Genomic DNA, 55,023 nt, shown 5'->3' on the forward strand with positions numbered 1-55,023 from the left:
GCCGCCGGCGAGACCGGCGGCGTGCTGGACACGCTGCTGGACAAGCTCGCCACCTACAAGGAAAAGGTGATGGCGATCAAGGCCAAGATCAAGTCGGCGATGATCTATCCGTCGGCCATCGTCGGCACCGCCTTCATCATCACCGCGGTGATCATGATCTACGTGATACCGGCGTTCAAGGACCTGTTCTCCGGCTTCGGCGCCAACCTGCCCGCGCCGACGCTGTTCGTGATCTGGCTGTCTGACCAGTTCGTCCATTTCTGGTGGCTGATCTTCGGCGTCATCTTCGGCGGCCTGTTCGCGTTTTTCTACGCCTTCAAGCGCACGCCGAAGATGCAGGAGCAGATGGACCGCATCCTGCTGAGGCTGCCGGTGATAGGCGACATCATACGCAAGGCCACGATCGCCCGCTGGGCGCGCACGCTGTCGACGCTGTTCGCCGCCGGCGTGCCGCTGGTGGAGGCGCTGGACTCGGTCGGCGGCGCCGCCGGCAACCAGGTCTACGCCGAGGCCACCCGCCGCATCCAGATGGACGTCAGCACCGGTTCCAGCCTCAACTTCTCGATGCAGCGCACCGATCTGTTTCCGAATATGGTGCTGCAGATGACCTCGATAGGCGAGGAGTCGGGCTCCTTGGACCAGATGCTGGATAAAGTGGCCGACTTTTACGAGGAAGAAGTGGATAATGCGGTGGCCGCGTTGTCCAGCCTGCTGGAGCCGGCGATCATGGTGATTCTGGGGGTATTGATCGGCGGTCTGGTGATCGCGATGTATATGCCTATCTTCAAAATGGGTCAGGTGGTGGGGTGATGCTGCAGGACATTTCCTGGTTGCTGGCGACGCATCCGCTTTGTCTGGCGGGCGTGTCGCTATTGTTCGGCCTGATGGTGGGCAGCTTTCTGAATGTGGTGATCCATCGTCTGCCGAAAATGCTGGAGACCGGTTTCCTGGCCGACAGCGTCGGCTATCTGGTCGACAACGGGCGCTTTCCCGAGCTGAGGCTGGCGGCGCAGGGCGCGTCCGCCGCGCTGGACGGCGACGGCGGCTACAATCTGTGGCGGCCGGCTTCGCACTGTCCGGCTTGCCAGGCGCCGGTCCGGCCCTGGCACAATGTGCCGCTGCTGAGTTTCCTGCTGTTGCGCGGCCGCTGCGGCAGCTGCGGCGCCAGGATCAGCCTGCGCTATCCGCTGGTGGAGCTGTTGTGCGGCGCGCTGTTCGGTTTCCTGGCCTGGCGCTTCGGCTGGGGCTGGCCGCTCGCCGGCGCGATGCTGCTGACCGCGGCGCTGCTGGCCTTGAGCTTCATCGATCTGGACACCCAACTGCTGCCTGACAGCGTGACGCTGCCGCTGCTGTGGGCGGGCCTGCTGTTCAATCTCTATACCGGCCTGGTGCCGCTGTCGTCGGCGGTGCTGGGCGCCGCCTGCGGCTATCTGGCGCTATGGCTGGTGTTCCACGCCTTCAAGCTCGCCACCGGCAAGGAGGGGATGGGGCAGGGCGATTTCAAGCTGCTGGCGGCGCTGGGCGCCTGGCTGGGCTGGGCCATGCTGCCGCTGGTCATCCTGTTGTCGTCGCTGGTCGGCGCCGTCGTCGGGCTGTGCCTGATGGCGCGGTCCAGACTGCGCCGCGGGCAGGAAATCCCGTTCGGCCCGTATCTGGCGATGGCCGGATGGATCGCGCTGGTCTGGGGGCCGCAACTGGTGGACGGGTATCTGACATGGCTGTCCCGGTAGTCGGATTGACCGGCGGCATCGGTTCCGGCAAGAGCGCCGCCGCCGACCGCTTCGCCGAGCTGGGCGTGGAGGTGGTCGACACCGATCGCATCGCCCATCAGCTGACCGGGCCGGGCGGCGCGGCGATGAAGGCCATCGTCGACGCCTTCGGCGCCGGCGTGGCGACCGCCGACGGCGCGCTGGACCGGGCCGCGATGCGGCGGCTGGTGTTCGCCGATCCGGGCCTGCGCGCCCGGCTGGAGTCCATCCTGCATCCTGCCATCCATGCCGAAAGCGTGCGCAGGCTGCAGGCGGCGCGCGGCGATTACGCTATTCTGGTGGTGCCGCTGCTGTTCGAGAGCGATCGTTACGCGCCGCTGCTGGCGCGCAGCCTGGTGATCGATTGCAGCGAGGCGGTGCAGCGGGAACGGGTGATGCAGCGCAGCGGTCTGAGCGAGAACGAGGTGCGCGCCATCATGGCCGCGCAGTTGCCGCGGGAAGAGCGGCTGCGTCGTGCCGACGATGTCATCGACAATAGCGGCGGCATGGCAGAATTGAGACTTCAAGTTGATGCCAAACACGGTTATTATCTGGCAAATCTTGTCAATGCATTGTTATAAGGCTTGCTGCAAGCCGTGGAGAAGGGCAGATCTGCTGTGATCAGTTTCGAATTCCCTGTCACCGAGCGCACTCGCATTCTGCTTCGCCTGGAGTATCTGTACGGGCGGCTGGCCTACTTCGTCGGCAAGGACCACGCCTATGACCACCATGCCGCGCTGCTGGTGCTTTTCGAGTTGATGGAGACGGCGTCGCGAGCCGACCTGAAGGCCGATCTGCTGCAGGAGCTGGAGCGGCAGAAGCAGATGCTGGAGGCGCTGCGCGAGAACCCGAACGTCGCCGAGGAGACGCTGGAAGGCGTGCTGGAGGAGATAGAGCGCGCCTCGGGCAAGCTGTTGGCGTTGACCGGCAAGTACGGGCAGAACCTGCGCGAGAACGAGTGGCTGATGGCGATCAAGCAGCGCGCCGGCATTCCCGGCGGCACCTGCCAGTTCGACCTGCCGTCCTACCATCTGTGGCAGCAGCGCTCGGCCGAGGTCAGGCGCCAGGACCTGCTGCGCTGGGCCGCGCCGCTGATGCCGACCGCCGAGGCGTCCAACATCCTGCTGCGTCTGCTGCGCGACAGCGGCAAGACTCACCATTACGTGGCGCGCCGCGGCGCCTTCCAGCAGATGTCCGGCGGCAAGGTGGTGCAGCTGATCCGCGTCGCCTACGACGACAATCTGGAATTGCTGCCCGAACTGTCCGCCAACAAGTACGCGCTCAACATCCGCTTCATCGGCGCGGTGACCGGCGAGGCCCGTCCGCGCCAAGCCGAGCACGATGTCGAGTTCTATCTGACCAACTGTAAATTCTGATCCATGTCCGAGTCCGTCCGCATCGTCGCCTGTCCGACCTGCCGCGCCGAAGTGCGCTGGGAGCCGCAAAGCCGTTACCGTCCGTTCTGCAGCGAGCGCTGCCGCCTGATCGATCTGGGACAGTGGGCCAGCGAGAGCTACCGGGTGCCGGCCGCCGAGGAGTCGCCGCCGGGCGACGAGCCGCCGCAGCACTGATGATGAAAAAAAACCGCCGGACGACCGGCGGTTTTTGCTTGGCGAAGGCGGATCGATCTAGACGCGCGCGGCCAGCGCGGCGCCCGAAGCGAAGTAGCGCTTGACGCCGCTGAAGATGGCGTTGGCCATCTGCTGCTGGAACTCGGCGCTGATCAGCCGCTGCTCCTCGTCCGGATTGGAGATGAAGGCGGTCTCCACCAGGATGGACGGGATGTCCGGCGCCTTCAGCACGGCGAAGCCGGCCTGCTCGACCGCGTTCTTGTGCAGCTTGTTCAGGCCGCCCAGCTGGCCCAGCACGGTCTTGCCGAGCTTCAGGCTGTCGTTGATGGTGGCGGTCTGGGTCAGGTCCAGCAGCGTATGCGCCAGATACTTGTCCTTGCTGCCTATCTTGATGCCGCCGACCAGGTCGGAATTGTTCTCGGTCTGCGCCAGCGCCTTGGCGAAGGCGCTGGTGGCGCCCTTCTCGGACAGCGCGAACACCGAGGAGCCGCGGGCGGCGCGGTTGGGCGCGGCGTCGGCGTGTATCGAGACGAAGAGGTCGGCGTTCAGCTTGCGCGCCTTGGCGACGCGGACGCCCAGCGGAATGAACACGTCTTCCTCGCGGGTCATATAGGCCTGCATATTGCTTTCCGCGTCGATCAGTCGCTTCAATTGCTTGCCGATACTCAGCACCACATCCTTCTCGCGGTTGCCTTGCAGGCCGACGGCGCCGGAGTCTATGCCGCCGTGGCCGGGATCCAGCATCACGATGATGGGGCGGTTGCTGTCTTTTCTCTTGGGCTTGATTTGCGGTGCCGGCTGTTCCAGCTTGCCCTTGTTATAGTCCTGAAGCAGCGCCAGCAAAGGATCATCCTGCTTGCCGCCGGCCGGGTACAGGTCCACCACCAGCCTATGCTGGTATTCGGCCACCGGCACCATGGTGAAGGCTTGAGGCGTGACGTCGGCTTTCAATTCCAGAACCAGGCGCACGGTGTCCGGATCGAACTGGCCGGCGCGGGCGGTCTTGATATAGGGGTCGGCGGCGGAGATCTGGCTGCCGATGTCCTTCAGCACGCCGTTCAGCTGCACGCCTTGAAGGTCGATCACCAGCCGGTTCGGATTGGCCAGCGTGAACTGCTTGTACTGGATGGCGGAGCCAGCCTCCAGCGTGATGCGGGTGTAAAGAGACGACGGCCAGACGCGCAGGGCGACGATCTGGCTGCCGGCGGCAAAGCCGACTCGGCTCACCGACAGCATGAAGGTGGCTGCCGCTACGCCTAGCAGCGTGCGGCGCGTTGGGTCAAAAGTCGAATCAGGCATGACTGTCCGGTTTGGCTCAGGGCTTGAAAGTGATAGGTGCGACCATCTCCGTCGACGGCAAGTTCCAGCACGATGTCGGGGGCGGGAGCGAGTCCGCGGGCCTTTTCCGGCCACTCCACCAAGCATAGGCTGCCTTGGCCGAAATATTCGCTGAAGCCGGCGTCGTTCCATTCTTCCGGGTCAGCGAAACGGTACAGGTCGAAGTGATGGACACTATATTCAGGTAAGGCGTAGCTTTCCACCAGCGTGTAGGTGGGGCTCTTTACCTTGCCGCCGTGGCCGAGCGCGGCCAGCAGACCGCGGGTGAACGTGGTCTTGCCGGCGCCCAGGTCGCCGAGCAGGTGGACGGTCAGGCCGGGCTGCGCGGCGGCGGCGAAGGCGGCGCCCAGCGCCAGGGTCGCGCTCTCGTCGGGCAGGCTGCCGCTGTGAACGCTGGTATCATCCATCGCCATGACTGAGAATCCTCCTCAAAAACCGGATTATCCCGAATTGTCGCGCCAAATCAAAGCCTGGGCGCGCGAAGCCGGTTTCGCCGACGCGCGCGTCGGCCGCGCGGCGCTGCCGCCGGAGGCGGAACAGCGGCTGCAAGCCTGGCTGGAAGCCGGCCACCACGGCGAGATGGACTATATGGCGCGCCACGGCGCGCTGCGCGTCCGCCCGGCCGAACTGGTGCCGGGCACGCTGTCGGTGATCTCGCTGCGGATGAACTACTGGCCGGCGGCCGAATCGGCCGAGCGGGTGCTGGCCGACGGCTCGCGCGCCTACCTGTCGCGTTACGCGCTGGGGCGCGACTATCACAAGGTGCTGCGCAACCGGCTGCAGAAGCTGGCCGAGCGCATCGAATCCGCGATCGGGCCGTTCGGCTACCGGGTGTTTACCGACAGCGCGCCGCTGGCCGAGGTGGCGCTGGCCTCGCAGGCCGGCCTGGGCTGGCGCGGCAAGCATACGCTGCTGTTGACCAAGCGCCAGGGCTCCTTGTTCTTTCTCGGCGAAATCCTGACCGACCTGCCGCTGCCGCCCGACGACGCCGAGGACGGCCACTGCGGCCGCTGTCGTAAATGTCTGGACGTCTGTCCGACCGGCGCCATCATCGAACCGTACACGGTGGACGCGCGCCGCTGCATATCCTATCTGACCATAGAACTAAAAGGCGCCATTCCCCAGCCGCTGCGGCCGCTGATCGGCAACCGGGTCTACGGTTGCGACGACTGCCAGCTGTTCTGTCCGTGGAACCGCTTCGCCGTCGAGACCGTCGAGACCGACTTTGCGGTGCGTCATGGCCTGGACGACGTCAGCCTGGTACAACTGTTCGGCTGGAGCGAGGACGAATTCCGCGAGAGGATGGCCGGCAGCCCGATCTACCGGATCGGCTACCACAAATGGCTGTCCAATCTGGCGGTCGGGCTCGGCAACGCGCCGACGTCGCCCGAGGTGGTGGCGGCGCTGCGCGCCCGGGTGGATTTTCCCGATGAACTGGTCGCCGAGCCGGTGCGCTGGGCGCTGGCGCGGCACGGCGTGTCCTGTTGATTCAGCGAGGGGACGGCGTGTTCGCCGGACTCATCCGCGCGATGGCGCGATCACCAGCGATTCGCCTTCGAGCACCACCTTTTCGCCGACCAGGCATTGGGTGGAGAGGCGCACCCGTTTCTTTTCCGGGATCAGCTCGGTCACGGTGACGCGGGCGGTGACGGTTTCGCCTATGCGCACCGGCGACTTGAAGCGGGTCGATTGCGACAGGTAGACGGTGCCGTGGCCGGGCAGCTGGCAGCCGATGACGCCGGACAGCAGGCTGGCGGTCAGCATGCCGTGGGCGATGCGGGTTTCGAACGGCGTGGCGGCGGCGTAGGCCTGGTTCAGGTGCACCGGGTTGTGGTCGCCGCTGACGGCGGAGAACAGCAGCAGATCGGCCTCGGTGATGGTTTTTCCGGTTTCGGCCGTGGTGCCGATGGCGAGGTCTTCGAAGTACACGGTCATGACAGCCCCAATGGTTATGACAGAGAAATGCTGCGGTGCACCGTCGCATTGTGACAGCTTCGCCCTGAAATGCAAACCGCCGGGAAATGACGTACTATCGTCGCCGAGTTGCATTTTCGCCACGCGCGATGCGCTGGCGCACAAACCAAACGCTCGTTTGAAATTTGCTTGGGGCATAATCGGGCTTTGCTGGCCGTCGTTGCCTTCCACGTTACGATTAACCCACTGGAAGTTTGCTGGAGGAATATGAAAGTTCTAGTCGCAGTGAAACGCGTTGTCGATTACAACGTGAAAGTCCGCGTCAAAGCCGACGGCAGCGACGTTGACATCGCCAACGTCAAGATGTCGATGAACCCCTTCGACGAGATCGCCGTCGAAGAGGCGGTGCGTCTGAAGGAAGCCGGCAAGGCCAGCGAGATCGTCGTGGTGTCGATGGGCGTCAAGCAATGCGAGGAAACGCTGCGCACCGCGCTGGCGATGGGCGCCGACCGCGCCATCCATGTCGAGACCGACGTCGAGCTGCAGCCGCTGGCGGTGGCCAAGCTGCTGAAGGCTGTCGCCGACAAGGAGCAGCCGCAACTGCTGATCCTGGGCAAGCAGGCGATCGACGACGACGCCAACCAGACCGGCCAGATGGCCGCCGCGCTGCTGGGCTGGGCCCAGGGCACGTTCGCGTCCAAGGTGGACCTGGCGGCCGAGACCGTCGACGTGGTCCGCGAGATCGACGGCGGCCTCGAGACCGTCAAGCTGCGCCTGCCGGCGGTGGTGACCTCGGACCTGCGCCTGAACGAGCCGCGCTTCATCAAGCTGCCGAACATCATGGCCGCGAAGAAGAAGCCGCTGGACAAGACCACGCCGGCCGAGCTCGGCGTCGACGCCGCGCCGCGCCTGAAGACGCTGAAAGTGGCCGAGCCGGCCAAGCGCTCCGCCGGCATCAAGGTGGCCAGCGCCGCCGAACTGGTCGCCAAACTGAAAAACGAAGCAAAGGTGCTGTAAGACATGGCTATTCTCGTTATCGCTGAACACGACAACCAGAGCCTGAAGGCAGGCACCCTGAACACCGTCACCGCCGCGGCCAAGCTCGGCGAAGTGCATCTGCTGGTGGCCGGCCACAACGCCGCCGCCGCCGCCGAGGCCGCCAAGGGCGTCGCCGGCGTCGCCAAGGTGCTGCTGGCCGACGCCGCCCACTACGCCCACGGCCTGGCCGAGAGCCTGTCCGCGCTGGTCGTCGGCCTGGCCGGCGGCTACAGCCACGTGCTGGCCCCGGCCTCGTCGTTCGGCAAGAACCTGCTGCCGCGCGTCGCCGCCTTGCTTGATGTCGCGCAAATCTCCGAAATCGTCGCCATCGAGTCGGCCGACACCTTCGTCCGTCCGATCTATGCCGGCAACGTGCTGGCCACCGTGCAGTCGGCCGATCCCGTCAAGGTGATCACCGTGCGCACCACCGCCTTCGACGCGGCCGGCCAGGGCGGTTCCGCCTCGGTGGAAACCGTCGCCGCCGGCGCCGACAGCCAGCTGTCCGCCTTCGTCGGCCAGGAGCTGACCAAGTCCGACCGTCCTGAGCTCGGCTCGGCCAAGGTCATCGTGTCCGGCGGCCGCGCGCTCGGTTCGGAAGAGCAGTTCAAGGCGGTGATCGAACCGCTGGCCGACAAGCTGTCCGCCGCCGTCGGCGCCTCGCGCGCCGCCGTCGACGCCGGCTACGCGCCTAACGACTACCAGGTCGGCCAGACCGGCAAGGTCGTCGCGCCGCAGCTGTACTTCGCCGTCGGCATCTCCGGCGCGATCCAGCACCTGGCCGGCATGAAGGACTCCAAGGTCATCGTCGCGATCAACAAGGACGAAGAGGCGCCGATCTTCCAGGTGGCCGATTACGGCATCGTCGGCGACCTGTTCACCGTGGTGCCCGAGCTGATCGCCGAGCTGTCGAAGTAAGCGGCGAGCGGGAACGGCCGCAAGCGTTCCCGACCGAGCAGGCAAGATAGCCGCCGGAATCAAAACAGCAGCCGGCGCCCAGCATGTGAGCGCCGGCTTTTTCACGGTCCGGTCCGTACCGGCCGACGCGAGGAAAAACAGAGGAGAAGGCGATGATCTATCACGCACCCGTCAAAGACATCCGTTTCGCATTGAACGAGCTGGCCGACCTGCCGGCGATCTGCGGGCTGCCGGGCTACGGCGAATGCTCGGTGGAGCTCACCGACGCGGTATTGGAGGAGGGCGCCAAGTTCGCCGAGGGCGTGCTGGCGCCGATCAACAAGCAGGGCGACCAGGGCGCCAAGTGGCGCGACGGCGAAGTGACCGCCGCGCCGGGCTTCAAGGACGCCTGGCGGCAGTACGTCGAATCGGGCTGGGTGGGCCTGCGCGCGCCCGAGGCCTTCGGCGGCCAGGGCATGCCGGCGCTGGTGGCGGCGGCGGTCGAGGAAATGTGGTGTTCGTCCAATCTGGCCTTTTCCTTGGCGCCGCTGCTGACGCTGGGCGCCGTCGAGGCCATCCACCACCATGCGTCCGACGAGCTGAAGAACATCTATCTGCCGATGATGGCCGGCGGCCAGTGGACCGGCACGATGAATCTGACCGAGCCGCAGGCCGGCTCCGACCTGGCCCAGGTGCGTTCGCGCGCGGTGCCGGCCGCCGACGGCAGCTACCGCATCAGCGGCCAGAAGATCTTCATCACCTGGGGCGAGCACGACATGGCCGACAACATCGTCCATCTGGTGCTGGCCCGCCTGCCGGACGCGCCGGCCGGGGTCAAGGGCATCTCGCTGTTCATCGTGCCGAAATTCCTGGTGAACGCCGATGGTTCGCTCGGCGCGCGCAACGATGTCCGCTGCGTGTCGCTGGAGCACAAGCTGGGCATACACGGCAGCCCGACCGCGGTGATGAGCTTCGGCGACGGCGACGGCGCCGTCGGCTATCTGGTCGGCGAGCCGAACAAGGGCCTGAACTATATGTTCACGATGATGAACCACGCCCGCCTCGGCGTCGGCATCGAGGGCATGGCCGTGTCCGAGCGCGCCTACCAGAAGGCGGTCGAATACGCCCGCGAGCGGGTGCAGAGCCGCGCGGTCGGCTCGCCCGACGCCGCCGGCGTGCCCATCATCCAGCACCCGGACGTGCGCCGCATGCTGATGACGATGCGCGCCCAGATCGAGGCGCAGCGCGCGCTGACCTTCTACGCCGCCGCCGCGCTGGACCGCGCCGCCCGCCATCCGGTGCCGGCCGAGGCCGCGCGCAACCAGGCGCTGCTGAATTTCCTGATCCCCATCGTCAAGGGCTGGAACACCGAACAGGCCAACGAGATCACCAGCCTGGCGATCCAGGTGCACGGCGGCATGGGCTTCATCGAGGAGACCGGTGTCGCCCAGTATTACCGAGACGCCCGCATCACCGCGATCTATGAAGGCACCACCGGCATCCAGGCGCTGGACCTGATAGGCCGCAAGACGGCGATGGAGGGCGGCGCCACCGCGCGCGCGCTGCTGGCCGAAGCGCAATCGACGGCGGGCAAGCTGCAGGCGGCCGGTTTCGATTCCATCGCCGGCAATCTGGCGTCGGCCGTCGCCGACGCCGAGCGCTGCGTCGCCTTCGTCGTCGACAGCTTCGGCGAGCGGCCGCGGCAGGCCGCCGCCGGCTCGGTGCCCTTCCTGAAACTGCTGGGCATCGTGCTGGGCGGCTGGCAGCTGGGCCGGGCCGCGCTGATCGCGAAGGAGAAGCTGCAGGACGCCGACGCCGACCACGCCTTCCTGGAGGCCAAGATCGTCACCGCGCGCTTCTTCGCCGAACATCTGCTGCCGCAGGTCCCCGGCCTGGCCGCCGCCATCGTCGGCGGCGCCGACAGCGTGCTGGCGCTGGACGAGGCCCAATTCTGAACGCGCCCGTCAAATCGGCCTTTCATGACGCCACGGTCTTGCCGTGGCGTTTTTTATGCGAAAATGCCAAAAAAATCGTTTTTGTCGACGCCGGCGTCGCGAAAACGCGCCGGCGGAGCAAGCGGCAGGCCGATCAGCCGTAAATATTAACGATGACTAAATTTCTGACTGTCATCAAAACTGGCGGTAAGCTATTGCAAAATCGCCCTTTTGCTGCTTAATCTAGCGTGCCTGCAAGGTAATTTGTTCAGCATAATTTTGATAACGAGATGCCGATGGGTTCTGGGGATAAGACAAGATTTGGCCGCCGGCCGGATTTCCGCGGCTGGCAGCGGGCGTCCGGCGGGCAATGGCACAAGGCCCTGCCGTTGCTGGCGCTCGGCCTGGTCGCCTTCTGGGGCGGCCGGCAATTGACGGCGCTGCTGTCGCCGTCCGCCCAGGTCTATCGCACGCTGGCGCCGGCCCAACCGCAGGCCGCGGCCGCCGCGGCCGCCCAGGGCCACTGGTTCGGCGAAGCGCCGCTGCAGCAGGTGGCGGCGCCGCCGCCGATCCGGCTGCTCGGCGTGTACGCGCCGAACATGCCCGGCGTGCAAGGCTTCGCCATCGTCGACAGCAACGGCCATCCGCAGCCGCTGCTGCAGGGCAAGCAGACCGCCGACGGCTGGGAGCTGGTCAGGATCGCCCCCAACGGCGTCACCGTCCGCTCCGGCGGCAACGAGCAATTCGTTCCGCTGCAGCCGCGCGGCCCCGGCGGCGCGGCCGGCGATGCCGCCGACGCGCAGCAGGGCGGCCAGCCGCCGGTCCAGCCCCAGCCTCCTCAAATGACGCCCGGAGCGGTTCCGGTGCCCGTCCCGGGCCAGAACGCCGTACCCGATGCCCAGCCTCAACCCGCGGTGGATCCCGCCGCGATGATTCGCCAATGAGAGAATGCAATGCGAATTTCCAGACTCGTCGCCGTCCTGGCCCTGGTGTATAGCTGTCAACTGCAGGCTGCGCCGCAGAACGACACGGTGATGCTCAACTTCGTCAACGCGGACATCGAGACCGTGGTCAAGGCGATAGGCGAAATCAGCGGCAAGAATTTCATCATCGATCCGCGCGTCAAGGGCACGGTCAACATCGTTTCCAGCCGGCCGGTGCCGCGCGCGCTGTCCTACCAGGTATTGCTGTCGTCGCTGCGCCTGCAGGGCTTCGCCGCCGTCGAGGGCAACGGCGTGATCAAGATCGTGCCGGAAGCCGACGCCAAGCTGCACGCCAAGGCCAGCAAGCGCATACCGCGCGGCGACGGCGACAGGCTGATCACCAAGGTGTTCACGCTGCGTAACAGCAACGCCAACCAGCTGGTGCCGGTGATCCGGCCCATCGTGTCGCCGAACAACACCGTGGCCGCCTATCCGCAGGCCAACGCGCTGATCGTCACCGACTACGCCGACAACATCCAGCGCATCGAGTCCATCATCGAATCGGTCGAATCGGCCGCCTCAGGCGACACCGTGGTGATCCCGGTGCTGTTCGGCTCGGCGGTGGAACTGGCCAACACCCTGAACAAGCTGATGCAGGAGGGCGGCGCCGACGGCGGCAAGACGACGATATTGTCGGACCCGCGCTCCAATGTGCTGATGGTGCGCGCCGACACGCCGGGCAAGATAGGCAAGATCAAGAGCCTGCTGAAGGTGCTGGACCAGCCCAGCCAGGCCGGCTCCAATGTGCGCGTCGTCTATCTGAAGAACGCCGAGGCAGGCAAGGTGGCGCAGACGCTGCGCGCGCTGATGACCGGCGACCCGGGACCGCTGCAGGGCCGCACCGCGGTCACCACCAACGGCGGCAGCTCCTCGTCCGGCTCCAGTTCTCTCGGCTCCAGCGGCAGCGCCAGCGGAAGCGGCGGTTCCGGCAGCAGCCTGGGCTCGTCGAACGCCGGTTCGGCGGCGGCCGCGGCCGCCAGCAATCCGGTCACGTCCGACGGCGGCTCCTCCTCGTCCTCGTCCGGCGCCGGCGGCGGCGGTTCGATGATACAGGCCGATCCGACCAATAACGCGCTGATCCTCAATGTGCCGGACACCATGTACCAGAATCTGCGCAATGTGATCGACCTGCTGGACCGGCGTCGCGCCCAGGTGCTGGTCGAGGCGCTGGTGGTCGAGGTGTCGGCGCAGCGCGCACAGGAGCTGGGCGTGCAGTGGCAGGCGGCCGGCGGCGCCGTGATCGGCGGGGTGAACTTCACCAACGGCACCTCGCCGGCCCCGGCGATTTTCAGCAACCCGCTGGTCGCGATCGGCGGCAACGCGCCGGCCATCGCGTCCTCGGCGGGCCTGAATCTGGGCTGGATCCGCAACGGCAATCTGGCCATGCTGGCCAAGGCCTTGGAAACCGAGGTCGGCGGCAATATCGTGTCCAGCCCGTCGCTGCTGGCGATGGACAACGAGCAGGCCAATATACTGGTCGGCCAGGAAGTGCCGATTCTGACCGGCCAGTACGCCAGTACGCCGACCAGCGGCAGCACCACCAATCCGCAGCCGTTCTCCACCTATGACCGCAAGACCGTCGGCTTCAATCTGAAGATCACGCCGCAGGTCTCGGAGGGCGGCACGATACGCCTGAAGATCTACCAGGAGGCGTCGTCGATCCAGACCGGCACCGAGAACAATCCGCAGGGGCCGACCACCAATCGCCGCGTGCTGGAGACCATCGCCAACGTCGACGACGGCAACATCCTGGCAATAGGCGGCCTGTTGCAGGACCAGGTCGGCGACAATCAGCAGAAGGTGCCGCTGCTGGGAGACATCCCGTGGATAGGCGGCCTGTTCCGCTACACGGTGAAGACGCACAACAAGACCAATCTGATGGTGTTCCTGAAGCCGACCATCCTGCGCAACGGCGCCGATGGCCAGGCGATGTCGCAGGACCGTTACCGCTATATTGTCGGCGACATGCGCAAGGACGAGCAGCAGAAGCTGCCGCTGGACCTGGAGTCTGCGCTGAAGTCGCTGCCGGAAGGCGGCATCAAGTCCTCGCTGGAGCACGAGATGGGAACGCTGCAGAAATGAACAAGCCGACGCTGACCCCGCTGCTGCCGTTTCCGTTCGCGCGCGCCAACGGCGTGATCCTGCTGGACGGCGAGAGCGGCCGCCAGCTGCTGCTGCGCGAGGGCGGCAGGCCGGAGGCCTGGACCGAGGCGCTGCGGCTGCACGGCGGTCCGCTGTCCGGCGTGGAGACGCTGAGCGCCGCCCAGTTCGAGAAGCGGCTGTCCGAGCACTACGCCAGCCGCGACGGCGCGGCGGCGGAGATGGTAGACGGCATCGGCCAGGACATGGATCTGAACCAGATGGTGGAGTCGCTGCCGACGGTCGAGGATCTGCTGGAGAGCGAGGGCGACGCGCCCATCATCCGGATGATCAACGCGCTGCTGACCCAGGCGCTGCGCGACGGCGCGTCCGACATCCACATCGAGGCCTTCGAGGACCGCTCGGTGGTGCGCTTCCGCCTGGACGGCACGCTGCGCGACGTGGTCAGCCCGCACCGCGCGCTGCACGCGGCCATGGTGTCGCGGATCAAAATCATGTCCGGCATGGACATCGCCGAGAAGCGGATACCGCAGGACGGCCGCATCTCGCTGCGCCTGGGCGGCCGGCCGGTCGACGTGCGGGTGTCCACGCTGCCGACCAGCCACGGCGAGCGCGTCGTGCTGCGGTTGCTGGACAAGGAAAACGCGCGGCTGGACCTGGCGACGCTGGGCATGGCCGCCGACACGCTGGCCTCGGTCGACAAGCTGATCCGCCAGCCGCACGGCATCCTGCTGGTGACCGGCCCGACCGGCTCCGGCAAGACCACGACGCTGTACGCGGCGCTGTCGCGTTTGGACTCGGCCCACACCAATATCATGACGGTGGAGGACCCGGTCGAGTACCACCTGGACGGCGTCGGCCAGACCCAGGTCAACCCGAAGATAGACATGAGCTTCGCCAAGGCGCTGCGCGCGATACTGCGCCAGGACCCGGACGTGGTGATGATAGGCGAGATCCGCGACCTGGAAACGGCGCAGATCGCCGTGCAGGCGTCGCTGACCGGCCACCTGGTGCTGGCCACGCTGCACACCAACGACGCCGCCAGCGCGGTGACCCGGCTGACCGATATGGGCGTCGAACCGTTCCTGCTGGCGTCCAGCCTGCTGGGCGTGATGGCGCAGCGGCTGGTGCGCCGCGTCTGCCCGCAATGCAAGGCGCCGCACCCGGTGCCGCTGGAGGACGCGCCGGAAGTTGTCCATTACCGGCCGGTCGGCTGCCCGGCCTGCGGCAACTCCGGCTACAAGGGCCGTTACGGCGTCTATGAGCTGATGCTGGTCGACGACGCGATGCAGCGGCTGATCCACGACCGCGCGTCCGAGCAGCGGCTGCGCGACCACGCCGCCCGCCACGGCATGCGCAGCCTGCGCGACGACGGCCTGCGCTGGGTCAAGGCCGGCGAGACCAGCCTGGAAGAAATCCTGCGGGTGACGAGAAGCTGATGGCGGCTTTCAAGTACACCGCCTACGACGCGGCGGGCAAGGAGCAGAACGGACTGCTGGAGGCCGACTCGATCCGCGCCGCGCGGGCGCAGCTGCGCGAGCGCGGCCTGCTGCCGGTGGCGGTGGACGGCGTCAACGCCAAGACCGGCGGCGCCGGCAGCAATGTGCTGCGCCGCGGCCTGCCGCGCGCCGAGCTGGTGATGATCACCGAGCAGCTGTCGACGCTGCTGAACGCCGGCCTGACGCTGGAGAAGGCGCTGACCGCGGTCACCGAGCAATCGGAAAACGCCCGCAGCCGCACGGTGCTGGCGGCGCTCAGAAGCGACATCCTGGAGGGCAAGGGCTTCGCCCAGGCGCTGTCGTCGGCGCCCGGCGTATTCTCGCCCTTGTACCGCTCGCTGGTGCAGGCCGGCGAACAGTCCGGCCATCTGGACATGGTGATGTCGCGGCTCGCCGAATACCTGGACAAGCGGCAGAACACCCAGCAGAAGGTGACGCTGGCGCTGGCCTATCCGGCGGTGGTGACCCTGGTGGCCATCCTGGTGGTGGCCGGCCTGATGAGCTATGTGGTGCCGCAGGTGGTCAGCGTGTTCGCCCAGACCAAGCAGACCCTGCCCTTCCTGACGCGCGCGCTGGTCGCCTGCAGCGACTTCCTGCGCCAGTGGGGCGTGGCGCTGCTGATCGCCGTCGTCGCCACCGTCGCCCTGATCGTCCGGGCCCTCCGGGCGCCGGCGCTGAAGCGGCGCTTCCACGCCCGGGTGCTGAAGCTGCCGGTGTTCGGCCGGCTGTTCCGCGCGCTGAACACCGCGCGGATGGCCAGCACGATGTCGATACTGGTCGGCTCCGGCGTGCCGCTGCTGACGGCGCTGGAGACGGCGCGCGGCCTGATGACGATGCTGCCGATGCAGGACGCGGTTGCCGACGCGATGGCCAAGGTGCGCGAGGGCGTGTCGCTGTCGCGTGCGCTGAACGCCACCCGCCAGTTCCCGCCGGTGCTGATACACCTGATCTCCAGCGGCGAGGCCAGCGGCACGCTGTCCCATATGCTGGACCGCGCCGCCCAGCAGCAGGAACAGGAGGTCGAGCGCAAGCTGGCCACTTTCACCACGCTGATGGAGCCCTTGCTGATCCTGGTGATGGGCGGCATGGTGCTCTTGATCGTGCTGGCCATCATGATGCCGATCATAGACATGAACCAGATGGTGCATTGAGCGTCCGTACCGGACGGGCCCGCCGCGGCGGGATTGATGATTTGAAAGAAACGCCGGGGGCCATATCCGCGGCATGCATTTGGGAGAAAACATGAAAGCTGTCCGTCACGCCGCCCAGCGCGGCTTCACCCTGATCGAGATCATGGTCGTGATCGTCATCCTCGGCGTGCTGGCCGCGCTGGTGGTGCCCAAGGTGATGAGCCGGCCGGACGAGGCGCGCATCGTCGCCGCCAAGCAGGACATCGGCGCGATCAGCCAGGCGCTGAAGCTGTACCGGCTGGACAACGGCCGCTATCCGAGCACCGACCAGGGCCTGTTGGCGCTGGTGCAGAAGCCGACGGCCGCGCCGGAACCGAAGAACTGGAAGCCGGGCGGCTATCTGGAGCGCCTGCCGAAGGACCCGTGGGGCAATGCCTACCAGTACGCCAATCCGGGCACCCACGGCGAGATCGATATCTGGAGCTTCGGCGCCGACGGCGAACCGGGCGGCGAGAACAACGACGCCGACATCGGCAACTGGGACAGCGGCAAGTAAGCCGGACGCGGAGAGGCGCCGGTGACTTCCGCCGCCCGCGCGCGCGGCTTCACGCTGATCGAGGTCATGGTGGTGATGCTGATCATCGGCGTCCTCGCGACCACCGTCACGCTCAGTCTGCGGCCCGATACCCACAGGCAGCTCGGCGACGAGGGCTACCGTTTCGCGCGGGTGCTGGAGCAGGCCGGCGACGCCGCCGAAATGGGCGACACGCTGGCCTTGAACTGGAACGGCAACGGCTACGCCTTCAGCCGGCTGGACGACGAAGGCCAGTGGCAGCCGGTGACCGACGAGCTGCTGGCCGCGCACCAGTGGCCGGACGGCATATCGGGCGAGGGCGCGCTGCAGGACGGCAAGCCGTGGAAGGGCGACCGGCCGCTGTTGTTGTGGCAGGACGGGCGCGCCGCCGCGCTGGCGCTCAGGCTGGACGGCGCCGGTCGCAAGCTGACGGTCTTGCAATCGCCGCTGGGGCGGGTGACGGTGGCGGACGGCTCATGAGGCGGCAGCAAGGTTTCACCCTGTTCGAGGTGCTGGTCGCGCTGGCCATCATCGCGGTGGCGCTGGGCGCGCTGCTGCGCGCCACCGGGCTCGCCGCCGACAACGCCGAGGGCATGGAGCGGCGGATGCAGGCCAACTGGGAGGCGCAGAACCAGATCGCCGTGCTGCAGGCGCTGCGGCAGTTTCCCGAGCCGGGCACGCAGGCCGGCGAAAGCAAGGAAGACGGTGTCGAGTGGCGCTGGGAGCGCGAGATCACCGCGACGCCCAACCCCAATTTCCGCAAGGTGGCCGTGCGCATCCTGGCGCCGGGCGCCGGGCGCTACGTGCTGGCCGAAGTCACCGGCTATCTGAGGCTGGTGCCGGGAGGCGGCGGGTGAGCGCGCGGGCCCAGGGCGGCATGACGCTGCTGGAGATCCTGGTGGCGATGAGCCTGTTGGCCATCCTGTCGGTGATGGGCTACAAGGCCTTCGGCTCGCTGCTGATCGCGCGCGAGCGGCTGATGCAGACCGGCGCGCAGTGGGTAGACTCGGCGCGCGCCTTCCGCCGCTTGGAGAGCGACCTGACCGGGCTGCAGCCGCAGCCGTCGGCCGGCGACCAGCAGCAGGGCCTGGTGCTGGGCGCCAGCACGCTGACGCTGTTGCAGGACGGCCAGGGCCAGACCCTGGTGCTGGAAATGGTGTCGACCCGCTATCCGGGCGGCATGGAGCGCGTCGTCTACCAGTCCGGCGGCGGCGGGACCAGCTGGTCGGCCGGCGATGCCGGCGCCGGCGCGCCTATCGCCTATCCGCTGCTAGGCAAGGACGTGACGGTCGCCTGGCGGGTGATGCTGAACGACGGCAGCTGGCAGGACGCCTGGCCCGTCGGCGACACCGCCCAGGGCCGGGTGCCGCGCGCGCTGGAAATGCGGATCAAGATGCCCGGCGGCCGGACGGTGCGGCGGATATGGGGGCTGCCATGAGGAGGCGCCAGTCGGGCATGGCGGTGATCATGGCGCTGCTGATCGTCGCGCTGGCCACCACGGCGGCCAGCCTGGTGCTGTGGCAGCAGGGCCTGTGGTGGCACCAGTTGGAGAACGACCACAGCCGGGCCCAGCTGCGCCTGGTGGCCGACGCCGGCCTCGGCTGGTCGATGGAAATCCTGCGCTTCAACAACGGCGCGGCCGGCAACGGCGTCGTGGCGCTGTCGCAGCTGTGGGCGCAGCCGCTGCCGCAGACCGAGGCGCAGGGCGTCAAGGTCAGCGGCGCGCTGAGCGATCTGCAGGGGCGCTTCAACATCAACTCGCTGGTGCTCAACGGCCAGACCAATGCCCGCCAGCTGAAGTTCTACCGGGCGCTGTTGAAGACGCTGGACCTGCCGACCCGCTTGTCCGAGCCGCTGCTGAAGTCGCTGCGCGGCGGACGCGACGAGGACGACAAGCCCGACGCCAACGGCGCGGCGGCACCGCAGCCCAACCATCCGCTGACGCGGGTGGAAATGCTGCGCTGGCTGCCCGGCTACACGCCGGAAGTGATGGAGAAGCTGGCGCCGCACGTCGCGGCGCTGCCGCCGACGGTGACGCAGATCAATGTCAATACCGCCACCGACATGGTGATGAAGACGCTGCTGCCCGGCATAGGCGACGGCAATCTGCTGGTGCTGCTGAAGCAGCGGCAGAGCAATTATTTCAAGGACGCGGCCGATTTCAAGGCGCGGCAACCGCCGCCGGGCATCGTCGCCGACACCGATATCGGCGCCGCGTCCAACTATTTCCTGCTCGACAGCCGGGCCAGTTACGGCAAGGCCAGGCTGTCGATGCAGGCGATGATTTACAGCAATCAGAACGTCGTCAAGATGATGTGGCGGCGAGACGGCAACGACGGACGCGGCCTGCTGGCGCGGTCCGCTGGAGACAAACATGACGACGCTGCGACTCTATCTGCGCGCGGGCTGGCCCGATAGCGAGCCGGGCTTGCCCTGGGCGCTGCTGGGCGCCCGCGGCGAGCTGTCGGCCCAGGGCGACAGCGCGCCCGGCGGCTGGCCGAAGGCCGACCAGTGCGAGCTGGTGCTGCCGATCGGCCGCACGCTGTTTACCGACGTGAAGCTGCCGGACGCGGTCAAGCAGCAGGCTCCGGCCATCGTCGGCTTCGCGCTGGAAGAGGGGCTGGCCAACGACCCCGGCGCCAATCTGTACGCGCTGGGCGCCGCAGCCGACGGCCGCCGCGCGGTGGCCGCCACCGAGGCGGCCGGCCTGAGGCGCGCGGTGGCGATGCTGAAGAGCCTGGGCAGGCTGTGCGACCGCATCGTGCCGGAGGAGTGTCTGCTGGCCGAGCCGCCGGTCGCCGGCTGGAGCGTGACGCGGCTGGCCGACCGCTGGCTGGTGCGCGCGGCCTCGCCGTACGCCGCCAGCCTGCCGCGCGGCGGCAGCCAGGTGGAGCAGGCGCTGTTCGCCTCGCTGCTGTCGGCGGCGCCGCCGGAGCGCCTGCTGCTGTGCGGCGTCGACAGCGTAGACGAGGCGCTGAGCCGGCTGCCGGGCTGGCAGGGCGAAACCGCGCGCGGCGAGGCCTACGACTGGCGCAGCGGCCGCCGCCACGGCGGCTTCGATTTCGCCCAGGGCGAGCTGGCGGCCAACCGCCGCTGGCGCGACTGGGGGCCGTCGCTGAAACGGGCCGCTTGGCTGCTGGGCGGCCTGCTGGCCGCGCAGATCCTGCTGACGCTCGGGCAGTCCGGCTGGTACGCGTGGCAGAAACACAGCCTGTCGCAGCAGATCCGCGCCGCCGCGACGCCGTGGATAGGCGGACAGGTGCTGCCGGGCAGCAGCGGCTTGCCCATGCTGCGCGCGGTCGACAAGCTCAGGCTCGGCCACGGCCTGCCGGCGCGCGACGACATGGTGGAATTGATGGGCGCGCTGGCCGCGGTGGCCGGGCGCGAACTGCAGGTGCGCACGCTGGAGTACGACGCCGGCCGACTGAAGCTGCAGGTGGCCGAAGTGCCGGCCGACACCCTGGCGCGCTGGCGCAAGCTGCTGGCGGCGAAGCAGATCCTGCTGGATGCCGCGAGCAGCCAGCCGGGCAGCAAGCAACTGGTAGTGACGCGGGAGCCGTGACGATGACAGCGTACAAGCAACAGTTTCTGGAGTACTGGGGTCAGCGCAGCCGGCGGGAGCAAAGGCTGCTGGCGGCGATGGCCGCGGTGTTGGGCGTCGCGCTGCTGTATCTGGCGGTGTGGGAGCCGGCGAATTCCTCGCTGCTGCGGAACCGGAGCGCGGTCGCTAGGCTGCAGGCCGAGCTCGGCATGGTGAAGGCGCTGGCGGCCGAGGCCGACAAGCTGAAGCGCCAGCCGGCGCAGACGCCGTTGCCGGCCAAGGAGCTGATTCCGCTGCTGCAGCAGACGGCCAAGGGCCAGGGCCTGTCCGTCGCCGCGCTGCAGTTCAACGCCGACGGAGAGTCCGGCGTGGCGATGGAGGGCGTGGTCGGTTTCGACGACTGGGTGCGCTTCGCCGGCGCGCTGTCGCAACAGCAGCAGGTCAGGGTGGTCAACGTCAAGGCCGAGGCGCAGCCGGTGCCGGGGCAGGTGAAGATCAAGGCGCTGCTGGTGCACGCGGGAGCGGCGGCATGAGGGCGCGCATAGTCAAATACCTGTCGCTGGCGCTGCTGCTGCTGGCGGGCGCGCTGTCGGCGCTGCCGGCCAGCTGGCTGTCCTGGCCGGTATCGCGCTACAGCGACGGACATTGGGGCGTCAGCGACGCCCGAGGGACCTTGTGGGACGGCGGCGCGCAACTGGTCTATCTGGGGCCTGCCGGAGAAGTGCAGGGCATGAGTCCGCTGGCGTGGAAGTGGCAGCCCAAGGCGCTGCTGTCCGGCCTGCTGGTCTGGCATCTGGACAGCGCCGGCCAGCCCGGCATGCTGCAGCTGGGGCTGGGCAAGCAGGAGGTGAGGGGGCTGGCCTTGTCGCTGCCGGTGGCGGCGCTGGCCAATCTGTCCAAGACCTGGCAGGCGGCGCGGCTGGGCGGCGAGCTGCAGCTGAACATTCCCCAACTGGCGCGCCAGGGCAAGGACATCAGCGGCAGCGCGCAACTGGCCTGGCGCGGCGCGGCCTCGCCGTTGACGACGGTGCTCCCGTTCGGCAGCTATCAGCTGGACGTGGCCGGCACGCCTCAGGGACTGATCCTGAACCTGACGACGCTGGAGGGGCCGTTGATGCTGAACGGCCAGGGCGGCTGGCCGGCCGGCGGAGCCTTCGCGATGGCCGGCACCGCCGACAGTCCGCCGGACAAGTACGACGCGCTGAAACCGTTGATGCTGATGCTGGGCCAACCGGCCGGACCGACCGGCGTCAGCTGGCAGGTGAAAGCCGGCGCGTGATCGATTTTGGCGCAATCGGCGCCAACCGTATTGTGCAAGTGCAAAATTCGCGGTACTATAGAAAGGTTTAACCAAACGGGACTGGTGCGCGGCGCCTAGTCCCGTTATTCACATAAGAATTTCGAAAATCCCAGGGTGTAAAACGAAACCGGCCGCTGCCGGTTTTTGTGTAAGCGCCCGAGCAATGCAACAGGAGCCAGCCAGTGTCAAACCTCCCCGCAATCCTTGTCTTGGCTGACGGCACGCTTTTCAAAGGTAGTGCTATCGGTGCCGCCGGCCATACGGTCGGCGAGGTGGTATTCAATACCGCCATCACCGGTTATCAGGAGATCCTGACGGATCCCTCGTACACCAGGCAGATCGTCACACTCACTTATCCGCACATCGGCAACGTCGGCGCGAATTCGGAAGACACCGAATCCCGCGCCGTTTTTGCATCGGGACTGATCATCCGCGATCTGCCGCTGCTGCACAGCAACTTCCGCGCCGAAGACTCGCTGTCCGATTACCTGAAAAAACACAATGTGGTGGCGATCGCCGACATCGACACCCGCAAGCTGACCCGCATCCTGCGCGAGAAGGGCGCCCAGGCCGGCTGCATCATGGCCGGCGACATCGACGAGGCCCGCGCGCTGGAGCTGGCCCGCGGTTTCGGCAGCATGGCCGGCCAGGATCTGGCCCGCGTCGTCAGCTGCCAGAAGCCTTACGCCTGGACCGAGAAGCAATGGAAGCTGGGCGCCGCTTACCAGGTCCAGGCTTCCACCCGCTTCCACGTCGTCGCCTACGATTTCGGCGTCAAGCACAACATCCTGCGCATGCTGGCCGAGCGCGGCTGCCAGCTGACCGTGGTGCCGGCGCAGACGCCGGCACGCGACGTGCTGGCGCTGAATCCGCACGGCGTCTTCCTGTCCAACGGCCCCGGCGACCCGGAGCCGTGCGACTACGCGATTTCGGCGATCCGCGACATCCTGGAGACCAGGCTGCCGGTGTTCGGCATCTGCCTGGGCCACCAGTTGCTGGGCCTGGCCACCGGCGCCGCCACGTCGAAGATGAAGTTCGGCCACCACGGCGCCAACCACCCGGTGCAGGACCTCGACAGCGGCCGCGTGATGATCACCAGCCAGAACCACGGCTTCCAGGTCGACGAGACCAGCCTGCCGGCCAATGTCCGCGTCACCCACCGTTCGCTGTTCGACGGCACCGTGCAGGGCATCGCGCTGACCGACCGTCCGGCCTTCTCCTTCCAGGGCCACCCGGAAGCGAGCCCGGGGCCGGAGGACGTCGCCTACCTGTTCGACCGCTTCATCGCGGCGATGGCGGAACGGCAGTAGGGCGGAGTCGAATCATGTTGGGCATTACCGACCTTAGCACCTACCTGATCGGCACGCTGATCGTCATCCTGCTGCCGGGGCCGAACGCCATGTATGTGCTGTCGGTGGCGGCGCAGCGCGGCAAGCGCGCGGGCTTCGCCGCCGCCGGCGGCGTCGTCAGCGGCGACTTCATCCTGATGACGCTGGCGGCCACCGGCGCGGCCGGCCTGTTGCAGGCCAATCCGGCGCTGTTCTCGGTGGTCAAGTACATAGGCGGCGGCTATCTGGCCTGGCTGGGCATCAATATGCTGAAGTCCGGCATCGTCGCCTGGCGCAGGTCGCGGCGCGGCGACGCGCCGGCCGCGGCGGCGTCGCCGCTGTCCGGCGGCCATCCGTACCGCAAGGCGCTGCTGATCAGTCTGATGAATCCGAAGGCCATATTGTTCTTCGTGTCCTTCTTCGTGCAGTTCGTCGATCCGGCCTATCCGCATCCGGCCGTCACCTTCGCCGCGCTGGGCGCCATCGTCCAGTGCTGCAGCATCGCCAATCTGTCGATGCTGATCCTGCTGGGCGACAAGCTGGCCGCGGCCTTCCGCCGCCGCCGCAAGCTGACGGCGGCGCTGGGCGGTTCGGTCGGCGCGATCTTCGTCGGATTCGGCGCCAAGCTGGCGGCGGCCAGCCTGTAGGGTCGATAGTAAACATGCCGCGCCGCCGGGGAGGGGGCGCGGCCGGAAAAATACAAGTCATCAAAGAGTAGAAGCCATGCCAAAGCGTACCGACATCAAAAGCATTCTGATCATTGGCGCCGGCCCGATCGTCATCGGCCAGGCCTGCGAGTTCGACTACTCCGGCGCCCAGGCCTGCAAGGCGCTGCGCGAGGAAGGCTACAAAGTCATCCTGGTCAACTCCAACCCGGCCACCATCATGACCGATCCGGACATGGCCGACGTCACCTATATCGAGCCGATCAGCTGGCCGGTGGTGGAAAAGATCATCGCCAAGGAGCGTCCGGACGCCATCCTGCCGACGATGGGCGGCCAGACCGCGCTGAACTGCGCGCTGGACCTGGCCCGCAACGGCGTCCTCGAAAAATATAAAGTGGAGCTGATCGGCGCGACCGAAGACGCGATCGACAAGGCCGAGGACCGCGGCCGCTTCAAGGAGGCGATGGCCAAGATCGGCCTGTCCTGCCCGCTGTCCTTCGTCTGCCACACGATGGAAGAGTCGCTGGACGCGCAGGCCAAGGTGGGCTTCCCGACGCTGATCCGCCCGTCGTTCACGATGGGCGGCTCCGGCGGCGGCATCGCCTACAACAAGGAAGAATTCCTGGCGATCTGCGAGCGCGGCTTCGAGGCCTCCCCCACCCATGAACTGCTGATCGAGCAGTCGGTGCTGGGCTGGAAGGAATACGAGATGGAAGTCGTTCGCGACAAGAACGACAACTGCATCATCATCTGCTCGATCGAGAACTTCGACCCGATGGGCGTGCACACCGGCGACTCCATCACCGTCGCGCCGGCGCAGACGCTGACCGACAAGGAATACCAGATCATGCGCAACGCCTCGCTGGCGGTGCTGCGCGAGATCGGCGTCGATACCGGCGGCTCCAATGTGCAGTTCGCCACCAATCCGGCCACCGGCGAGATGATCGTCATCGAGATGAATCCGCGGGTGTCGCGTTCGTCGGCGCTGGCGTCCAAGGCCACCGGCTTCCCGATCGCCAAGATCGCGGCCAAGCTGGCCGTCGGTTTCACGCTGGACGAACTGAAGAACGACATCACCGGCGGCGCGACCCCGGCCTCGTTCGAGCCGTCCATCGACTACGTCGTCACCAAGATTCCGCGCTTCGCCTTCGAGAAATTCCCGCAGGCCGACGACCGCCTGACCACCCAGATGAAGTCCGTCGGTGAAGTCATGGCGATGGGCCGCACCTTGCAGGAATCGATGCAGAAGGCGCTGCGCGGCCTGGAAACCGGCCTGGCCGGCTTCGATCCCGTCACCACCGACGAGGCCGCCATCCGCCACGAACTGGGCGCGCCGGGACCGGAGCGCATCCTGTACGTCGCCGACGGTTTCCGCATCGGCATGAGCCGCGACGACATCCACGCGGTCAGCAAGATAGACCCGTGGTTCCTGGCCCAGATCGAGGACATCGTCGGCGAGGAGAAGGCGCTTTCCGGCCGCAAGATCGAGGACATGGACTACGCCGAGCTGCGCCGCCTGAAGCGCAAGGGCTTCTCCGACCGCCGCCTGGGCGAGCTCCTGGGTTCCGACCAGGCCGCCGTGCGCGCCAAGCGCTGGGCGCTGGGCCTGCATCCGGTGTACAAGCGCGTCGACACCTGCGCCGCCGAGTTCGCCACCAACACCGCCTATATGTACTCCAGCTACGAGGAGGAGTGCGAATCCAATCCGTCCGACCGCAAGAAGGTGATGGTGCTGGGCGGCGGCCCCAACCGGATCGGCCAGGGCATCGAGTTCGACTACTGCTGCGTGCACGCGGCGCTCTCGCTGCGCGAATCCGGTTTCGAGACCATCATGGTCAACTGCAACCCGGAAACCGTGTCGACCGACTACGACACCTCGGACCGCCTGTATTTCGAGCCGCTGACGCTGGAGGACGTGCTGGAGATCTGCCGCGTCGAGAAGCCGTTCGGCGTCATCGTCCAGTACGGCGGCCAGACCCCGCTGAAGCTGGCCCGCGCGCTGGAAGCCAACGGCGTGCCCATCATCGGCACTTCGCCGGACATGATAGACGCCGCCGAGGACCGCGAACGCTTCCAGAAGCTGTTGAACGAGCTCGGTCTGAAGCAGCCGCCGAACCGCACGGCGCGCGCGCCGGCCGAGGCGATGAAGCTGGCGGACGAGATCGGCTACCCGCTGGTGGTGCGCCCGTCCTACGTGCTGGGCGGCCGCGCGATGGAAATCGTCCATGAGCCGGCCGATCTGGAGCGCTATATGCGCGAGGCGGTCAAGGTGTCCAACGACAGCCCGGTGCTGCTGGACCGCTTCCTCAACGACGCGATCGAGGTCGACGTCGACTGCGTGTCCGACGGCGAGACCGTGGTGATAGGTGGCATCATGCAGCATGTCGAGCAGGCCGGCGTCCACTCCGGCGACTCCGCCTGCTCGCTGCCGGCCTACAGCCTGTTCCCGGCGATGCAGGACGAGATCCGCCGCCAGACCGAGGCGATGGCCCGCGCGCTGAACGTGGTCGGCCTGATGAACGTGCAGTTCGCGATCCAGGGCGAGACCATCTACGTGCTGGAGGTGAATCCGCGCGCCAGCCGCACCGTGCCCTTCGTCTCCAAGGTGACCTCGGCGCCGCTGGCCAAGATCGCCGCCCGCGCGATGGCCGGCATCGGCCTGGCGGAGCAGGGCTTCACCAAGGAGGTGATTCCGCCGTTCTACGCGGTGAAGGAGGCGGTGTTCCCCTTCATCAAGTTCCCGGGCGTCGACACCATCCTGGGGCCGGAGATGAAGTCCACCGGCGAGGTGATGGGCGTCGGCAAGACCTTCGCCGAGGCCTACGTCAAGGCGCAGCTGGGCGCCGGCGACCGCCTGCCCAAGACCGGCAAGGTCTTCCTGTCGGTGCGCGACTCCGACAAGAACGGCGTCGTCGACGTGGCGCGCGAGCTGCAGCGGCTGGGCTTCGGCGTCTGCGCGACGCGCGGCACCGCCAAGCATCTGATCGAGGCCGGCCTGATCGTGCAGGTGGTCAACAAGGTCAACGAGGGTCGTCCGCACATCGTCGACATGATCAAGAACGGCGAGGTCGATCTGGTGATCAACACCGTGGACGAGAAGCGCACCGCGATCCAGGACAGCCATTCGATCCGCCGCTCGGCGTTGCAGGCGCGGGTGCCGCAGTACACCACCTTGTCCGCCGCCAAGGCGGTGTGCGTGGGCCTGAAGCATGCCGAATCCTTCGACGTCTACAGCGTGCAGCAACTGCACGCGCAGATCGCCGGCTGAGGGGGAGTGGCCGCCGGTAGGCTTTGATGCGGAAGCGATTTGCCGTTACAATTCCGCTCAAACCCGCTCGCGCAAGCCGCCGTCCCGTACGGCGGCTTGTGCTTTTGATGAAGGCGGTCAACCGCCTGTGGAGAATACTGTAATGATCAAAGTCCCGTTGACTGTACGCGGCGCCGAGCTTCTGAAGGAAGAACTGCAACGCCTGAAGAGCGTGGAGCGTCCGTCGGTGATCGAGGCGATCGCCGAGGCGCGCTCCCACGGCGACCTGTCGGAAAACGCCGAGTACGACGCGGCCAAGGAACGCCAGGCCTTCGTCGAGGGCCGCATCGCCGAACTGGAAGGCAAGCTGTCCAACGCCGTGATCATCAATCCGGCCGAGCTGGACGCCGACGGCCGCGTGGTGTTCGGTGCCACCGTCGACCTGATGGATCTGGAGACCGAAGAGAACGTCACCTACCAGATCGTCGGCGACGACGAGGCCGACATCAAGGTGTGCAAGGTATCGGTGAACTCGCCGATCTCGCGCGCGCTGATCGGCAAGGAGGCCGGCGACGTGGCCGAAGTGGTGGCCCCGGGCGGCATCCGCGAGTACGAAGTGCTCGACGTCAAATACATCTGATCCGGATCGCGCGCGGCCATGGCCGCGCGTTTTTCATCGGCCGCGTCTGCTGCCGAGCATGGGGGAGAGAATGGACGGCTTGCGAGCTATTGCCAAGACCTTGTGGATTGGCGGTTTGTGGGTGATAGGCCTGATCGTCGCGCCGGTGCTGTTCAAGTCGCTGGACGGGGTCACCGCCGGCATGGTGGCCGGGCGGCTGTTCGCCGCCATCGCCTGGGTCGGGCTGGTGTGCGGTGTGTTCCTGCTGGTCGACCAGGTATGGCGAAACGGCGTGTCCGGCCTGAAACAGGGCGCGTTCTGGCTGATCGTCGGCATGCTGGTCTGCACGCTGATCAATCAGTTCGGCGTCGCGCCCATCATCGTCACCTTGAAGCAGCAGATGAACCACGCGGCCGAGGGCTTGTTCGGCGGCGGCTTCGCCACCTGGCATGCGATTTCCAGCTTGATCTACCTGGTGCAGAGCGTGCTCGGCCTCGCCTATATCTGGCGCAGCGAGTGACGCGGCGATAAGAAAAGCGGTGGCCGGGCCACCGCTTTCAGGCTGCGGGCAGCGGGCATAGGGACAGTTTGCAGGACCCGGCGAAGCCGGGCCTCTTCACGGAGGCACGGATCTGGCAGCCTGCCTGTCGAGTCCCAATCCCCCCGCCCTTGCCCTGCAAGGGGGCCTCGCCGCGCTCGAAAGCAAAAAAAGCGGTGGCTAGGCCACCGCTTTTTTTGTCTGCCGGGCGGGAGGACTCAGTCCTTCATCGCCTGCTTGTTCTTCGGCAGCGCGATGCGCGCCTTGTCGCTGGGGCGCCACAGCACCAGGAGCTTGCCGATGTGCTGTACCGGAGCGCAGCCCAGTTCCTCGCAGATCTGCTCGAACATGGCGACGCGGGCGTCGCGGTCGTCGCCGAGCACGCGAACCTTGATCAGTTCGTGGGCGTCCAGGCTGATGGCGATTTCGCGCACGACGGCCTCGGTCAGACCGTTGTTGCCGACCATCACCACCGGGTCGATGCCGTGCGCCAGGCCCTGCAGGTATTTGCGCTGAAACGGCTTGATGTCAATTTTCATGGAAACATGGAATTCAAAGCAAAACACGATTCTACTAGAATTTGGCCCCGCATCCCAAGGTTGGGGCTGAAATAACCGAAAAACAACAGGATAGCGCGTTGACGGACGCCCGCATCGACTATCCTGACGACTGAGACGACAGAAAGCATCGCCGCGTATGGCAAGAAGCAAGAGCAGCAACAGCTGGTTGCAGGAACATGTCAACGATCAATACGTGCAGATGGCGCAGAAGGACGGCTACCGCGCACGCGCCGCCTACAAGCTGCTGGAGATCAACGACAAGGACAAGTTGATCCGGCCGGGCACCGTGCTGGCCGACCTCGGTTCGACGCCGGGCAGCTGGTCGCAGGTGGCGGCGCGCATCGCCGGCGATTCGGGCAAGGTGTTCGCGCTGGACATCCTGCCGATGGACCCGGTGCCGGGCGTCGATTTCATTCAGGGCGACTTCCGGGAGGAGGAGGTGCTCAGGCAGTTCGAGGCCTTGCTGGACGGACGCGCGCTCGACCTTGTAATTTCGGATATGGCGCCCAATATGTCAGGCATGAGCGCCATCGATCAGGCCAGGAGCTTCCTGCTGTGCGAGCTGGCGCTGGATTTCGCGCGCGATCATTTGAAACCCGGCGGCCACTTTCTCGTCAAAGTGTTCCAGGGCAGCGATTTTCAGGACTATCTCAAGGCCATGCGCGAGCTGTTCGGCGAGGTGGTCACCCGCAAGCCCAAGGCGTCGCGCGACCGTTCCAGCGAAATCTATCTGCTGGGCAAGGGTCGCCGCTGACATAAAAGGGCGCGGGGCGTTACAATCGTAGCCGTTTACTACAAGCAACCAAAAAGTCAGGGCACAGAGGAGTCCGCTACTCGTGAACAATATCGGCAAAAACATCGCCATCTGGGTGATCATCGGCCTGGTGCTGATGACCGTCTTCAATCAGTTCAACAAGCGCCAGGACACCCAGAACCAGCTCGAATACTCGCAGTTCGTCAGCGATGTCGAGTCGGGCAAGGTGCAATCCCTGACCATAGAGGGGCATCCGCTGCGCGGCCAGTGGCTGAAGGGCAAGCTGACCGACGGCACCGCCTTCTCCACCTTCGCGCCTTATGACCCGCAGCTGGTCGACGACCTGATCAAGAACAATGTGCGCTTCTCCGCCAAGCCGGAGGAGGAGCCGTCGATGCTGATGAGCATCTTCATCAGCTGGTTCCCGATGCTGCTGCTGATAGGCGTGTGGGTGTTCTTCATGCGCCAGATGCAGGGCGGCGGCAAGGGCGGCGCGTTCTCGTTCGGCAAGAGCAAGGCGCGCATGCTGGACCAGGACGCCAACACCGTGGTGTTCGCCGATGTCGCCGGCTGCGACGAGGCCAAGGAGGAGGTGAAGGAAATCGTCGACTACCTGCGCGATCCTTCCCGCTACCAGAGCCTGGGCGGCCGCATCCCGCGCGGCATCCTGCTGGCCGGTTCGCCCGGTACCGGTAAGACGCTCTTGGCCAAGGCCATCGCCGGCGAGGCCAAGGTGCCGTTCTTCAGCATCTCCGGTTCCGACTTCGTCGAAATGTTCGTCGGCGTCGGCGCCGCCCGCGTGCGCGACATGTTCGAGCAGGCGAAGAAGAATTCCCCGTGCATCATCTTCATCGACGAAATCGACGCGGTCGGCCGCCAGCGCGGCGCCGGCCTCGGCGGCGGCAACGACGAGCGCGAGCAGACGCTGAACCAGCTCTTGGTCGAGATGGACGGCTTCGACACCAACTCCACCGTGATCGTCATCGCCGCGACCAACCGTCCGGACGTGCTGGACCCGGCGCTGCAGCGGCCGGGCCGTTTCGACCGTCAGGTGATCGTGCCGCTGCCGGACATCCGCGGCCGCGAACAGATCCTGAACGTGCACATGCGCAAGGTGCCGATCGCCGCCGACGTCAACGCCGAGGTGATCGCGCGCGGCACGCCGGGCTTCTCCGGCGCCGATCTGGCCAACCTGATCAACGAGGCCGCGCTGTTCGCGGCGCGTCGCAACAAGCGCCTGGTCGACATGGAGGACCTGGAATCCGCCAAGGACAAGATCATGATGGGCGCCGAGCGCCGCAGCATGGTGATGACCGAGGAGGAGAAGAAGAACACCGCCTACCACGAGTCCGGCCACGCCGTCGTCGCCAAGCTGCTGCCGAAGTCCGATCCGGTGCACAAGGTCACCATCATCCCGCGCGGCCGCGCGCTGGGCGTGACGATGCAGCTGCCGGAGCAGGACCGCTTCGCCTACGACCGCGGCTACCTGATGGACAGGCTGGCCATCCTGTTCGGCGGCCGCATCGCCGAAGAGCTGTTCATGAACCAGATGACCACCGGCGCCAGCAACGACTTCGAGCGCGCGACGCAGATGGCGCGCGACATGGTCACCCGCTACGGCATGTCCGACAAGCTCGGTCCGATGGTCTACGGCGAAAACGAGGGCGAGGTCTTCCTCGGCCGCTCCATCACCACGCACAAGAACCTGTCGGAAGCGACGCTGCAGCAGGTCGACGCCGAAATCCGCCGCATCATCGACGAGCAGTACGCGCTGGCGCGCCGTCTGCTGGAAGAGAACCGCGACAAGGTGGAAGCGATGACCGCCGCGCTGCTGGAATGGGAAACCATAGACGCCGAGCAGATCAACGACATCATGGACGGCAAGCCGCCGCGTCCGCCGAAGCCGGGCTCTAGCTTCCCCGCCAAGACGGAAGACAAGCCGGCTGAACCGGCCGAGCCGGCCGCCTCGTCGGCCACCTCCGACCCGGCCCAGGAAGTCTGACAAGCGTACTTCGTTCAACCGGGCAAGCCTTCGCGGGCTTGCCCGGTTTTGCATTCGGCTCCGGCCGCCGAGACCCGGCGCGCCGGGAATGGGAACCACGATGAGAATCTTGCAGTGCGGGCGCTTCGCGCTCGATCTGTCCCGTCCGCTGGTGATGGGCATACTGAACGTCACGCCGGACTCCTTCTCCGACGGCGGCCGCTTCAAGCGTCTGGACGACGCGCTTTCGCGCGCCGAGGCGATGCTGGCGGAAGGGGCGGACATCCTGGACATCGGCGGCGAGTCGACGCGGCCGGGCGCGCCCTTCGTCAGCCCGGACGAGGAGATGGAGCGGGTGCTGCCGGTGCTGGAGAGGCTGCGCGACATCGGCGCGCCGCTGTCGCTGGACACCCGCCGGGCCGTCGTGATGGGCGAGGCGATCCGGCTCGGCGCGGTGGACCTGATCAACGACGTGTCGGCGCTGGAGGACGACGGCGCGCTGGCGCTGGCCGCGACCAGCCGCGCAGCCGTGTGCCTGATGCACAAGCAGGGCAATCCGGACACGATGCAGGACAGGCCGGCCTACGACGACGTCGTCGCCGAGGTGGCCGATTATCTGAAACGCCGCGTCCAGCTATGCCTGGACGCCGGCATCGTCCGCGAGCGGCTGCTGGTCGATCCCGGCTTCGGCTTCGGCAAGACGCTGGAACACAATCTGGCGCTGCTCAAACGGCTGGACGAGATCGAGCGCGTCGCCGGCGCGCCGCAGCTGGTCGGCCTGTCGCGCAAGTCGATGCTGGGCGCGCTCACCGGCGAGGACGAGCCGGCCCAGAGGCTGGGCGCCAGCGTCGCCGCGGCGCTGGAGTCGGCGCGGCGCGGCGCGTCGGTGATACGCGTCCACGACGTCAAGGCGACGCGGCAGGCGTTGCAACTGTGGCAGGCGCTGCGGGATTGTTGACGTGAAGCTGGTTTTCCAACGCCGGGCGATGGCAAAATGGCGGGCGTTGCGCCTGGCAAGGCATTGAACCGATACAGAGAATATTGAATGAGTCGCAAATATTTCGGCACCGACGGCGTGCGAGGCGAGGTCGGCAAGTCTCCGATCAATCCGGAATTCGTGATGAGGCTGGGCTATGCCGCCGGCCGCGTGCTGGTCAACCACGACAAGGACAGCCGTCCGACCGTGCTGATAGGCAAGGACACCCGCATCTCCGGCTATATGCTGGAGGCCGCGCTGCAGGCCGGCTTCACCGCCGCAGGCGTCAACGTGCTGCTGACCGGCCCGCTGCCGACGCCCGGCATCGCCTACCTGACCCGCGCGCTGAGGCTGGAGGCCGGCGTGGTGATCTCGGCCTCGCACAACCCGTTCCAGGATAACGGCATCAAGTTCTTCGCCGAAGGCGGCAACAAGCTGGACGACGCGCTGGAGCTGGAGATCGAGGCGATGCTGGAGCAGCCGATGGCCACCAATCCGTCGGCCGAGCTCGGACGCGCCCGCCGCATAGACGGCGCCGCCGAACGCTATATCGAGTTCTGCAAGAGCACCTTCCCGAACGAGCTGAGCCTGAAGGGGCTGAGACTGGTCGTCGACTGCGCCAACGGCGCCACCTACCACATCGCGCCCAAGGTCTTCCACGAGCTGGGCGCCGAGCTGGTCCAGATCGGCTGCGAGCCCAACGGCTACAACATCAACGACAAGGTAGGCGCGACCTATCCTAAGACGCTGCAGCAGGAAGTGCTGCGGCACCGCGCCGATTTCGGCATCGCGCTGGACGGCGACGGCGACCGCCTGATCATGGTGGACGCCGACGGCCGCATCTACGACGGCGACCAGCTGATCTACGTGATCGCCAAGGCGCGCGCCGCGCGCGGCGAGCTGAAGGGCGGCGTCGTCGGCACCGTGATGACCAATATGGCGATGGAGCTGGCGCTGCAAAAGCAGGGCGTGCCCTTCGGCCGCGCCAAGGTCGGCGACCGCTATGTGCTGGAGATGCTGCATGCCGACGGCTGGCAGGTCGGCGGCGAGGCGTCCGGCCACATCCTGTGCCTGGACAAGCACAGCACCGGCGACGGCATCATCTCCAGCCTGCAGGTGCTGGCCGCGGTGCAGCAGCTGGAACAGCCGATGGCGCGGATCTGCGCCGACTGGCAGCCGTTCCCGCAGACGCTGATCAACGTCCGCCACAACGGCTGCGACTGGAAGGCCGCCGCCGCCGCGCCGCTGGCCGAGGCCGAGGCGGCGCTGCACGGCCGCGGACGAGTGGTGTTGCGGCCGTCCGGCACCGAGCCGGTGGTGCGGGTGATGGTGGAGGCCGACGACAAGTCCCTGGCCGAGTCCTGGGCCCGGTCCATTGCCGCGGCGATAGAGAAGATCGCCCGCTGATCGTCGCGGGGGTGAAACAAGCGATGCCAACCTGTCCGGGTTGGCATTTTTTGTATCAAAAAATCCATTCTCGACAACAAGAAACTTGAATGTCATCTGGCTGTGGATAGAATTGCCGCACTTCTACTCAGGATGACAAAAAGATGAGAACAATACCCGTATCGCCCCTTTCCCGCGCGGCGGTGGCCGCGTCGCTGGCGCTGGCCGGTCTGCAGGCCCACGCCGCCTGTACCCTGGCCGACACGCGCATCCACCAGGTCCAGGGCAGCGGCCCGCAGAGTCCGATGCAAGGCAGGACCGTGACGGTGCAGGGCGTGGTCAGCAGCCTGCTGTACGGCAAGGACGGCCCGGTCGGCTTCTTCATCGAGGAAGCGCCGCAGAACCGGGACGCCGATCCGTCGACCTCGGAAGGCGTCTACGTCTATACCGGCAAGCTGGCGCTGCCGGCCTTGAAGGCCGGCGATGTGGTCGGCGTTAAGGGCAAGGTGCTGGAGTTCAAGCGCAACGGCGACGCCGCCAGCGAGACCCAGCTGCAGCCGTCGGCCGCCGCCGACGTGCAAACCTGCGGCTACCGGGGCGAATTGGCGCCGGCGACGTTGCGGCTGCCGCTGAGCGGCGACGCGGCGCAACTGGAATCGCTGGCCGGCATGGCGGTGAAATTCGAGCAGCCGCTTTTCGTGATCGACAGCTACAACTACGGCCGCTACGGCGAGCTGACGCTGTCCAGCCAGCCGCGGCAATGGGTGCCGACCCAGCTCTATCGCCCCGGCAGCGCCGAGGCCCAGGCCTTGCGCGCCGCGAATCCGCGCGACCGCCTGCTGCTGGACGACGGCAGGACCTGGCAGAACGCCGACGCCTGGCTGCCCGGACCGGGCGGCCTGTCCGCGGCCAACACGCTGCGGGTCGGAGACCGCCTGGACGGCCTCGTCGGCGTGGTGTCGTTCAGCAACGGCGCCTACCGCGTGCAGCCGCTGTCGCAGCCGCAGGTCGCCGCGGCCAATCCGCGCGCGGCGGCGCCGGCGCGCAAGGCCGGCCATCTGCGCGTCGCCAGTTTCAATGTGCTCAATTTCTTCAACGGCGACGGCAAGGGCGGCGGATTTCCCACCGAGCGCGGGGCCAAGACGCGCGACGACTTCCTGCGCCAGAAGGCCAAGATCGTCGGCGCCATCCGCCAGCTGGACGCCGACGTGCTGGGGCTGATGGAACTGGAGAACGACGGTTTCGGCCCGCAGTCGGCGGTCAAGGAGCTGGTCGACGCGCTGAACGCCGGCGTGGACGCCGACAAGCAGTACCGCTTCGTCGATCCGGGGCTGCCGAAGATAGGCACCGACGCCATCACCACCGGCATGCTGTATCGTCCGTCGCGCGTGAAGCCCGACGGCGCCGCCCAGGCGCTGGCGATAGGCGATCCGGCCAGGAACCGTCTCAGCCTGGCGCAGACCTTCGCCGTCGACGGCAAGAAGCTGACGCTGGTGGTCAACCATCTGAAGTCCAAGGGCAGCAGCTGCGCCCAGGACAAGATCGACGGCGTGCCCGATGTCGACACCGGCGACGGCCAGGGCAATTGCAATCTGACCCGGGTGCAGGCCGCGCGGGATCTGGTGCGCTGGGCCAAGCAGCGCGGCGCGTCCGCCAAGGAGGGCCTGCTGGTGATCGGCGACATGAACGCCTACGCCAAGGAGGACCCGATCGGCGCCTTCGAGGAAGGCGGCCTGTCCAATCTGCTGGCGCGTTTCCGCAAGCACGCCTATTCCTACGTCTACCAGGGCGAGTCCGGCAATCTGGACCACGCGCTGGCCGACGCGGCGCTGGCGAAGTGGGTGGCCGATGCCGGCGAGTGGCACATCAATGCCGACGAGCCGACCGCGCTGGAATACGGCAGCGAGTTCAAGTCGGCCTCGCAGCGTGAGAACTACTACGCGCCCGATGCCTACCGCTCGTCCGATCACGACCCCTTGTACGTGGACCTGCAGCTGGTGCCGATCGCCGGCGCCGACGAGGTCGCGCTGGGCATGCTCGGTCTCGCCGGTTTCCTGGCTTGGCGCCGACGCAGGTGAGGCCGCCGCCGGCCAGCCTGTTGCCGGCGCTGCTGCCGCTTCTGGCGCCGTGGGGCGAGGCGGCGCGGCGCTGGCTCTTCAATCCGTCCATGGACGGCGAGTGGTGGAGGGCTTTCACCGCCAGCTGGGTGCATGCCGACTGGCGGCACGCGGCATTGAACAGCGCCAGCTTGTTATTGCTGGCCGGCCTGGGCGGGCGGCGCGCGGTCTGGGCGCTGTGCGCGCTGGCTTTGCTATTGCCCTGGCTGATCGCAGGGCTGCAGATGATCCAGCCCGAACCGCAGCCCTTCCTCGGCGCATCGGGCGTGGTTTACGGCTGGTGGGCGGCATTGGCCTGCTTGAAGCGGAGCGAAACCGCCGGCCCTTGGCTGGCGGCGGCGCTGCTGCTGCGCTTGGCTTGGCAGGGCATGTGGCCGAATCCGGGGCCGGGCGGCGAGCCGGTGCTGTGGTCGGCGCATGTCGGCGGCGCCTTGCTGGCGCCGCTGCTGCTGCTTGGACTCAGCTGCGCACGACGCGCGGTACCCGCGGCATCACTGCGCTCATCAGCTCGTAGCTGATGGTGCCGGCGGCCGCGGCCACTTTCTCTATCGGCGCGTTCGGCCCCCACAGCTCCACCCGGCTGCCGACGCCGGCCTGGGGCAGATCGCTGATATCCACCGTCAGCATGTCCATCGACACCCGGCCGACCAGCCGGCACGGCCGGCCGTCCACCGCCGCCGGCGCGCCGTTGGCGGCGATGCGCGGATAGCCGTCGGCGTAGCCGCAGGCGACCACGGCTATGCGCATGGCCCGGTCGGCGACGAAACGGCGGCCGTAACCGACGGCATCGCCGGCTTGCAGCTGCTGCACGGCGATGATGTCGGCCGACAGCGTCATCGCCGGCGCGAGGCCGAGATCGGCGCCGGTTTCGCCGTCGAACGGCGATGCGCCGTACAGCACGATGCCGGGGCGGCCGATGTCGCCGTGGGTGTGAGGATGGCGCAGCAGCGCGGCCGAGTTGGCGGCGCTGACCGGCAGGCCGCTGGCGGCGGCCACCGGTTCGAAGCGGTTCCATTGCCCGGCGACGCCGAAGTCTTCGTCGGCGGTGGCGAAATGGGTCATGACGGCGGCCAGTCTGGCCTGCGGCATCGCCTGCAGCCGGGCCTGGGCGGCGGCGGCCTCTTCCGGGCGGAAACCCAGCCGGTTCATGCCGCTGTTGATTTTCAGCCAGACGTCGACCGGCCGATCCGCGGAACCTTTGGCCAGCCAGTCCATCTGTTGTTGTGAATGGACGGCGCCGCCCAGGCGGTAGTCGGCCATCGCGGCGGCTTCGGCCGCGTCGAACGGTCCCTCCAGCAGCGAGATGGGATGGTCGAATCCCGCTTCGCGCAGGCGCACGGCGTCTTCGATATTGAGCAGGGCAAAACCGTCGGCCAGATCGGCCAACGCCTTTGCCGTGTCCAATAAGCCGTGGCCGTAGGCGTTCGCCTTGATCACGGCGAACAGGCTGCGGGCCTGCGAATGTCGGCGGGTGAACAGGAAATTGTGGCGGATGGCCGGGAGGGAAATCTCCAGCCGGATAGGGCGTGTCATGTCAAGAAAGCGTGTACGAGAGGTGTGCTATTATACACCTCCGTGCATGGACATTAGCCGCCCGGCCGCTTGATTGCGACGATCTGGAACCAAGCCGGCGGACGGAATATTAGATGGATACTCTGCAGATACTTCTCGATTTCTTCACCGGCTACGGATATGTGGCCGTGTTCGCGGTGTTGCTGGTTTGCGGTTTCGGGGTGCCGATTCCCGAGGACATCACCCTGGTGGCCGGCGGCGTGATTTCCGGTCTCGGCTACGCCAATGTGCACTATATGTTCGTCGTCGGCATGGCCGGCGTGCTGGTCGGCGACGGCATCATGTTCCTGGCCGGACGCATCTTCGGTCACAAGGTCCTGCGCTTCAAGCCCATCGCCCGCATCCTGACCCAGGAGCGCTTCGAGGCGGTGCAGGAGAAGTTCGAGAAGTACGGCAACTGGGTGCTGTTCGTCGCCCGCTTCCTGCCCGGCCTGCGCTCGCCTATCTTCATCACCGCCGGCATGACGCGCCGCGTGCCGTACTGGCGCTTCCTGCTGATGGACGGCTTCGCCGCGCTGATCTCGGTGCCGGTCTGGGTCTATCTTGGTTATTACGGCGCCGCCAACCGCGATTGGCTGATGACGATGGTGCACCGCGGCCAGGCGGGCATACTGACCGTGGTGGCGGTGCTGCTGCTGGCGGTCGGCTTCGTCTGGTTCAAGCGCCGCCGCCTGTCCTGCGCGAAGAAGTAAAAGCCTGCTTTCGATTTTTTGCCGCATCGGCGGCGTTCTGCCGGATGCGGGGCGCGCACATCAAAAAGGCCATCCCGGGGGATGGCCTTTCTGCTGGAAGGCGGATGGATCAGCCGACCTGCAGCAGCTCCACTTCGAACACCAGCGTCGCGTGCGGCGGGATCACGCCGCCGGCGCCGCGCGCGCCGTAGCCCAGCTCGGCCGGGATGGTCAGCTTGCGCTTGCCGCCGACCTTCATTCCCTGCACGCCCTGGTCCCAGCCCTTGATCACGTAGCCGGCGCCCAGCGGGAAGCTGAACGGCTGCATGCGATCCTTGCTGGAGTCGAACTTGCTGCCGTCGGTCAGCCAGCCGGTGTAGTGCACGGTGACTTCCTGGCCGGCGACGGCTTCCGCGCCTTCGCCGATGGCCAGTTCTTCAATGATCAGTTCGCTCATGCGTTTTCCTTTCGCCAGTATCGGGTTACACCGCGCGATTGTAGCAGCCGGGCGGCCGCTTTGTGTTTTCCCCTGTGTGGCATATAACGGAATTCAGGACGCTTTGTCTTCGATTTCGATGCGAATCAAGGGGGTGTGCCATGGATGTGACCGATCACGATGCGCCGCTGGTACGGCCGGTGGCGCGCAAGGTGGAGCTGATGCAGCCGCTGCAGTGGCTGAAAAAAGGTTTCCGCGACTTCCAGAAGGTGCCGGCCGACTGTCTGTTCTACGGCGCGATCTTCGTGCTGATGGGCTATCTGCTCGGCGCCTATGTCGAGCAGGCGCCGGAACTGGTGATCACCTTCGCCACCATCTTCCTGCTGGCCGGCCCTTTCCTGGCCATCGGCCTGTACGACATCGCCAAGCAGATGGAGGCCTTCGACGGCCATGGCCGCGTCAAGCTGCTGCACAGCATGGCGGCCTGGCGCGTCAACATGCCGGGCTTCAGCCTGTACGCGGTGCTGCTGGCGGTGCTGGTGTTCGGCTGGTTCCGCGTGTCGCTGCTGATGTTCGCGCTGTTCTACGACACCGCGGCGCTGCCGAATCTGAACGAGATCGTCGCCGACGCGTTCAAGGCGGACAATATCGAGTTCCTGATCGCGTATTTCGCCGTCGGCTTCCTGTTCGCCCAGCTGGTGTTCTCGGTCAGCGTGGTGTCGATACCGATGCTGCTGGACAAGGAGGTCGACACCATCACCGCGATGATAGCCAGCGTGCAGGCGGTATACCGCAATGTGCTGACGATGGGCTTGTGGGCCGTTATCATTGTCGTGCTGTCGGTGGTCGGATTCGCCACCTACTATCTGGGCCTGATCATCATCATGCCGGTGCTGGCGCTGGCCAGCTGGCATGCCTATCGGGATTTGATCACTTTCGAGCGATGACCGCCACGCAATGATCCCACGCAATATCGTCTTCCTGGACCGGGACAGCCTGCCTGTCCCGGTTCCCGTTTTCAGCTTCCCCGCCGACTACCGCGAATATCCGGCCAGCGCCGCCGACGAGGTGGTCGAGCGCGCCGCCGCGGCGCAGATCGTCATCAGCAACAAGGTGCCGCTGTCGCGCGAGACGATCGCGCGCTTGCCGGCGCTCGAGCTGGTCTCCATCGCCGCCACCGGCTACAACCATGTCGACCTGGACGCGTGCCGCGAGCGCGGCATCGCCGTCTGCAACGTCCGCCACTACGGCGACCATACGGTGGCCGAGCACGCGCTGACCTTGATGCTGGCGCTGATGAAGAACCTGCCGGCCTATCAGCGCGACGTCGCCGCCGGCGTCTGGAGCCAGTCCCGGCAGTTCTGCCACTTCGGGGCGCCGATACGCGAGCTGCGCGGCGCGACGCTGGGCATCGTCGGCGGCGGCGGCATAGGCGGCCAGCTGGCCGGGATGGCGAGGGCCTTCGGCATGGAGGTGCTGTTCGCCGAGCGCAAGGGGGAGGCGCGGACACGGGAGGGGAGGCTGCCGTTCGCCGAGGTGCTGGCGCGCGCCGACGTGCTGTCGCTGCATTGTCCGCTGACCGACGAGACGCGCGGCATGATCGCCCAGCCGGAACTGATGGCGATGAAGCCGGGCGCGATACTGATCAATACCGCGCGCGGGGGACTGGTCGACGAGGCCGACCTGGTCGCCGCATTGAAGTACGGACAGCTGGGCGGAGCCGGTTTCGACGTGCTGAGCGCCGAGCCGCCGTCGCCGGACAATCCGCTGCTGAGGGCCAGGCTGCCGAACCTGATCGTCACGCCGCATGTTGGCTGGGCCAGCGCCGAGGCGATGCGCAGGCTGGCGGCGCAGCTGGTCGCCAATATCGAAGCCTTTGTCCGCGGCGGGAGTGAGAATCGTCTGGTTTAAGCAGAAATAAGCATTGCAATCGAAAAACCGGAATGCCAATGGGCCATTCCGGTTTTTTTCTGGACGATCGTGTCGATATTATCAGAACTGTTTAAATAGATTTGCATTGTCCTGATGAATGGACTAAGTTGAAATGGCTCGTACGGCGAATGCCGCATCGAGTTGCCCCGCTTGTTCCACCGTGGCCGGTTCTCCGCCACGGTGCTTTTTTTCAGTCGTCCATATCGTTGGGATTGGCGCGCGGCGCCTCTTCCTCGCCCATGCCCAGCTTGCCGCGGATACAGGAAATGTAGCGGTTGACATCGGGACCGCCGCCGTAGCGCTGCGCGTGCCAGATCATTTCGCCGAGGCATTCCATGATCTCGTGCTGGGCGCGGTGTTCGTCGCCGTGGCGCAGCGCCAGTTGCGCGTACAGCGCGCGTATGCCGAAGGGCTGGTCTATCGAGCGCTGCTCGGCGATCGCCACGTGCAGGCCCAGGTGCAGGAAGGGATTGGTCTCGCCCATGTCCGGCGTCCACTCCTGCTCCAGGAACGCTTCCGGATTTTCCAGGATGGGATGGTACTCCGGGTGGTCTATAAGAATGGATAGGACGATTTGTTCCAGGTCGGACATCGGCTGGCCGGACTTGGACTTGCTCCAGGTGTCGAAGAAGAAACGACGGGCGTCCTGGCGGCTGGGGTTGAACAACATTGGTATAGACCTCGGCGATAACGGGCGGGACTCGGTGTGGACGGGCCGTCCGAGCAGTCTTCAAACAGCAAGGGTCAGGGTCGCAGGCGGCTGCCATTCCGGGCTGCGGCATTATACGGGACGGAGCTTGTCATGACCACGCTCTACGATTTTAGCGCGCAGCGGGCCGACGGCGCCCAGCAGGCGCTGTCGGCCTACGAGGGCAAGGTGCTGCTGCTGGTGAACACCGCCAGCGAGTGCGGCTATACGCGGCAATACGCCGGTCTGCAGGAGCTGCAGGACTATTTCGCCGACCAGGGTTTCGCGGTGCTCGGTTTTCCGTGCAACCAGTTCGGCGGTCAGGAGCCGGGCGGCGAGCGGGAGATCCTGGCGTTCTGCCGGGCGCGCTTCGGCGTATCCTTCCCGCTGTTTTCCAAGCTGGAGGTCAACGGCGACGGCGCGCATCCGCTGTGGCGCTGGCTGACCCAGGCCGATTCCGACCGCCCGCACCCGATCAAGTGGAACTTCACCAAGTTTCTGGTCGACGGCCGCGGCAGGGTGGTGAAGCGTTACGAGCCGGCGGTGGAGCCGCACGAGCTGGTCGACGATATCAAGGCCTTGTTGGGGCGGTGAGGCGCTTGTCGGTGCGTCGCCCCTACGGGGTGACGCACCCTACGGGCGACGCGGCCTACTTGCGGCGGAAGACCAGGTCCCACACGCCGTGGCCCAGCTTGATGCCGCGGGCTTCGAACTTGGTCAGCGGGCGGTAGTCCGGGCGCGGCGCGTAGCCGTCTGCGGTGTTTTCCAGATCGGGGTCGCCGCTCAGCACTTCGAGGATCTGGATCGCGTAATCCTCCCAGTCGGTGGCGGCGTGGAAATAGCCGCCCGGCTTCAGCTTTTTGGCCAGCTTGGCCACCAGCGGCGCCTGGATCAGGCGGCGCTTGTTGTGGCGTTTCTTGTGCCAGGGGTCGGGGAAGAAGATGTGCACGCCGTCCAGGCTGCCGTCCGGCAGCATATTGTCCAGCACTTCGACCGCGTCGTGGCGCATCAGCCGCAGATTGCTCAACTCCTTCTCGGCGATCAGCTTGCACAGATTGCCGACGCCGGGGCCGTGCACCTCGATGCCCAGGTAGTCCTTGTCCGGGTTGGCGGCCGCGATCTCGGCCGTGGCGCCGCCCATGCCGAAGCCGATTTCCAGGATTTTGGGCGCGGCGCGTCCGAAGGCCTGTTCCAGATCGATCGGCTCGGGGCGATAGGCTATGCCCCAGCGCGGCATGCCTTCGTCCATCGCACGCTGCTGACCTGCGGACAGATGGCCCTGCCGCAGCACAAAGCTTCTGATCGCTCGTTTGAAAGCCGGATTTTCCATTTTGCTGGCCTGCTGAAAACTCAAAAAAACCGCGATGTTACCGAATCTCGGCGTAGCTTGCGAGTATTGCCGCCTTGCGCGCCGGATCGGCGTCCAGCGCCGCCAGGTATTGCAAGACGCTGGGCCAGAGCAGCGGCGTGCCCAGCTCGCTGCGGACGCGCCGGTTGTCGAGACGGCGGGACTCTGCCAGGAAGGACCAGCGTTGCGGCGACATCCGCCGGCGGGCCTTGTCGCGCGGCAGCCGCGGCGGGCAAGCGAGGCCCAGCGTGTCGGCGAGTCTTTGATACCATTCGCCGACCGGCAGCGGCCGGTCGTCGCAGGCGTTGTAGACGCGGATGCCGCTGCGGCGGCGGTCCAGCGCGGCCACGCACAGCCGCGCCAGATCGTCGGCGTGGATATGGTTGCTCCAGCTGTCCTCGGCTGCGTCGATCAGCGGCTCGCCGGCGGCGAAGCGCGCCAGCGGCAGCCGCTCGTCGGCGTAGATGCCGGGCGCGCGCAGTATCGTCAGCGCCGCGCCGCGGGCGGCGGCGAAGCGGCGCAGCGCCGACTCGGCGTCGACGCGGCGCATCGCGCGCTCGCTCTGTGGCTTCAGCGCCGCGGTTTCATCGAGAAGCATGCTATTCGCATCTCCGTAGACGCCGCTGCTGCTGATATAGACCAGTTGCTGTGGTATGCTGTTGCCTTTTGCCAGCGCGTACAATAACTTGCGCATTCTGGGGTCGCTCCGGCCCTGTCCGGGAGGCGGCGCGGTGAGCAGCACGGCGTCGGCCAGGCCGGCCAGCCTTTCCAGGCTGTCGGGGCGGTCGAGGTCGGCCGGCACCGGCTTGGCGCCGAGCGCGCGCCAGCGCGAGGCGGCCTGGTCGGAGCGGCACAGCGCCAGCACTCGCCAGCGGGATTGCAACAAGGGCAGGGCACGGCGGGCGACATCGCCGGCGCCGACAACAAGTAGGGTACGCATGGTGTGCATTTTAGCCAGAATTCGGGATTGAGAAACGACATGACTTGCCAGGTGAAGGTGCTCCCCAGTGGGCATACATTCGGTGTGGAAGCGCACGAAACCATTCTTGAAGCCGCGCTGCGTCAGGGCATAGGCCTGCCCTACGGTTGCCGCGACGGCGCCTGCGGCGCCTGCAAGGGCAAGGTGGTGGACGGCGAAGTCAGCCAGGACGGTTTCCAGGAAAAGGCGCTGACGCCGGCCGAGCAGGCGCAGGGCATGGCCTTGTTCTGCTGTTCGCGGCCGCAGGGCGATGTCAGCATCGAAGTGCGCGAAGTCACCGGCGCCGGCGACATGCAGATCAAGACGCTGCCGTGCCGCGTCGAAAAGATCGAAAAGATCCACGACGTGGCGGTGCTGAAGCTGAAGCTGCCGGTGTCGGAGCGGCTGCAGTTCCGCGCCGGCCAGTATATCGACATTCTGATGAAGGACGGCAAGAAGCGCAGCTTCTCCATCGCCAACGCGCCGCACGACGACGCCTTCCTGGAGTTGCACATCCGCCACCAGCCGGGCGGCTCCTTCTCCGAATACGTGTTCCAGCAGATGAAGGAGCGCGAAATCATGCGCTTCAAGGGCCCGCTGGGCTCCTTCTTCCTGCGCGAGGACTCGGACAAGCCCGTCGTGCTGATCGCCAGCGGCACCGGCTTCGCGCCGGTGAAGGGCATCATCGAGCATGCCATCCATCACGGCATCACCCGGCCTATGGCGTTCTACTGGGGCGCCCGCAGCAAGGCCGACCTGTACATGGCCGAGCTGGCCGAGGGCTGGGCGGCGGCCCATCCGCACATCCGTTATGTTCCGGTGCTGTCCGAGGCGCTGCCGGAAGACGGCTGGACCGGCCGCACCGGCTTTGTGCACCAGGCGGTGCTGGAGGACTTCGCCGATTTGTCCGGCTACCAGGTCTATGCCTGCGGCGCGCCGGTGATGGTGGAGGCGGCCCACGGCACCTTCACCCGCGAACGCGGCCTGCCCAACGACGAATTCTTCTCCGACGCCTTTTTCCTGGCCAAGGACATGAATAGCGGCGCCAAGTAGACAAGATTCTGATTTGTATACATAAAGCCCCCGGCTTTCAGCCGGGGGCTTTTTATTTGCGCAGCATCAAACGGGGCGGGGCCGCGGTTTGATATGGGTCAATCCCATTGTTGGTGAGATGGTTATTATGTCATCGGCAAGCAAACGGGGCCAGAGGCCCGAAAGGAGGAGACCATGGAGTTGTTGACCTTGCTGTTGTCCGACGACGTGGGCCGCCTGAGCCTATTGACGATCGTGGTGACCACCTTGGTGGTGCTGGGTGCGTTGTGGGTGATCTTCAGGAATATCAACCGGCCCGGCAAGTGACAATCGTCGTTTGAGTTTCCGCATTTCCTCTTGATGTGTGTGTTGGCGGGTACGGTGGTGGGCCGTATCCGCCTCTTTTTTTCTCCGGTCCGGGTGGCGAACTTTCCTCGTGGCCGCGGGGTCCCTCAATAATGTCATTGCGCTGAGCGATGCCGGATAATTTTGTCCGCGTGATGCGAAATGCACATCGTCATTTTATTAAGATGTTGATTTTAATCGACATTTTATTCTTTCTTGCTTCAGGTCATGGTATTGCAGATGCCGTCAGACGGCTGACGGCACTGCACCTATGCTGAACCTGGCGCCAGGCCGGCGCCACGGTATGACGCCTTGCTGCAAGCCTTGGTCGCATTTCCCGCTAGTGGGCGTTTTGTCCCGCTTGCCCGCTTGATGCAAATCAATCCCGCTCGCGACAACTGTGGAACGGCCGTTTTAACCGCGTATACCATTATTTCAGATGATAAGAATTTAATAATAAACAGAGAAAAAACACGGTTCACATCCCTCGATTGGAGAATGAAAATGTCCACTGAAACTGCAAGCCAGGCCGGCCTCGTCGAAGGCGCCGCGCCCAGGCTGAAGCTGGGCGCGCTGACGGCGCTGGTCGTCGGCTCGATGATAGGCGGCGGCATCTTTTCGTTGCCGCAGAACATGGCGGCCGGCGCCAGCGCCGGCGCCATCCTGATCGGCTGGGCCATCACCTTTGTCGGCATGTTGGCGCTGGCCTTCGTGTTCCAGATGCTGGCCTCGCGCAAACCGGAAGTCTCCGGCGGCGTCTACGGCTACGCCAGGGCCGGCTTCGGCGACTACATGGGCTTCAACTCGGCCTGGGGCTACTGGATCTCGGCCTGGATAGGCAACGTCTCCTACTTCGTGGTGATGTTCTCGGCGCTGGCCTTCTGGATTCCGGCCTTCGGCGACGGCAACACGCCGATCGCGATCGCCTGCGCCTCGGTGCTGTTGTGGTGCCTGCACTTCCTGGTGCTGCGCGGCGTGCATGGCGCGGCCTTCATCAACACCATCACCACCGTCGCCAAGCTGGTGCCGCTGGCGCTGTTTATCGCGCTGATCGTGTTCGCCTTCAAGGTCGATACCTTCAGCCTGGATTTCTGGGGCAATGCCAAGCTCGGCTCCGTCGTCGACCAGGTCAAGAGCACGATGCTGGTGACGGTATGGGTCTTCATCGGCATCGAGGGCGCCTCGATGTTCTCCGGCCGGGCCGAGAGCATGCGGGACGTCGGCAAGGCCACGGTGATCGGCTTCCTGTTGACCATCGCGCTCTTGGTCGCCGTGTCGGTGCTGTCGCTGGGCGTGATGACGCAGGCCGAGCTGGCCGCGCTGAAGAACCCGTCCACCGCCTATGTGCTGCAAAAGGCCTTCGGCCCGGTCGGCGCCAACCTGATGAACGCCGGTCTGGTGATCTCGGTAGGCGGCGCGCTGCTGGCCTGGACGCTGCTGGCCGCCGAGGCCCCCTACCTCGCCGGCAAGGACGGCGTGATGCCGAAGGTGTTCGGCACCGTCAACGCCAACGACACGCCGGCGGCCTCGCTGTGGCTGACCAACGGCCTGATCCAGCTCTTCCTGCTGATCACGCTGAAGAGCTCGGCCGGCTACCTGGCGCTGCTGTCGCTGGCCACTTCGATGATCTTGATCCCCTACCTGCTGTGCGCCGGCTATTCCTGGCTGGTGGCCAGCCGAGGCGAGGGCTACGCCGCCGGAGAGAGCCGGGCCAAGGAGTTCTGGACCGCGGTGCTGGCCACCGTCTACGGCGCCTGGCTGATCTACGCCGCCGGTCCCAAGTATCTGTTCCTGTCCATGGTGCTGTACGCCCCGGGCCTGCTGTTCTACCTGTGGGCCAAGAAGGAGCAGGGCCGGAAGCCGTTCAACCTGATCGAGGCCGTGCTGGCCGCCATCGTGGTGGTGCTGGCGCTGATCGCGGTCTACATGCTGGCTGCGGGCAAGATCGGCCTGTAGCCGAAAGATTTCGAAACCAGTCATGGGGGCGGTCCGCCCGTCCCTGAAGTCCAACAAGAATCAAGGAGTATCGTCATGACCAAATTTGGTGTCCATTCCGAATGCGGCAAGCTGCGAACCGTGATGGTGTGCCGTCCCGGCCTCGCCCACAAGCGGCTGACCCCGGACAACTGCCACGATCTGCTGTTCGACGACGTGATCTGGGTGGAGCGCGCTCAGAAGGACCATGCCTATATGGTCGAGCAGATGCGCGCCCGCGGCATCGAGGTGATCGAGGTGCACGACGCGCTGGCCAAGGTGCTGGACGACAAGGCCGCCCGCGACTGGGTGCTGGACCGCAAGGTCAAGGCCGACAACGTCGGTATCGGCATGCTGCAGGATCTGCGCAGCTGGCTGAAGGAAATGCCGTCGGCCCAGCTGGCCGAGCACCTGGTCGGCGGCATCGCCAAGTTCGAGCTGCCCTTCGATCCGAAAGGCCTGTTCGGCGGCTATCTGGACCGTTCCGAATTCGTGCTGCCGCCGGTTCCCAACAGCCTGTTCCAGCGCGACCCGTCTTGCTGGATCTATGAGGGCGTGACGCTGAACCCGATGTACTGGCCGGCCCGCCGCCAGGAAACGCTGCTGTTGCAGGCGATCTATCAGTTCCACCCGTACTTCGCCGGCAAGGTCAACATCTGGTGGGGCGGTTGCGACTCGGACCACGGTCCGGCCACGCTGGAAGGCGGCGACGTGATGCCTATCGGCAACGGCGTCGTGCTGATCGGCATGGGCGAGCGCACCAGCCCGCAGGCGGTGGTGCAGGTGGCCAAGCGCGTGCTGCACCGCGACGGCGGCGCCCGTCGCGTCATCGCCTGCCAGATGCCGAAATCGCGCGCGGCGATGCATCTGGACACCGTGTTCAGCTTCCTCGACATCGACCTGCTGTCGGTCTTCCCGGACGTGGTCGACGAAATCACCTGCACCAGCATGTACGCAGGCGACCGCGAGGGCGAGGTGCGCTTCGAGCGCCACGAGGGCATGAAGCTGGTGGACGTGGTGCGCGAGGCGCTGGGCCTTGGCGAGATCCGCGTGATCCAGACCGGCGGCGACGCCTACCAGCGCGAACGCGAGCAGTGGGACGACGGCAATAACGTCGTGGCGCTGGACCGCCGCGTGGTGGTGGCCTACGACCGCAACACCTATACCAACCGCCTGATGCGCGAGCACGGCGTCGAAGTGATCGAGATTCCGGCTTCCGAGCTGGGCCGCGGCCGCGGCGGTGGCCACTGCATGACCTGCCCGATCATCCGCGACGAAGTGAAGCTGTAAGGCTGTCGGAATACAAGAACCGTTTCATTCAGGACCGGGCCGCAGTCTCCCGCGGGAGCGACGGCGGCCCGGACCGGACACTCATCAGGAGCAATACCATGGCTTTCAATCTGCGCAACCGCAATTTCCTGAAAATGCTGGACTTCACGCCGCGTGAAATCCGCTACCTGCTGGACCTGTCGCGCGACCTGAAGCGCGCCAAGTACACCGGCACCGAGCAGCAGCACCTGAAGGGCAAGAACGTCGCCCTGATCTTCGAGAAGACCTCGACCCGCACCCGGTGCGCCTTCGAGGTGGCCTGCTTCGACCAGGGCGCCAATGTGTCCTACATCGGGCCGTCCGGCTCGCAGATCGGCCACAAGGAGTCGATGAAGGACACCGCCCGCGTGCTGGGCCGGATGTACGACGCCATCGAATACCGCGGCTACAGCCAGGACATGGTCGAGCACGAGCTGGCCGCCTACGCCGGCGTGCCGGTGTACAACGGCCTGACCGACGAATACCACCCGACCCAGATGCTGGCCGACGTGCTGACGATGTGGGAGCACAGCGACAAGCCGATCTCGCAGATCAGCTACACCTATCTCGGCGACGCCCGCAACAATATGGGCAACTCGCTGCTGGTGATCGGTTCCAAGCTGGGCATGGATGTGCGCATCGGCGCGCCCAAGCATCTGTGGCCGACCGACGAACTGGTGGCCGAGTGCCGCGAGATCGCCAAGCGCACCGGCGCCCGCATCACCTTGACCGAGGATCCGAAGGAAGCGGTCAAGGGCACCGACTTCGTCCACACCGACGTCTGGGTGTCGATGGGCGAGCCGGCCGAAGTCTGGGCCGAGCGCATCAAGCTGCTGAAGCCCTACCAGGTCAACCGCGAGCTGATGGCCGCCGCAGGCAATCCGCGCGTCATGTTCATGCACTGCCTGCCGGCCTTCCACAACAGCGAGACCAAGGTGGGCAAGGAAATCGCCGCCCAGTATCCGGAACTGGCGAACGGCATCGAAGTGACCGAGGACGTGTTCGAGTCCGAAGCCTGCATCGCCTTCGAGCAGGCCGAGAACCGCATGCACACGATCAAGGCCATCCTGGTCTCCACGCTGGGCGACTGAGCCGGCGGGCAAAGCGCCTGTACCGCGGCGCCGCCTGCTCCCACTGCGGCGGCGCGCCGGGTTAAGGCCATAGGGCCGGCGAAAGCCGGCCGCATCGAACACCGACCGGCCAGGGCCTGCTGACCGGCAGCCTTGGCCGGTGTCGTTTGCAGAATGAGGAAGGAAGAATAATGAGAGTCGTCGTAGCTTTGGGCGGCAACGCCCTGCAACGCCGTGGCGAGGCCATGACCGCCGACAACCAGCGCGCCAACGTCAAGGTGGCCGCCGAGCAGCTGGCCGCCGTGACCCGGCTCGGCCACAATCTGGTGATGTGCCACGGCAACGGGCCGCAGGTCGGCCTCCTGGGCCTGCAGAACGACGCCTACGCCCGCCATGTCGACGGCAAGGTGACGCCGTATCCGCTGGACGTGCTCGGCGCGCAGACCGAGGGCATGATCGGCTACATGATCGAGCAGGAGCTCGGCAATGTGCTGCCGTTCGAAGTGCCGTTCGCCACGATATTGACCCAGACCGAAGTGGACGCCAACGATCCGGCGTTCCAGAACCCGACCAAGTTCGTCGGCCCGGTTTACTCGAAGGACGAGGCCGAGAAGCTGGCGGCCGACAAGGGCTGGACGGTCAAGGCCGACGGCGAGTACTACCGCCGCGTGGTGCCGAGCCCGAAGCCGAAGCGCATTTTCGAGATGCGGCCGATCAAGTGGCTGATAGAGAAGGGCGCGGTGGTGATCGCCGCCGGCGGCGGCGGCATCCCGACGATGTACCAGGGCGACAAGCTGGTCGGCGTCGAGGCGGTGATAGACAAGGACCTGGCGTCCGCGCTGCTGGCGCGCGAGGTCGAGGCCGACTATTTCGTCATCGCCACCGACGTCAAGACCGTCTTCGTCGGCTGGGGCACGCCGGACGCCAGGGCGATACGCCGCGCCCACCCGGACGAGATGGACAAGCTGGGTTTCGCCGCCGGCTCGATGGGGCCCAAGGTCGAGGCCGCCTGCGAGTTCGCCCGGCTGACCGGCAAGAAGGCGGTGATAGGCGCGCTGGAGGATATCGAGCGCATCGTCAAGGGCGAGGCCGGCACGGTGATCTCGACCGAACAGCCGGGCATAGACTGGTATTGAGCGCGTCGGCTGCAAACGAAAAGGGCTGCCGGGGGCAGCCCTTTTTCCATGGGCGGGCCTATTCCGACTTCAATTGGCGTATCAGCGCCTCCAGCTCGGCCGGATCGCGTTTGGCCAGGATGCCGGCCGTCGGCGCGTCCGCTTCCGCGGCGCCGTAGAACTGGGTCACGCCCTGATTGCTCGCCGCCTGGGCCAGCGCGTTCTGCTGCTGCTGGGCGGAGACGGCGTTCTCGAACAGGATGCCGGTCGAGTGGGCCATGGTCTGGTAGATCGATCCGATCGCCATCGCCGGGGCTTCGCCCAGCACCTTGACATTGCTCTGGGTGACGGCGTCGGTGATCTGGTTGTTCACTGCGGTGGGGAAGGCCATTGCTTTCTCCTGTCGACGACGGATGGATGTCCAGCGTAAGCGCCGGGCGGACCGGCGCCTATCGTTGCAACTACGCAGTCCGGACCGGTTCCAGCCCCAGCTCGCGCGCGTAGCGGCGGCAGAAGTCGGCGCCGGACTGGTGGCCGGCCCGATACAGCTGGGCCAGATTGGAATACGACCAGTCGAGCTCGTTGAGGCGTTCGGTCCGGTCGAGATGGGCGTCGAAATCGATCTTCAGCACTTCGGTGCGCGGCCGGCCCTGTTCATCGCGGTTGTGCAGCGCCTCGAACAGCCTCAGGTCGTCGCGGGCGACCGATGTCAGCGGCGCGATGATGGACTGTACCCAGGCATCGTACAGATCGCGCGGCGGATGCAGCAGCTGGCCGCTGCCCAGCACGTCGAACACCACGGTGTAGTCTATCCGCGGGTGCAGCTCGAACAGCCGCTTGAAATTCAGGGTGTCGATCGCCGCGCCCTCGATGTACTCGCCGTCTTCCAGCCGGTACGGCGGATAGATGAAGGGGAAGGACAGCGCGGCGAGGAAATGCTCGTGGGTGATCTCGCCCTTGTCCCAGCAGCGCATGTTGCCGGTGGTGAGGTTGTAGGCGTTCAGATAGAACTCTGGGCGGATGTCGCGCAGCCGGCCGAAATCGACGATCTCCTCGACGAAGGGCGCGTGGGCGCACAGGCCCTGGCTGTTGCCGTCTAGACTGCTGGGGCACAGCGTCGCCAGCATCAGCGAGGTCCAGTCGGCCAGCAGCCGCTGGGCCGGGCCGGCGTCGGCCTGCTGCTGTATCGCCTGCAGCACCGGATTGCGGGCAGCCAGCTCGCGCCAGGCGTCGGCCAGCGCGCCCGGCTTGTTGAACACCTTGTAGTTGACCGGGAACAGCTTGTAGATGGCGTCGGACACGCCCATGTCGGCGAGTTGCGACAAGGCCGATATGGCGTTCCCGTGTCGCGGCGCGGCATACAGCAGGCCGACCAGGGCGCCGGCGCCGGAGGCGGAAATGATGTCGAATTCGACGCCGGCCTCGGCCAGCGCCACCAGCGCGCCGGCCATCAGCGTGGCATTGGGGGCGCCGCCGCCCAGCACCAGCGCGATCGACGGTTTGGCGGGTCGAGCCATAGCGAGTCTCCATGCTTGAATGCCATCGGCAACGTCTGAAGTATGACTGGCGATGCCGCTTTTGCAACGGGACTGCCGGGCAGGGGCCTGTGGCGGAAAAACCGCAGTTTCGCCGCTTGCTTCCTGAACAATGAAAGATACCTTGCGATACAAGGTATCTTGTCATACAGTTCACTCAGACATCCGGATGCAGCAGTCCAACGATGTTCCTTGTAATGCAAGGTATCGTGTATTGCCAGTCGGTGAGGAAAGCAAACAATGAAGACGCAATTGAAGAAAGGCACGCTGGACATGTGCGTGTTGGCGGTGCTGGCCCAGGCCGACAGCTACGCCTACGAACTGGTCAGCAAGTTGTCGCAGGGCATGGATATCAGCGAGGGCACCATCTATCCGCTGATGCGCCGGCTGCAGAACGAATCGTGGGTCAGCACCTATCTGGTCGAGTCGTCGTCCGGACCGTCGCGCAAATATTACAAGCTGACCGACACCGGCCGCAGCGAGCTGGAGACGATGCGCCGGGAATGGCAGGAATTCGTGGTGGAAGTGGAAAACGTGCTGCGGGGCAGCCCCGAGGAGACAGGACAATGACACGCAAGGATTTTTTCCGGCAGCTCGAGCAGGGCCTGTCCGGGCTGAAGCCGGAGATGGTGAGCGAGATACTCGCCGACTACGACGAGTACTTCAACGACGCGCTGGCCGACGGCCGCGACGAGGCCGAGGTGGTGGCCGCGCTGGGCAGCCCGCAGAAGCTGGCGCGCGAACTGAAGGCGCAGAGCCACTACCGCCAATGGCAGGAGCACCGTTCCTTCGCCAATCTGTCGCGGGTGGTGGCGTCGATCGCCGGCCTCGGCGTGCTGAACTTCTTCCTGGCCATTCCCTTTCTGGTCTATTTGCTGTGCCTGACCGTCGGCTACATCACGTCGATAGCTTTCCTGATGGCGGGCCTGGCGGTGGTGCTGGCCTGGGGCAGCCACAGCCTGTTCGGTTGGCCGCAGTTCACCAGCGACGGCTCCGGCTGGTATATCGGCCGCTACGGCGACAACGGCGCCGAAATGGCCTGGCGCAGCGATATGAGCGATCACGCCGGACAGGTCCGGATAGACAACGGTTCGCTGGTGCTGAAGCCGGACGACGGTGACCGCTTCGAACTGAAGACCCGGCAGGGTGAGTCGCTGCAGGTGTCCAGGTCCGACGACAAGCTGACGGTGGACGCCAGCCAGCCTGCGGTGCGTCGGCTCGCCCGCATCGCCGACGGCGAAGTCAGCATCGATGTCGGCGCGATTCGCGAACTGAAGCTGAAAGAGGACAGCGGCGACGTGTTCACCGCCAGGGTCGACGACGGCAGCCGCCTGGCGAGGGTGGAGGCGTCCGCCGCCGGCGGCGGCGCGCTGAAGCTGGTGGCCAGCGGTCCCGACGGCAATATCTCGATGAAGGACGGCGACAGCACGCTGGAGATTTCCGAGCGCAGCGTCGAGCTGAAGGACGGCATGGACCACATCCAGATCGACGCGCTGCCGGGCTTGTCGGTGGGCATGAGCGCGCTGGTGGTCGGTCTGCTGCTGCTGCTCGGCGGCTCGCTGGGGCTGGTGTTCTGCGTCTGGTTGACCCGGCTGACCTGGCGCGTGCTGGTCGCCTACGTGAAGTATCAGATCGAACTGGTGTCCGGCAAGCGCGGCGAAAGCGCCGCGGCCTGAACCGCAAATTTGCGATGGGAGCATGGATCATGAAGAACGACGTCTGCCTGCAACAACTGCAACTGACCCTGGTCGAACTGCCTGAGGCCGAACTGCGCAAGATTCTCCGCGACTACCGCGGCTATATCCGCGGCGCGGTGGCCGACCGCGCCAGCGAGAGCCGCCTGCTTGCCGTCCTGGCCGAGACCCGCCAACGGGCCGCCGGCCTGTCCCGCCGGCCCAGCCCGGCCCGGCTGGCCAGCCATGGCCTGGCGCTGGCCGTCGCGCTGGCGGCGACGCTGGCCGGCTACTGGCTGTTCCTGAACTGAGACGCAAGGAGAACCGCGAATGAACATCGTCAAGATAGCCTGCGGCTTGCTGTTGCTGGCCGGCGCGGCGGCGCGTGCCGAGGACGTCGGCGGCATCGACAGGCTGAATTTCAGCGGCGACGCCCTGAAGCTGGATCTGAGCGCCGACGCCTCCAAACCGTACAAGCTGAATCTGGAAAAGCGGAACTGGTCGGACGCCGATTGCAAGTTGACGGTCACCCGGCTGGGACGGGACCTGACCTTCCAGGTCAAGCTGAACAAGCCTGCCGGCGATCGCTGCAAGCTGGTGGTCAGCGGCAACGTCAAACCCGGCAAGCAGGTGGGGGTGGACCTGAGGGCTTTCGACGGCGATCTGAACGGGCAGTTCGCCGCCGTGCAGATGCGCGGCCAGGCCTTGAAGGTCGATTTGAAAGGCGTTTACGGCGCGGTGTCGATGAGCGGCGATGCGGTCAAGGCCGAGGTGGATGCAAAGGTAGACGAGTTCAAAGCCCGCGGCCAGGCGGTGAATCTGGCGTTCGACGGCACCGCCCGCGGCATGATGCTGGAAGGACAGGCGGTGAAGGCCGACGTCAAGCTGCGCGGCGCGCAGCCGGCGGCCAGCATCGAAGCCAAGGGCCAGATGGTGAATCTGGATTTCCATGCCGACCGTCAGGCCAAGCTGGATTATCGGGTGAGCGGCCAGGCCAGCAAGGTCAGCGGCGACTGGGCCAACACGCCGGGCGCGCCGCTCAAGCTGAGGGTTGACGGCTCGGCGGTCAAGGTGTCGCTGGAGCGCAACTGATTACGGTATGACTCCGTGTCCCTTTGCCCGGCGCTTAGCCGGGCTTTTTTCGTCGAGCCATTGAAAAATGGAGCCTTGGCTCCGTTTTCGATACGCGCTGCACGAGCTGACGGGGCTCAATGGCCTTCGTAGCTGCAGACGGTGAACAGGTCGAGGCCGCCGTCGCGCACCAGCTGGCCGCCGCCGAGCTCCGGCAGTTCGATGATGGCCGCGGCTTCCAGCACGTCGGCGCCCATCCGTTTCAGCAGCTTGTAGCCGGCCATCATCGTGCCGCCGGTGGCCACCAGGTCGTCGATCAGGATCACGCGGTCGCCCGGCTTGCAGGCGTCGGTGTGCATTTCCACCGCGGCGTTGCCGTATTCCAGCTCGTATTCCTCTTCCACCGTGGTGAACGGCAGCTTGCCCTTCTTGCGGATCGGCACGAAGCCGACGTTCAGCTCGTAGGCCAGCACCGAGCCGATGATGAAGCCGCGCGCGTCCAGGCCGGCCACCAGATCGACCTTCTCCATCATGTAGCGATGGACGTAGATGTCGATCAG

The 55,023-nt window shown here is 66.2% G+C and carries 58 protein-coding genes (2 of these 58 only partly in view); 46 read left to right on the forward strand and 12 right to left on the reverse strand.

The annotated features are described in order from the left end of the window. The 5 genes in view from WNM05_RS05015 to yacG are tightly spaced (at most 36 nt apart) and all read left to right on the forward strand, a layout consistent with a single transcriptional unit that may run on beyond the window. Window positions 1-810, forward strand: the 3' portion of a protein-coding gene (locus tag WNM05_RS05015) for a type II secretion system F family protein (RefSeq protein ID WP_434633007.1). Its footprint begins 414 nt before the window's first position; only the last 810 of its 1,224 coding nucleotides appear in the window; its start codon lies beyond the left edge, outside the window; its stop codon occupies window positions 808-810. Then, window positions 810-1,730 (forward strand): prepilin peptidase, encoded by a 921-nt coding sequence (locus WNM05_RS05020; RefSeq protein ID WP_434633009.1) that lies wholly within the window; start codon window positions 810-812, stop codon window positions 1,728-1,730. The genes WNM05_RS05015 and WNM05_RS05020 overlap by 1 nt, the downstream gene beginning before the upstream one ends. Then, a complete protein-coding gene (coaE, locus tag WNM05_RS05025; RefSeq protein WP_434633011.1) occupies window positions 1,715-2,329 on the forward strand; it encodes a dephospho-CoA kinase in 615 nt (204 codons plus the stop codon). The genes WNM05_RS05020 and coaE overlap by 16 nt, the downstream gene beginning before the upstream one ends. Before the next feature lie 36 nt (window positions 2,330-2,365). Next, window positions 2,366-3,124, forward strand: coding sequence for a cell division protein ZapD (gene zapD / locus WNM05_RS05030; protein WP_434633013.1), 759 nt, complete (start codon window positions 2,366-2,368; stop codon window positions 3,122-3,124). Window positions 3,125-3,127: 3 nt separating this feature from the next. Beyond that, window positions 3,128-3,319 (forward strand): DNA gyrase inhibitor YacG, encoded by a 192-nt coding sequence (gene yacG / locus WNM05_RS05035; protein WP_434633014.1) that lies wholly within the window; start codon window positions 3,128-3,130, stop codon window positions 3,317-3,319. 57 nt (window positions 3,320-3,376) lie between these two features. On the opposite strand, the gene WNM05_RS05040 is transcribed toward yacG, so the two are convergent. Both WNM05_RS05040 and tsaE read right to left on the reverse strand, forming a co-directional pair. Beyond that, a complete protein-coding gene (locus tag WNM05_RS05040; protein ID WP_434633016.1) occupies window positions 3,377-4,618 on the reverse strand; it encodes an N-acetylmuramoyl-L-alanine amidase in 1,242 nt (413 codons plus the stop codon). Then, the gene (gene tsaE, locus WNM05_RS05045; protein WP_434633017.1) at window positions 4,576-5,070 is read right to left on the reverse strand and encodes a tRNA (adenosine(37)-N6)-threonylcarbamoyltransferase complex ATPase subunit type 1 TsaE; all 495 of its coding nucleotides are present in this window, start codon (window positions 5,068-5,070) and stop codon (window positions 4,576-4,578) included. Before tsaE ends, WNM05_RS05040 begins: the two co-directional genes overlap by 43 nt. Before the next feature lie 37 nt (window positions 5,071-5,107). Here tsaE and queG point away from each other — a divergent pair, with 37 nt between their 5' ends. Beyond that, window positions 5,108-6,145 (forward strand): tRNA epoxyqueuosine(34) reductase QueG, encoded by a 1,038-nt coding sequence (gene queG / locus WNM05_RS05050; RefSeq protein ID WP_434633019.1) that lies wholly within the window; start codon window positions 5,108-5,110, stop codon window positions 6,143-6,145. A 30-nt stretch (window positions 6,146-6,175) separates the two neighbouring features. Here queG and WNM05_RS05055 read toward each other — a convergent pair whose 3' ends face one another. Next, entirely contained in the window at window positions 6,176-6,592 is a 417-nt protein-coding gene (locus WNM05_RS05055) for a MaoC family dehydratase (RefSeq protein ID WP_434633021.1), read from the reverse strand. A gap of 246 nt (window positions 6,593-6,838) precedes the next feature. Here WNM05_RS05055 and WNM05_RS05060 point away from each other — a divergent pair, with 246 nt between their 5' ends. The 20 genes from WNM05_RS05060 to WNM05_RS05155 all read left to right on the forward strand — a co-directional run bounded on the left by WNM05_RS05060 (window position 6,839) and on the right by WNM05_RS05155 (window position 27,943). Further along, window positions 6,839-7,588, forward strand: a complete 750-nt coding sequence (locus tag WNM05_RS05060; RefSeq protein ID WP_434633024.1) for an electron transfer flavoprotein subunit beta/FixA family protein — start codon at window positions 6,839-6,841, stop codon at window positions 7,586-7,588. A 3-nt stretch (window positions 7,589-7,591) separates the two neighbouring features. After that, entirely contained in the window at window positions 7,592-8,524 is a 933-nt protein-coding gene (locus tag WNM05_RS05065; protein WP_434633027.1) for an electron transfer flavoprotein subunit alpha/FixB family protein, read from the forward strand. A 152-nt stretch (window positions 8,525-8,676) separates the two neighbouring features. Then, window positions 8,677-10,458, forward strand: a complete 1,782-nt coding sequence (locus WNM05_RS05070) for an acyl-CoA dehydrogenase (protein ID WP_434633030.1) — start codon at window positions 8,677-8,679, stop codon at window positions 10,456-10,458. Between the two features lie 275 nt (window positions 10,459-10,733). Beyond that, window positions 10,734-11,381: a hypothetical protein gene (locus WNM05_RS05075; RefSeq protein WP_434633032.1), complete on the forward strand. Its 648-nt coding sequence runs from the start codon at window positions 10,734-10,736 to the stop codon at window positions 11,379-11,381. Window positions 11,382-11,390: 9 nt separating this feature from the next. Continuing rightward, window positions 11,391-13,502, forward strand: a complete 2,112-nt coding sequence (gene gspD, locus WNM05_RS05080; RefSeq protein ID WP_434633035.1) for a type II secretion system secretin GspD — start codon at window positions 11,391-11,393, stop codon at window positions 13,500-13,502. Further along, on the forward strand, window positions 13,499-14,959 hold the full coding sequence (gspE, locus tag WNM05_RS05085) for a type II secretion system ATPase GspE (RefSeq protein ID WP_434633037.1): 1,461 nt from the start codon (window positions 13,499-13,501) through the stop codon (window positions 14,957-14,959). Before gspD ends, gspE begins: the two co-directional genes overlap by 4 nt. Continuing rightward, window positions 14,959-16,170 carry a type II secretion system inner membrane protein GspF gene (gene gspF, locus WNM05_RS05090; protein WP_434633040.1) on the forward strand — a complete coding sequence of 404 codons (1,212 nt, stop codon included), beginning with the start codon at window positions 14,959-14,961 and terminating at the stop codon, window positions 16,168-16,170. The genes gspE and gspF overlap by 1 nt, the downstream gene beginning before the upstream one ends. Window positions 16,171-16,261: 91 nt before the next feature. Then, on the forward strand, window positions 16,262-16,705 hold the full coding sequence (gspG, locus tag WNM05_RS05095) for a type II secretion system major pseudopilin GspG (protein ID WP_434633043.1): 444 nt from the start codon (window positions 16,262-16,264) through the stop codon (window positions 16,703-16,705). 21 nt (window positions 16,706-16,726) lie between these two features. Beyond that, complete coding sequence (locus WNM05_RS05100) at window positions 16,727-17,203, forward strand: prepilin-type N-terminal cleavage/methylation domain-containing protein (protein ID WP_434633045.1); 477 nt, start codon at window positions 16,727-16,729, stop codon at window positions 17,201-17,203. Then, window positions 17,200-17,580: a type II secretion system minor pseudopilin GspI gene (gene gspI, locus WNM05_RS05105; RefSeq protein ID WP_101706894.1), complete on the forward strand. Its 381-nt coding sequence runs from the start codon at window positions 17,200-17,202 to the stop codon at window positions 17,578-17,580. The genes WNM05_RS05100 and gspI overlap by 4 nt, the downstream gene beginning before the upstream one ends. After that, on the forward strand, window positions 17,577-18,161 hold the full coding sequence (locus WNM05_RS05110) for a type II secretion system protein GspJ (protein WP_434633047.1): 585 nt from the start codon (window positions 17,577-17,579) through the stop codon (window positions 18,159-18,161). Before gspI ends, WNM05_RS05110 begins: the two co-directional genes overlap by 4 nt. Next, complete coding sequence (gene gspK, locus WNM05_RS05115) at window positions 18,158-19,141, forward strand: type II secretion system minor pseudopilin GspK (protein ID WP_434633049.1); 984 nt, start codon at window positions 18,158-18,160, stop codon at window positions 19,139-19,141. The genes WNM05_RS05110 and gspK overlap by 4 nt, the downstream gene beginning before the upstream one ends. Then, on the forward strand, window positions 19,098-20,285 hold the full coding sequence (gene gspL, locus WNM05_RS05120; protein WP_434633051.1) for a type II secretion system protein GspL: 1,188 nt from the start codon (window positions 19,098-19,100) through the stop codon (window positions 20,283-20,285). The genes gspK and gspL overlap by 44 nt, the downstream gene beginning before the upstream one ends. Window positions 20,286-20,287: 2 nt before the next feature. Beyond that, window positions 20,288-20,797, forward strand: a complete 510-nt coding sequence (gene gspM / locus WNM05_RS05125; protein ID WP_434633054.1) for a type II secretion system protein GspM — start codon at window positions 20,288-20,290, stop codon at window positions 20,795-20,797. Then, window positions 20,794-21,543, forward strand: a complete 750-nt coding sequence (locus WNM05_RS05130; RefSeq protein ID WP_434633057.1) for a type II secretion system protein N — start codon at window positions 20,794-20,796, stop codon at window positions 21,541-21,543. Before gspM ends, WNM05_RS05130 begins: the two co-directional genes overlap by 4 nt. A 203-nt stretch (window positions 21,544-21,746) precedes the next feature. Further along, window positions 21,747-22,874, forward strand: coding sequence for a glutamine-hydrolyzing carbamoyl-phosphate synthase small subunit (gene carA, locus WNM05_RS05135; RefSeq protein WP_434633059.1), 1,128 nt, complete (start codon window positions 21,747-21,749; stop codon window positions 22,872-22,874). A 14-nt stretch (window positions 22,875-22,888) separates the two neighbouring features. Next, window positions 22,889-23,539 carry a leucine efflux protein LeuE gene (leuE, locus tag WNM05_RS05140; protein ID WP_434633061.1) on the forward strand — a complete coding sequence of 217 codons (651 nt, stop codon included), beginning with the start codon at window positions 22,889-22,891 and terminating at the stop codon, window positions 23,537-23,539. A 76-nt stretch (window positions 23,540-23,615) separates the two neighbouring features. Next, entirely contained in the window at window positions 23,616-26,825 is a 3,210-nt protein-coding gene (gene carB / locus WNM05_RS05145; RefSeq protein WP_434633063.1) for a carbamoyl-phosphate synthase large subunit, read from the forward strand. Between the two features lie 142 nt (window positions 26,826-26,967). Continuing rightward, window positions 26,968-27,444, forward strand: coding sequence for a transcription elongation factor GreA (gene greA / locus WNM05_RS05150; RefSeq protein WP_166439742.1), 477 nt, complete (start codon window positions 26,968-26,970; stop codon window positions 27,442-27,444). 70 nt (window positions 27,445-27,514) lie between these two features. Next, window positions 27,515-27,943, forward strand: coding sequence for a DUF4149 domain-containing protein (locus tag WNM05_RS05155; protein ID WP_434633066.1), 429 nt, complete (start codon window positions 27,515-27,517; stop codon window positions 27,941-27,943). A 236-nt stretch (window positions 27,944-28,179) separates the two neighbouring features. On the opposite strand, the gene WNM05_RS05160 is transcribed toward WNM05_RS05155, so the two are convergent. Next, window positions 28,180-28,500: a YhbY family RNA-binding protein gene (locus WNM05_RS05160; RefSeq protein WP_434633067.1), complete on the reverse strand. Its 321-nt coding sequence runs from the start codon at window positions 28,498-28,500 to the stop codon at window positions 28,180-28,182. A 157-nt stretch (window positions 28,501-28,657) separates the two neighbouring features. Here WNM05_RS05160 and rlmE point away from each other — a divergent pair, with 157 nt between their 5' ends. The 6 genes from rlmE to WNM05_RS05190 all read left to right on the forward strand — a co-directional run bounded on the left by rlmE (window position 28,658) and on the right by WNM05_RS05190 (window position 36,253). Then, entirely contained in the window at window positions 28,658-29,275 is a 618-nt protein-coding gene (rlmE, locus tag WNM05_RS05165; protein ID WP_434633069.1) for a 23S rRNA (uridine(2552)-2'-O)-methyltransferase RlmE, read from the forward strand. A gap of 82 nt (window positions 29,276-29,357) precedes the next feature. Continuing rightward, window positions 29,358-31,277 (forward strand): ATP-dependent zinc metalloprotease FtsH, encoded by a 1,920-nt coding sequence (ftsH, locus tag WNM05_RS05170; protein ID WP_434633071.1) that lies wholly within the window; start codon window positions 29,358-29,360, stop codon window positions 31,275-31,277. A gap of 100 nt (window positions 31,278-31,377) precedes the next feature. Further along, window positions 31,378-32,214 carry a dihydropteroate synthase gene (gene folP / locus WNM05_RS05175; protein ID WP_434633073.1) on the forward strand — a complete coding sequence of 279 codons (837 nt, stop codon included), beginning with the start codon at window positions 31,378-31,380 and terminating at the stop codon, window positions 32,212-32,214. A gap of 87 nt (window positions 32,215-32,301) precedes the next feature. Beyond that, window positions 32,302-33,639 carry a phosphoglucosamine mutase gene (gene glmM / locus WNM05_RS05180; protein WP_434633075.1) on the forward strand — a complete coding sequence of 446 codons (1,338 nt, stop codon included), beginning with the start codon at window positions 32,302-32,304 and terminating at the stop codon, window positions 33,637-33,639. A 143-nt stretch (window positions 33,640-33,782) separates the two neighbouring features. After that, the gene (locus tag WNM05_RS05185) at window positions 33,783-35,696 is read left to right on the forward strand and encodes an ExeM/NucH family extracellular endonuclease (RefSeq protein WP_434633076.1); all 1,914 of its coding nucleotides are present in this window, start codon (window positions 33,783-33,785) and stop codon (window positions 35,694-35,696) included. After that, window positions 35,678-36,253, forward strand: coding sequence for a rhomboid family intramembrane serine protease (locus tag WNM05_RS05190; protein WP_434633077.1), 576 nt, complete (start codon window positions 35,678-35,680; stop codon window positions 36,251-36,253). Before WNM05_RS05185 ends, WNM05_RS05190 begins: the two co-directional genes overlap by 19 nt. On the opposite strand, the gene alr is transcribed toward WNM05_RS05190, so the two are convergent. Next, complete coding sequence (alr, locus tag WNM05_RS05195) at window positions 36,195-37,268, reverse strand: alanine racemase (RefSeq protein ID WP_434633079.1); 1,074 nt, start codon at window positions 37,266-37,268, stop codon at window positions 36,195-36,197. The genes WNM05_RS05190 and alr overlap by 59 nt on opposite strands. Window positions 37,269-37,381: 113 nt before the next feature. Here alr and WNM05_RS05200 point away from each other — a divergent pair, with 113 nt between their 5' ends. Beyond that, window positions 37,382-37,999 (forward strand): DedA family protein, encoded by a 618-nt coding sequence (locus tag WNM05_RS05200; protein ID WP_434633081.1) that lies wholly within the window; start codon window positions 37,382-37,384, stop codon window positions 37,997-37,999. A gap of 109 nt (window positions 38,000-38,108) precedes the next feature. Here WNM05_RS05200 and WNM05_RS05205 read toward each other — a convergent pair whose 3' ends face one another. Beyond that, complete coding sequence (locus WNM05_RS05205; protein ID WP_434633083.1) at window positions 38,109-38,435, reverse strand: FKBP-type peptidyl-prolyl cis-trans isomerase; 327 nt, start codon at window positions 38,433-38,435, stop codon at window positions 38,109-38,111. Between the two features lie 140 nt (window positions 38,436-38,575). Here WNM05_RS05205 and WNM05_RS05210 point away from each other — a divergent pair, with 140 nt between their 5' ends. Both WNM05_RS05210 and WNM05_RS05215 read left to right on the forward strand, forming a co-directional pair. Beyond that, a complete protein-coding gene (locus tag WNM05_RS05210; protein WP_434633085.1) occupies window positions 38,576-39,361 on the forward strand; it encodes a DUF2189 domain-containing protein in 786 nt (261 codons plus the stop codon). Between the two features lie 10 nt (window positions 39,362-39,371). Next, window positions 39,372-40,325, forward strand: a complete 954-nt coding sequence (locus tag WNM05_RS05215) for a D-2-hydroxyacid dehydrogenase (protein WP_434633088.1) — start codon at window positions 39,372-39,374, stop codon at window positions 40,323-40,325. 211 nt (window positions 40,326-40,536) lie between these two features. Here the strand turns inward: WNM05_RS05215 and WNM05_RS05220 are convergent, their stop codons facing one another. After that, window positions 40,537-41,016, reverse strand: a complete 480-nt coding sequence (locus tag WNM05_RS05220; protein WP_434633090.1) for a DUF1841 family protein — start codon at window positions 41,014-41,016, stop codon at window positions 40,537-40,539. A 132-nt stretch (window positions 41,017-41,148) separates the two neighbouring features. Between WNM05_RS05220 and WNM05_RS05225 the strand changes: the two genes are divergently transcribed. Further along, window positions 41,149-41,628 (forward strand): glutathione peroxidase, encoded by a 480-nt coding sequence (locus tag WNM05_RS05225; protein ID WP_434633092.1) that lies wholly within the window; start codon window positions 41,149-41,151, stop codon window positions 41,626-41,628. 55 nt (window positions 41,629-41,683) lie between these two features. Here the strand turns inward: WNM05_RS05225 and trmB are convergent, their stop codons facing one another. After that, the gene (trmB, locus tag WNM05_RS05230; protein WP_434633095.1) at window positions 41,684-42,364 is read right to left on the reverse strand and encodes a tRNA (guanosine(46)-N7)-methyltransferase TrmB; all 681 of its coding nucleotides are present in this window, start codon (window positions 42,362-42,364) and stop codon (window positions 41,684-41,686) included. A 37-nt stretch (window positions 42,365-42,401) separates the two neighbouring features. Continuing rightward, window positions 42,402-43,322, reverse strand: a complete 921-nt coding sequence (locus WNM05_RS05235; protein ID WP_434633097.1) for an SDR family oxidoreductase — start codon at window positions 43,320-43,322, stop codon at window positions 42,402-42,404. A 39-nt stretch (window positions 43,323-43,361) separates the two neighbouring features. On the opposite strand from WNM05_RS05235, the gene WNM05_RS05240 reads away from it, so the two are divergent. From WNM05_RS05240 to arcC, 6 genes are all read left to right on the forward strand, one after another. Then, on the forward strand, window positions 43,362-44,393 hold the full coding sequence (locus WNM05_RS05240) for a CDP-6-deoxy-delta-3,4-glucoseen reductase (RefSeq protein WP_434633099.1): 1,032 nt from the start codon (window positions 43,362-43,364) through the stop codon (window positions 44,391-44,393). 174 nt (window positions 44,394-44,567) lie between these two features. Next, the gene (locus tag WNM05_RS05245) at window positions 44,568-44,699 is read left to right on the forward strand and encodes a DUF3149 domain-containing protein (protein WP_434633100.1); all 132 of its coding nucleotides are present in this window, start codon (window positions 44,568-44,570) and stop codon (window positions 44,697-44,699) included. Window positions 44,700-45,221: 522 nt separating this feature from the next. Continuing rightward, window positions 45,222-46,673 carry an arginine-ornithine antiporter gene (gene arcD, locus WNM05_RS05250; protein ID WP_434633101.1) on the forward strand — a complete coding sequence of 484 codons (1,452 nt, stop codon included), beginning with the start codon at window positions 45,222-45,224 and terminating at the stop codon, window positions 46,671-46,673. A gap of 75 nt (window positions 46,674-46,748) precedes the next feature. Next, window positions 46,749-47,981, forward strand: a complete 1,233-nt coding sequence (locus tag WNM05_RS05255) for an arginine deiminase (protein ID WP_434633102.1) — start codon at window positions 46,749-46,751, stop codon at window positions 47,979-47,981. A 98-nt stretch (window positions 47,982-48,079) separates the two neighbouring features. Then, window positions 48,080-49,090: an ornithine carbamoyltransferase gene (locus WNM05_RS05260; protein WP_434633103.1), complete on the forward strand. Its 1,011-nt coding sequence runs from the start codon at window positions 48,080-48,082 to the stop codon at window positions 49,088-49,090. Between the two features lie 170 nt (window positions 49,091-49,260). Next, complete coding sequence (arcC, locus tag WNM05_RS05265) at window positions 49,261-50,205, forward strand: carbamate kinase (RefSeq protein WP_434633104.1); 945 nt, start codon at window positions 49,261-49,263, stop codon at window positions 50,203-50,205. A gap of 58 nt (window positions 50,206-50,263) precedes the next feature. Here arcC and WNM05_RS05270 read toward each other — a convergent pair whose 3' ends face one another. Together WNM05_RS05270 and WNM05_RS05275 are read right to left on the reverse strand one after the other, a co-directional pair. Beyond that, window positions 50,264-50,575 carry a RebB family R body protein gene (locus WNM05_RS05270; protein ID WP_434633105.1) on the reverse strand — a complete coding sequence of 104 codons (312 nt, stop codon included), beginning with the start codon at window positions 50,573-50,575 and terminating at the stop codon, window positions 50,264-50,266. A gap of 70 nt (window positions 50,576-50,645) precedes the next feature. Next, the gene (locus WNM05_RS05275; RefSeq protein WP_434633107.1) at window positions 50,646-51,701 is read right to left on the reverse strand and encodes a patatin-like phospholipase family protein; all 1,056 of its coding nucleotides are present in this window, start codon (window positions 51,699-51,701) and stop codon (window positions 50,646-50,648) included. A gap of 258 nt (window positions 51,702-51,959) precedes the next feature. Here WNM05_RS05275 and WNM05_RS05280 point away from each other — a divergent pair, with 258 nt between their 5' ends. The 4 genes from WNM05_RS05280 to WNM05_RS05295 are packed head-to-tail and all read left to right on the forward strand — an operon-like array spanning window position 51,960 to window position 54,484. Continuing rightward, entirely contained in the window at window positions 51,960-52,289 is a 330-nt protein-coding gene (locus WNM05_RS05280; protein ID WP_434633109.1) for a PadR family transcriptional regulator, read from the forward strand. Continuing rightward, a complete protein-coding gene (locus WNM05_RS05285; protein WP_434633110.1) occupies window positions 52,286-53,395 on the forward strand; it encodes an HAAS signaling domain-containing protein in 1,110 nt (369 codons plus the stop codon). The genes WNM05_RS05280 and WNM05_RS05285 overlap by 4 nt, the downstream gene beginning before the upstream one ends. Window positions 53,396-53,424: 29 nt before the next feature. Then, window positions 53,425-53,703 carry a hypothetical protein gene (locus tag WNM05_RS05290; RefSeq protein WP_434633112.1) on the forward strand — a complete coding sequence of 93 codons (279 nt, stop codon included), beginning with the start codon at window positions 53,425-53,427 and terminating at the stop codon, window positions 53,701-53,703. Window positions 53,704-53,722: 19 nt separating this feature from the next. Beyond that, a complete protein-coding gene (locus tag WNM05_RS05295) occupies window positions 53,723-54,484 on the forward strand; it encodes a hypothetical protein (protein WP_434633115.1) in 762 nt (253 codons plus the stop codon). A 116-nt stretch (window positions 54,485-54,600) separates the two neighbouring features. Here the strand turns inward: WNM05_RS05295 and WNM05_RS05300 are convergent, their stop codons facing one another. After that, a protein-coding gene (locus tag WNM05_RS05300; protein WP_021478751.1) for an adenine phosphoribosyltransferase crosses the window boundary here: on the reverse strand, window positions 54,601-55,023 show its 3' portion. The gene runs 135 nt beyond the window's last position; only the last 423 of its 558 coding nucleotides appear in the window; the start codon falls outside the window, past its right edge; the stop codon is at window positions 54,601-54,603.

The organism is Chromobacterium sp. CV08, from assembly GCF_051129845.1.
In the GTDB taxonomy this organism is placed as follows: domain Bacteria; phylum Pseudomonadota; class Gammaproteobacteria; order Burkholderiales; family Chromobacteriaceae; genus Chromobacterium.

Coding starts and splice junctions, on each gene's coding strand:
- WNM05_RS05225 (WP_434633092.1), top strand. CDS start 41,149: ATGACCACGCTCTACGATTTTAGCGCGCAGCGGGCCGACGGCGCCCAG.
- arcC (WP_434633104.1), top strand. CDS start 49,261: ATGAGAGTCGTCGTAGCTTTGGGCGGCAACGCCCTGCAACGCCGTGGC.
- WNM05_RS05280 (WP_434633109.1), top strand. CDS start 51,960: ATGAAGACGCAATTGAAGAAAGGCACGCTGGACATGTGCGTGTTGGCG.
- arcD (WP_434633101.1), top strand. CDS start 45,222: ATGTCCACTGAAACTGCAAGCCAGGCCGGCCTCGTCGAAGGCGCCGCG.
- folP (WP_434633073.1), top strand. CDS start 31,378: ATGAGAATCTTGCAGTGCGGGCGCTTCGCGCTCGATCTGTCCCGTCCG.
- WNM05_RS05215 (WP_434633088.1), top strand. CDS start 39,372: ATGATCCCACGCAATATCGTCTTCCTGGACCGGGACAGCCTGCCTGTC.
- gspD (WP_434633035.1), top strand. CDS start 11,391: ATGCGAATTTCCAGACTCGTCGCCGTCCTGGCCCTGGTGTATAGCTGT.
- trmB (WP_434633095.1), bottom strand. CDS start 42,364: ATGGAAAATCCGGCTTTCAAACGAGCGATCAGAAGCTTTGTGCTGCGG.
- WNM05_RS05060 (WP_434633024.1), top strand. CDS start 6,839: ATGAAAGTTCTAGTCGCAGTGAAACGCGTTGTCGATTACAACGTGAAA.
- WNM05_RS05040 (WP_434633016.1), bottom strand. CDS start 4,618: ATGCCTGATTCGACTTTTGACCCAACGCGCCGCACGCTGCTAGGCGTA.
- gspK (WP_434633049.1), top strand. CDS start 18,158: ATGAGGAGGCGCCAGTCGGGCATGGCGGTGATCATGGCGCTGCTGATC.
- WNM05_RS05130 (WP_434633057.1), top strand. CDS start 20,794: ATGAGGGCGCGCATAGTCAAATACCTGTCGCTGGCGCTGCTGCTGCTG.
- WNM05_RS05270 (WP_434633105.1), bottom strand. CDS start 50,575: ATGGCCTTCCCCACCGCAGTGAACAACCAGATCACCGACGCCGTCACC.
- WNM05_RS05255 (WP_434633102.1), top strand. CDS start 46,749: ATGACCAAATTTGGTGTCCATTCCGAATGCGGCAAGCTGCGAACCGTG.
- WNM05_RS05055 (WP_434633021.1), bottom strand. CDS start 6,592: ATGACCGTGTACTTCGAAGACCTCGCCATCGGCACCACGGCCGAAACC.
- WNM05_RS05235 (WP_434633097.1), bottom strand. CDS start 43,322: ATGCGTACCCTACTTGTTGTCGGCGCCGGCGATGTCGCCCGCCGTGCC.
- WNM05_RS05065 (WP_434633027.1), top strand. CDS start 7,592: ATGGCTATTCTCGTTATCGCTGAACACGACAACCAGAGCCTGAAGGCA.
- leuE (WP_434633061.1), top strand. CDS start 22,889: ATGTTGGGCATTACCGACCTTAGCACCTACCTGATCGGCACGCTGATC.
- WNM05_RS05185 (WP_434633076.1), top strand. CDS start 33,783: ATGAGAACAATACCCGTATCGCCCCTTTCCCGCGCGGCGGTGGCCGCG.
- WNM05_RS05285 (WP_434633110.1), top strand. CDS start 52,286: ATGACACGCAAGGATTTTTTCCGGCAGCTCGAGCAGGGCCTGTCCGGG.
- coaE (WP_434633011.1), top strand. CDS start 1,715: ATGGCTGTCCCGGTAGTCGGATTGACCGGCGGCATCGGTTCCGGCAAG.
- gspM (WP_434633054.1), top strand. CDS start 20,288: ATGACAGCGTACAAGCAACAGTTTCTGGAGTACTGGGGTCAGCGCAGC.
- glmM (WP_434633075.1), top strand. CDS start 32,302: ATGAGTCGCAAATATTTCGGCACCGACGGCGTGCGAGGCGAGGTCGGC.
- WNM05_RS05155 (WP_434633066.1), top strand. CDS start 27,515: ATGGACGGCTTGCGAGCTATTGCCAAGACCTTGTGGATTGGCGGTTTG.
- WNM05_RS05245 (WP_434633100.1), top strand. CDS start 44,568: ATGGAGTTGTTGACCTTGCTGTTGTCCGACGACGTGGGCCGCCTGAGC.
- alr (WP_434633079.1), bottom strand. CDS start 37,268: ATGACACGCCCTATCCGGCTGGAGATTTCCCTCCCGGCCATCCGCCAC.
- WNM05_RS05075 (WP_434633032.1), top strand. CDS start 10,734: ATGGGTTCTGGGGATAAGACAAGATTTGGCCGCCGGCCGGATTTCCGC.
- gspG (WP_434633043.1), top strand. CDS start 16,262: ATGAAAGCTGTCCGTCACGCCGCCCAGCGCGGCTTCACCCTGATCGAG.
- greA (WP_166439742.1), top strand. CDS start 26,968: ATGATCAAAGTCCCGTTGACTGTACGCGGCGCCGAGCTTCTGAAGGAA.
- gspL (WP_434633051.1), top strand. CDS start 19,098: ATGACGACGCTGCGACTCTATCTGCGCGCGGGCTGGCCCGATAGCGAG.
- WNM05_RS05295 (WP_434633115.1), top strand. CDS start 53,723: ATGAACATCGTCAAGATAGCCTGCGGCTTGCTGTTGCTGGCCGGCGCG.
- WNM05_RS05070 (WP_434633030.1), top strand. CDS start 8,677: ATGATCTATCACGCACCCGTCAAAGACATCCGTTTCGCATTGAACGAG.
- WNM05_RS05160 (WP_434633067.1), bottom strand. CDS start 28,500: ATGAAAATTGACATCAAGCCGTTTCAGCGCAAATACCTGCAGGGCCTG.
- rlmE (WP_434633069.1), top strand. CDS start 28,658: ATGGCAAGAAGCAAGAGCAGCAACAGCTGGTTGCAGGAACATGTCAAC.
- gspE (WP_434633037.1), top strand. CDS start 13,499: ATGAACAAGCCGACGCTGACCCCGCTGCTGCCGTTTCCGTTCGCGCGC.
- gspF (WP_434633040.1), top strand. CDS start 14,959: ATGGCGGCTTTCAAGTACACCGCCTACGACGCGGCGGGCAAGGAGCAG.
- WNM05_RS05210 (WP_434633085.1), top strand. CDS start 38,576: ATGGATGTGACCGATCACGATGCGCCGCTGGTACGGCCGGTGGCGCGC.
- WNM05_RS05020 (WP_434633009.1), top strand. CDS start 810: ATGCTGCAGGACATTTCCTGGTTGCTGGCGACGCATCCGCTTTGTCTG.
- WNM05_RS05290 (WP_434633112.1), top strand. CDS start 53,425: ATGAAGAACGACGTCTGCCTGCAACAACTGCAACTGACCCTGGTCGAA.
- yacG (WP_434633014.1), top strand. CDS start 3,128: ATGTCCGAGTCCGTCCGCATCGTCGCCTGTCCGACCTGCCGCGCCGAA.
- WNM05_RS05260 (WP_434633103.1), top strand. CDS start 48,080: ATGGCTTTCAATCTGCGCAACCGCAATTTCCTGAAAATGCTGGACTTC.
- WNM05_RS05205 (WP_434633083.1), bottom strand. CDS start 38,435: ATGAGCGAACTGATCATTGAAGAACTGGCCATCGGCGAAGGCGCGGAA.
- WNM05_RS05220 (WP_434633090.1), bottom strand. CDS start 41,016: ATGTTGTTCAACCCCAGCCGCCAGGACGCCCGTCGTTTCTTCTTCGAC.
- carB (WP_434633063.1), top strand. CDS start 23,616: ATGCCAAAGCGTACCGACATCAAAAGCATTCTGATCATTGGCGCCGGC.
- WNM05_RS05240 (WP_434633099.1), top strand. CDS start 43,362: ATGACTTGCCAGGTGAAGGTGCTCCCCAGTGGGCATACATTCGGTGTG.
- gspI (WP_101706894.1), top strand. CDS start 17,200: ATGAGGCGGCAGCAAGGTTTCACCCTGTTCGAGGTGCTGGTCGCGCTG.
- tsaE (WP_434633017.1), bottom strand. CDS start 5,070: ATGGCGATGGATGATACCAGCGTTCACAGCGGCAGCCTGCCCGACGAG.
- WNM05_RS05200 (WP_434633081.1), top strand. CDS start 37,382: ATGGATACTCTGCAGATACTTCTCGATTTCTTCACCGGCTACGGATAT.
- WNM05_RS05275 (WP_434633107.1), bottom strand. CDS start 51,701: ATGGCTCGACCCGCCAAACCGTCGATCGCGCTGGTGCTGGGCGGCGGC.